This is a genomic window from Streptomyces echinoruber (genome assembly GCF_014651135.1).
Classification (GTDB): domain Bacteria; phylum Actinomycetota; class Actinomycetes; order Streptomycetales; family Streptomycetaceae; genus Streptomyces; species Streptomyces echinoruber.
This window is the reverse complement of record NZ_BMWH01000012.1, coordinates 135,758-181,340: the sequence shown is the minus strand read 5'-3', so window position 1 is coordinate 181,340 and position 45,583 is coordinate 135,758. Positions and strand designations below refer to the sequence as shown.

Annotated in this window: 30 protein-coding genes and 4 pseudogenes (1 of these 34 only partly in view); 18 read left to right on the top strand and 16 right to left on the bottom strand. The window is 70.3% G+C overall.

Going from position 1 to position 45,583, the window contains the following annotated elements; genetic code table 11:
- The first annotated feature begins 571 nt into the window (after window positions 1-571).
- From IE225_RS16410 to IE225_RS16400, 3 genes are all read left to right on the top strand, one after another.
- A complete protein-coding gene (locus tag IE225_RS16410; RefSeq protein ID WP_190058251.1) occupies window positions 572-2,965 on the top strand; it encodes a DEAD/DEAH box helicase in 2,394 nt (797 codons plus the stop codon).
- Window positions 2,965-3,489, top strand: a complete 525-nt coding sequence (locus IE225_RS16405; protein ID WP_190058250.1) for a hypothetical protein — start codon at window positions 2,965-2,967, stop codon at window positions 3,487-3,489. Before IE225_RS16410 ends, IE225_RS16405 begins: the two co-directional genes overlap by 1 nt.
- Window positions 3,490-4,541: 1,052 nt before the next feature.
- Window positions 4,542-6,440, top strand: a complete 1,899-nt coding sequence (locus IE225_RS16400; protein ID WP_190058249.1) for a pentapeptide repeat-containing protein — start codon at window positions 4,542-4,544, stop codon at window positions 6,438-6,440.
- 448 nt (window positions 6,441-6,888) lie between these two features.
- Here IE225_RS16400 and IE225_RS16395 read toward each other — a convergent pair whose 3' ends face one another.
- From IE225_RS16395 to IE225_RS16380, 4 genes and pseudogenes are all read right to left on the bottom strand, one after another.
- Window positions 6,889-7,164, bottom strand: a complete 276-nt coding sequence (locus IE225_RS16395) for a hypothetical protein (protein WP_190058248.1) — start codon at window positions 7,162-7,164, stop codon at window positions 6,889-6,891.
- Window positions 7,165-7,307: 143 nt separating this feature from the next.
- Window positions 7,308-8,105, bottom strand: coding sequence for an IS21-like element helper ATPase IstB (gene istB, locus IE225_RS16390; protein ID WP_190058247.1), 798 nt, complete (start codon window positions 8,103-8,105; stop codon window positions 7,308-7,310).
- Window positions 8,102-9,733 carry an IS21 family transposase gene (istA, locus tag IE225_RS16385; protein ID WP_190058265.1) on the bottom strand — a complete coding sequence of 544 codons (1,632 nt, stop codon included), beginning with the start codon at window positions 9,731-9,733 and terminating at the stop codon, window positions 8,102-8,104. The genes istB and istA overlap by 4 nt, the downstream gene beginning before the upstream one ends.
- Before the next feature lie 451 nt (window positions 9,734-10,184).
- Window positions 10,185-11,984: pseudogene (locus IE225_RS16380) on the bottom strand (helicase associated domain-containing protein); the annotation flags it as partial.
- A 354-nt stretch (window positions 11,985-12,338) separates the two neighbouring features.
- Between IE225_RS16380 and IE225_RS16375 the strand changes: the two are divergent.
- Entirely contained in the window at window positions 12,339-13,400 is a 1,062-nt protein-coding gene (locus IE225_RS16375) for a hypothetical protein (protein WP_190058245.1), read from the top strand.
- A 70-nt stretch (window positions 13,401-13,470) separates the two neighbouring features.
- On the opposite strand, the gene IE225_RS16370 is transcribed toward IE225_RS16375, so the two are convergent.
- Both IE225_RS16370 and IE225_RS16365 read right to left on the bottom strand, forming a co-directional pair.
- Window positions 13,471-14,844, bottom strand: a complete 1,374-nt coding sequence (locus tag IE225_RS16370; RefSeq protein ID WP_190058244.1) for an AlbA family DNA-binding domain-containing protein — start codon at window positions 14,842-14,844, stop codon at window positions 13,471-13,473.
- Between the two features lie 210 nt (window positions 14,845-15,054).
- A complete protein-coding gene (locus IE225_RS16365) occupies window positions 15,055-15,963 on the bottom strand; it encodes a putative endonuclease domain-containing protein (protein ID WP_190058243.1) in 909 nt (302 codons plus the stop codon).
- A gap of 808 nt (window positions 15,964-16,771) precedes the next feature.
- On the opposite strand from IE225_RS16365, the gene IE225_RS16360 reads away from it, so the two are divergent.
- From IE225_RS16360 to IE225_RS16345, 4 genes are all read left to right on the top strand, one after another.
- Window positions 16,772-17,305, top strand: a complete 534-nt coding sequence (locus tag IE225_RS16360; RefSeq protein WP_190058242.1) for a hypothetical protein — start codon at window positions 16,772-16,774, stop codon at window positions 17,303-17,305.
- 282 nt (window positions 17,306-17,587) lie between these two features.
- Complete coding sequence (locus IE225_RS16355; RefSeq protein WP_190058241.1) at window positions 17,588-18,733, top strand: hypothetical protein; 1,146 nt, start codon at window positions 17,588-17,590, stop codon at window positions 18,731-18,733.
- A 64-nt stretch (window positions 18,734-18,797) separates the two neighbouring features.
- Window positions 18,798-21,035 carry a hypothetical protein gene (locus IE225_RS16350; protein WP_229879616.1) on the top strand — a complete coding sequence of 746 codons (2,238 nt, stop codon included), beginning with the start codon at window positions 18,798-18,800 and terminating at the stop codon, window positions 21,033-21,035.
- A gap of 201 nt (window positions 21,036-21,236) precedes the next feature.
- A complete protein-coding gene (locus IE225_RS16345; RefSeq protein WP_190058240.1) occupies window positions 21,237-21,476 on the top strand; it encodes a hypothetical protein in 240 nt (79 codons plus the stop codon).
- Between the two features lie 259 nt (window positions 21,477-21,735).
- On the opposite strand, the gene IE225_RS16340 is transcribed toward IE225_RS16345, so the two are convergent.
- The gene (locus IE225_RS16340) at window positions 21,736-26,007 is read right to left on the bottom strand and encodes a hypothetical protein (protein ID WP_190058239.1); all 4,272 of its coding nucleotides are present in this window, start codon (window positions 26,005-26,007) and stop codon (window positions 21,736-21,738) included.
- A gap of 337 nt (window positions 26,008-26,344) precedes the next feature.
- Here IE225_RS16340 and IE225_RS16335 point away from each other — a divergent pair, with 337 nt between their 5' ends.
- On the top strand, window positions 26,345-26,761 hold the full coding sequence (locus IE225_RS16335) for a hypothetical protein (RefSeq protein ID WP_229879615.1): 417 nt from the start codon (window positions 26,345-26,347) through the stop codon (window positions 26,759-26,761).
- A gap of 365 nt (window positions 26,762-27,126) precedes the next feature.
- Window positions 27,127-29,178: a tetratricopeptide repeat protein gene (locus IE225_RS16330; RefSeq protein ID WP_190058238.1), complete on the top strand. Its 2,052-nt coding sequence runs from the start codon at window positions 27,127-27,129 to the stop codon at window positions 29,176-29,178.
- A 214-nt stretch (window positions 29,179-29,392) separates the two neighbouring features.
- On the opposite strand, the gene IE225_RS16325 is transcribed toward IE225_RS16330, so the two are convergent.
- Both IE225_RS16325 and IE225_RS16320 read right to left on the bottom strand, forming a co-directional pair.
- Window positions 29,393-30,436 (bottom strand): IS630 family transposase, encoded by a 1,044-nt coding sequence (locus tag IE225_RS16325; protein WP_190058237.1) that lies wholly within the window; start codon window positions 30,434-30,436, stop codon window positions 29,393-29,395.
- A 431-nt stretch (window positions 30,437-30,867) separates the two neighbouring features.
- Window positions 30,868-31,410, bottom strand: coding sequence for a GNAT family N-acetyltransferase (locus IE225_RS16320; protein WP_190058236.1), 543 nt, complete (start codon window positions 31,408-31,410; stop codon window positions 30,868-30,870).
- A gap of 504 nt (window positions 31,411-31,914) precedes the next feature.
- Between IE225_RS16320 and IE225_RS16315 the strand changes: the two genes are divergently transcribed.
- Window positions 31,915-32,178 (top strand): GyrI-like domain-containing protein, encoded by a 264-nt coding sequence (locus tag IE225_RS16315; RefSeq protein WP_229879613.1) that lies wholly within the window; start codon window positions 31,915-31,917, stop codon window positions 32,176-32,178.
- A gap of 19 nt (window positions 32,179-32,197) precedes the next feature.
- On the opposite strand, the gene IE225_RS16310 is transcribed toward IE225_RS16315, so the two are convergent.
- Both IE225_RS16310 and IE225_RS16305 read right to left on the bottom strand, forming a co-directional pair.
- The gene (locus IE225_RS16310; protein ID WP_229879612.1) at window positions 32,198-32,716 is read right to left on the bottom strand and encodes an NUDIX hydrolase; all 519 of its coding nucleotides are present in this window, start codon (window positions 32,714-32,716) and stop codon (window positions 32,198-32,200) included.
- Between the two features lie 326 nt (window positions 32,717-33,042).
- Window positions 33,043-35,073, bottom strand: coding sequence for a glycoside hydrolase (locus tag IE225_RS16305; RefSeq protein WP_190058235.1), 2,031 nt, complete (start codon window positions 35,071-35,073; stop codon window positions 33,043-33,045).
- A gap of 815 nt (window positions 35,074-35,888) precedes the next feature.
- Here IE225_RS16305 and IE225_RS16300 point away from each other — a divergent pair.
- Complete coding sequence (locus tag IE225_RS16300) at window positions 35,889-36,539, top strand: hypothetical protein (RefSeq protein WP_190058234.1); 651 nt, start codon at window positions 35,889-35,891, stop codon at window positions 36,537-36,539.
- Between the two features lie 145 nt (window positions 36,540-36,684).
- Here the strand turns inward: IE225_RS16300 and IE225_RS16295 are convergent, their stop codons facing one another.
- Window positions 36,685-37,113 carry a spore-associated protein A gene (locus tag IE225_RS16295; RefSeq protein ID WP_190058233.1) on the bottom strand — a complete coding sequence of 143 codons (429 nt, stop codon included), beginning with the start codon at window positions 37,111-37,113 and terminating at the stop codon, window positions 36,685-36,687.
- 326 nt (window positions 37,114-37,439) lie between these two features.
- Between IE225_RS16295 and IE225_RS33755 the strand changes: the two genes are divergently transcribed.
- Together IE225_RS33755 and IE225_RS16290 are read left to right on the top strand one after the other, a co-directional pair.
- Window positions 37,440-37,562 (top strand): hypothetical protein, encoded by a 123-nt coding sequence (locus IE225_RS33755; protein WP_268250000.1) that lies wholly within the window; start codon window positions 37,440-37,442, stop codon window positions 37,560-37,562.
- 28 nt (window positions 37,563-37,590) lie between these two features.
- Window positions 37,591-38,499, top strand: coding sequence for an NAD-dependent protein deacetylase (locus tag IE225_RS16290; RefSeq protein ID WP_190058232.1), 909 nt, complete (start codon window positions 37,591-37,593; stop codon window positions 38,497-38,499).
- Window positions 38,500-38,774: 275 nt separating this feature from the next.
- On the opposite strand, the gene IE225_RS16285 is transcribed toward IE225_RS16290, so the two are convergent.
- Both IE225_RS16285 and IE225_RS16280 read right to left on the bottom strand, forming a co-directional pair.
- The gene (locus IE225_RS16285; protein ID WP_190058231.1) at window positions 38,775-39,263 is read right to left on the bottom strand and encodes a nucleotidyltransferase family protein; all 489 of its coding nucleotides are present in this window, start codon (window positions 39,261-39,263) and stop codon (window positions 38,775-38,777) included.
- A gap of 198 nt (window positions 39,264-39,461) precedes the next feature.
- Complete coding sequence (locus tag IE225_RS16280) at window positions 39,462-40,718, bottom strand: MFS transporter (protein ID WP_190058230.1); 1,257 nt, start codon at window positions 40,716-40,718, stop codon at window positions 39,462-39,464.
- A gap of 908 nt (window positions 40,719-41,626) precedes the next feature.
- Between IE225_RS16280 and IE225_RS16275 the strand changes: the two genes are divergently transcribed.
- The 3 genes and pseudogenes from IE225_RS16275 to IE225_RS34050 all read left to right on the top strand — a co-directional run bounded on the left by IE225_RS16275 (window position 41,627) and on the right by IE225_RS34050 (window position 43,096).
- Window positions 41,627-42,286 (top strand): pyridoxine/pyridoxamine 5'-phosphate oxidase, encoded by a 660-nt coding sequence (locus tag IE225_RS16275; RefSeq protein ID WP_308432504.1) that lies wholly within the window; start codon window positions 41,627-41,629, stop codon window positions 42,284-42,286.
- A gap of 17 nt (window positions 42,287-42,303) precedes the next feature.
- Window positions 42,304-42,561: pseudogene (locus tag IE225_RS34055) on the top strand (sulfatase-like hydrolase/transferase); the annotation flags it as partial.
- Between the two features lie 169 nt (window positions 42,562-42,730).
- The gene (locus IE225_RS34050) at window positions 42,731-43,096 is read left to right on the top strand and encodes a sulfatase-like hydrolase/transferase (protein ID WP_373303202.1); all 366 of its coding nucleotides are present in this window, start codon (window positions 42,731-42,733) and stop codon (window positions 43,094-43,096) included.
- Here the strand turns inward: IE225_RS34050 and IE225_RS16260 are convergent.
- The gene (locus tag IE225_RS16260; protein WP_190058228.1) at window positions 43,002-43,781 is read right to left on the bottom strand and encodes an AraC family transcriptional regulator; all 780 of its coding nucleotides are present in this window, start codon (window positions 43,779-43,781) and stop codon (window positions 43,002-43,004) included. The genes IE225_RS34050 and IE225_RS16260 overlap by 95 nt on opposite strands.
- A 54-nt stretch (window positions 43,782-43,835) precedes the next feature.
- On the opposite strand from IE225_RS16260, the pseudogene IE225_RS16255 reads away from it, so the two are divergent.
- Window positions 43,836-45,049, top strand: a pseudogene (locus IE225_RS16255) (MFS transporter).
- 64 nt (window positions 45,050-45,113) lie between these two features.
- Here IE225_RS16255 and IE225_RS34045 read toward each other — a convergent pair.
- Window positions 45,114-45,583, bottom strand: a pseudogene (locus IE225_RS34045) (AMP-binding protein); its annotated part runs 58 nt beyond the window's last position; the annotation flags it as partial.

Genomic DNA, 45,583 nt, shown 5'->3' with positions numbered 1-45,583 from the left:
CGGTGGCCGCTGCGCGGCCACCGGAAAGCCGCTACGCGGCTTTCAATTCCCGCTCCGCGGGAATCAGGGATTTCCGCTGCGCGGAAATCCATAGAAGTGAATTGAATTCCCGCTGCGCGGGAATTGGGGGCGTCCGCTGCGCTCCCGCCCCACCGGCTTCGCCGGGCAGCAGCAGGAAGGGGGGTGCATCACGCGCACTGCTGTGTAGTCCCTGGGATTCCGGCCCACCAATCCTGCTGACGCCCCGTCACACTCCGGGCCCCGCAGGCGCCGGCCACCCCGCGCGGCTGATCCGGCATCAAACCGGAACACTCGCCGATTCCCCGGACCGCGGGCCCCCGGTGAGGGCACCATCGGAGATCGGTGCACACCATGCAGCATACACACCAACCCGCCATCAGGGAACGGGAATCGGCCAATCATCCCCTGCGGGCGCGAACCCTCCGGCAACCTAATGCATCGCAGTGATGCACTGTGTAGAGTCTGGAACCACACAGCACCACCCCCCGGGCCCGGCCCAGGACGCTCGCGCATTCTGACTCGGCATTCCTTTGGAAGGGGAACACGGGATATGGCCGTTAAGCTGCGCCCTCATCAGATCGAGGCCGTTGACGCCATTGTGCGGGGTTTTGATGTCCCGCCCGGCGGGATTCCCTGGAATGGGCTGCGCGGGCAGGTGCATTCCGCGTGCGGGACCGGGAAAACCACCATGGCCGCTGCTGCTGCGCTGCGGATCGCGCCGCATGGGCGTGTGCTGGTTTTGGTGCCGACGCTGGATTTGCTGGCCCAGACGGTGCGGGAGTGGCGGAAGGTCGGGCACACGGGGCCGGCGGTGGCGGTGTGTTCGCTGGAGGAGGACCCGGAGCTGTACGCGCTGGGGGTGCGGGCCACCACCAACCCGGTGCGGTTGGCCCTGTGGCACGGCACGGGCCCGGTGACGATCTATGCCACCTACGCCAGTCTCAAGGTGCTGGGGGAGGCCTTCGCGGGCGCCTACGGCCAGCAGCTGGCACCGGTGGACCTCGCGGTCGTGGACGAGGCGCACCGGACCAGTGGGTCGCTGGGGAAGGCGTGGGCGGCGATCCACGACCAGGAGGTGATTCCGGCGGCGCGGCGGCTGTACATGACGGCGACGCCGCGGATCTGGCAGGAGCGGCCTGCGCACTGGGAGGTGGCCGAGGGGAGGCGGGATCCGCTGCCGGAGGAGCTGGCGGCGTCGATGGACGATGAGGCGATTTTCGGGCCGGTGCTGTACAAGCTGACGCTGGCGTCGGCGGTCACCCGGGGGTTGCTGGCGCGGTATCAGATTATCGTGGTGGAGCTGACCGATCCGCAGGTCACCCCGGAGCGGTTGCGCGGGCCGCAGGCGCGCGAGGAGGAGGTGCGCGGGGAGCGCCTGGGGGCGTTGCAGGCGGCGCTGCTGCGCACGATGGCTGTGCACGGTCTGCAGACCTGTATCACCTTCCACCACCGGACGATCGAGGCGGCGGCGTTCGCGGAGGGTCTGGAGCGGGTGGCGGGCAAGCTGCATGCCGACCAGCCCGAGACGTACCCGCGGGCGATCTGGGCCGACTGGCTGTGCGGGGAGCACGCCCCGGAGCGGCGGCGCGAGGTGCTGGCGGGTTTTGGGAGCACGGCGCGGCGGGCGGTGCTGTCCAACTGCCGGGTGCTGGGCGAGGGGGTGGACATCCGGGCGGTGGACTCGGTGGCGCTGCTGGATCCGAAGGGGGCGCCGCACGACATCGTGCAGGCCATCGGGCGGGCATTGCGGCAAAAGCCGGGGCAGGGGAAATTGGCGTCGCTGATTGTGCCCGTATTCCTCCAGCCTGGTGAGGAGCCGGAGGACATGTTCACTTCTGGCTCGTATCGGCCGCTGGTGAAAGTTTTGCAAGGGCTGCGGGCTCACGATGAAGAGGCCGTGGAATTGCTCGCTATTCCGCAGGAGCCGCAGAAAAGGGTGGTCCAGCCGTCCGTTTATATCGGTGAGCCTCCGGCCGAGGGCGAGGAGGAATCCCGGATGCTGCTGCGGTTTGCGGCGCCGCGGGACCCGGTGATGATCGCGGACTGGGTGTCGTTCAACGTGATCGACACCGAGCGGCAGGACTGGGCGCGGGGATGGTCGGCGCTGCGCCGGTATGTGGAGCGCGAGGGGCACGCCCGGGTGCCCTACGACCATCGGGAGGGCGCGTATCCGCTGGGGCGGTGGGTGGCGGAGCAGCGCCGCGCCTATGGGGCCGGGCAGCTGTCGGGCCAGCGGGCCGGGCGGCTGGAGCAGCTGGGCATGGTCTGGGACGCCTCCGATGCGCAGTGGCAGGAGAACCTGGCGGCGGCGCGGGCCTACTACGCGCAGCACTGGACGCTGTGCGCGCCCCGCGGCGCGGTGGCGCTGGACAGGCCGGTCGGGCAGTGGCTGGCCAACCTGCGCCGGCCCGGGGCCCTGGCCGGGCATCCGGAACGGGAGGCCGATCTGGTGGCGATCGATCCGGACTGGAACCCGGCGTGGCCGGCGGTGTGGCAGCGGCACTACGCCGCCGTGCGCGAGCTGCTGCGCGAGGAAACCGTCCCCACGGTGATCACCCCGGGCGTGACCGTGCACGGCATGGACATCGGCGCATGGCTGCTTAGGCAGCGCCGGCACGATGTGTGGGCCGCCCTGACGGACGGGCAGCGCGAGCGCCTGGAGGCGATCGGCATCACGCCCCTGCCCGCGCCCACCGAGGCGCCCGCGAAGGCCTCCGGCGGCCGCTCAGGCGCCTTCGAGCGGGGGGTGGAGGCTCTGCGCCGCTACAAGGCCCGTACGGGCTCCGTGACCGTCTCCCGGGCCCACATCGAGGATGTGGACGGAACGCCCGTGCGACTGGGGGTATGGCTGTCCAACACCAAGAACCGCCGGGCGAAGCTCACCCCCGAACAGCGCGCCCAACTCGCCGCCCTCGGACTGGGCTGGGCGGCGGAACGGGGGTGATGGGGATGTGGAGCGCGCAGGACATCGCGCGGGAGTCCGTCCGCCGGCGGGCCCGGGGGCTGAGCGCCGACGAGGTGGCCGGGAAGGTCGCCGACGCTGCCCGGCGTGCGCAGCGGACCCGGCAGCAGCGTTCGTCGCCCGGCGGCCGCGGACCGTACGAGAGCGATCCTGAGCACCTGGCGCAGGTCTGGGCGGCCAAGCACACCGAATGGCGCCGCATCGCAGCGCTGCTTGCCGCCTCCGGGCAGCAGACATACGACCCCGAGCACGACGTCCAGGGCACCGCCTGGGCACGCGAGCGCTCGGCACGCAAGGAAGCGGCCCTGGCGCGGCGGACGGCGTGGGAGCGCGAGCGCCAGGACGCCAGGAACCAGATGCGTCTGCAGGTGTGGCTGTCTGAGGACGTCGGCCGGCGCCTGGCCGCCACCCGCCTCACTCCCGAGCAGGTCCTCGCCCACCTTGCCCGCCATGCCGAACTGCACACCGACGGCACCCTCACGGTCCCGCCCGTCCACCCGCGCTGACAGCAGCCAGTACGGCGGGGCGCCGGTGCGGGCTTGTCCCGCGCCGGGCGCGGGACAAGCCCGTTGGAGAATCACGGGCGGCGGCTGCGTACCGGCCGGGAAACCAAGCGACCTCCTCCCGCCACGGCCTGATGGGGCGTCGGTGCCGGCGACTCCGGGCGGAGCTGCCCGCAGCGCACAGCGGCGCCCCCGGACCGCTCGGGGCGTCAGTCCGGAGCACCGGCTGGGGACCGCCGGACCGCCGGGCGGCTCCTTGTTTCCGGTCTACGGACTGGCTACGCCCTGAGCGCGCTGTGGGGCGTAAAACAGCAGGTCGGAGTCTGCTGGTTGTGATGCGCGCCACTCTTTTCGGGAAGCACATCGCTGAGCCCCGCTCGATGAGCTCCTCGAGGTGGGACCACTGTCGCATGCCTGTTCATCCGGTCGTTTCGATTCCGGCCAGTGTGGTGGAGTGAGGGTGCGTGAGTCTGCCTGAGGGTGAGTGAGTCTGGCCGAGGTATACGGGGCTTGAGGAGGAACGGCCGGGATGCGCGGATGTGGCCGGGCGGCCGGTGGAGGAGGCCGACTGGATGTGCCGATGCGCGAAGTGGATCGGCCACCTGGAGCGGGGGAGGCACCCGACGGTGGTGAACCTGCGGCTGGAGGCGGGCCTTCCGGACCGGCACGCGGTGGTGGCCGGTCTGCCGCGCGTGGCGGCCGTGCTGCGGCGCATCGCCTACGGCGTCGACGAGCTCGCCCGCGCCCGCGGCATCGAAGACCTCGGCCAGGCGTGCACCCGCGGTGATCCGCGGGCGGAGCGGCACCGGCTGACCGGACAGGACCCGGCCTTTGCCGAGTTCCGCGCCCGTGCCGGAACGCTGTCCCGGTCCGTCCGCCAGAGCGCGGAGCCTGGACCGCCTGCCAGGCCGAACGCCGCCGCGGCGGGGAGACGGACGAGACCCCCTGCACGGTGTACAGCCGCGTCGGTGACGCCAGGTCCTGACCCGGAAGCGTTTCTGCACGTCTCCGTCCTTGTCCCTCTGGTACCAGACGCCTCACGGAGCCGCCACGTCATGAGCGCACCCCCGCTCCCCGCACCCGAGGCGCCGTCCTGGCCGCACTGCGCGTACGGCGCGGACCCTGCCACCGATCCCGTCGGCTGCCGCGGCGTCCGCGTCCCCGGCCACACCGCGTGCCTGGCCCACCTGGCCGACACTGACCGCGACGCCTACCTGGCCGGCCTGACCCCCGGCGCCGACGTCGACCACCGCGGCACCTTCTTCACCGAACCCCTTCTCGACGCTCTCCTCGACGCCCTCCGCGACCCCGCCACCCGACTCCCCCACCTCGGCACCGCCCGGTTCGATGCGGCAACCTTCGAGGGCGTCGCCGGGTTCGAGTCGGCGACCTTCCAGGGCGTCGCCTGGTTCGAATTGGCGACCTTCCAGGGCACCGCCTGGTTCGAGTCGGCGACTTTCCAGGGCGGCGCCGGGTTCGAGTCGGCGACCTTCCAGGGCACCGCCTGGTTCGGGTCGGCGACCTTCCAGGGCACCGCCTGGTTCGGGTCGGCGACCTTCCAGGGCGACGCCGGATTCGATGCGGCGACCTTCCAAGGCACCGCCGGGTTCAATGCGGCGACCTTCCAAGCCGCCGGGTTCGAGGCGGCGACCTTCCAGGACACCGCCTGGTTCGGGTCGGCAACTTTCCAAGGCGGCGCCGGGTTCGAGGCGGCCACCTTCCAGAGCACCGCCGGGTTCGAGGCGGCCACCTTCCAGAGCACCGCCGGGTTCGAGGCGGCCACCTTCCAGGACGACGCCCGGTTCGGGGCGACGGCCTTCCAGGGCGACGCCCGATTCGAGCGGGCGGTTTTCGAGCGGTGGGTCAGCCTCGGGCCGTTCGTGTGCGCCGGGCGGGTGAGGCTGTCGGGGGCGGTGTTCCACGGCCCGGCGACCCTCTCGTGCGCGGCGCGCCGCCTGGAGTGCCGGCGGACCCGCTGGTTGTCGACGGCCGAGGTGCGGCTGCGCTACGCCACGGTGGACTTCGCGCACGCGGTCTTCGAATACCCCCTCACCATCGCCGCGGAGGCCGGCCCCTTCGTGCTGCCCAACGGGCGGACGGTGGCGGAACAGGCTCTCGCCCATGCGCCCGACGCCGCGGTGCGGATAGCCACGCTGCGGGGGGTGGACGCGGCCCATCTGGTCCTGGCCGACGTCGACCTGTCGGCGTGTCTGTTCACCGGGGCCGTGCACCTGGACCAGCTGCGGCTGGAGGGCGCCTGCGCCTTCGCCAAGGTTCCGCCCGGCACGCACTGGCGGCGCCGGCGCCCGGTGCGGTTCACCGGGCGCCGCACCCTGGCCGAAGAGCACCACTGGCGCGCCGGGCAGCCGGATGCCGTCCGGGGCTGGAACGCGGCGGTGCTCGGCGCCGGACCCGTGGGGCCGGCGCAGCTGGCGCCGGTGTACCGGGCGCTGCGCAAGGCGTTCGAGGACGGCAAGAACGAGCCGGGGGCGGCCGACTTCTACTACGGCGAGATGGAGATGCGCCGCCACGACCGCACCGGCACCTCCCGCGCCGAACGCGGACTGCTGCACGCCTACTGGGCGCTCTCCGGCTACGGCCTGCGCGCCCTGGGCTGGCTCGCGATCGCCATGCTCGTCACCGTCGTGCTGCTGATGGCCTTCGGCCTGCCTGGGCACGACCCGAAGCAGCAGGCGACCGGCGTCGTGCCGCCCGGCGGTGGCAAGGTCACCTTCGAGATCGGAAAGGACGACCCGCAAAACCCCACCGGGGACAGGTGGACGGGAAAACGCTTCGAGAAGGCTTTGAACATCACGCTCAACTCCGTGGTGTTCCGCTCCAGCGGGCAGGACCTGACCACCGCCGGCACCTACATCGAGATGTCCTCCCGCCTCGCGGAGCCCGCCCTGCTCGCCCTCGCCGTCCTCGCCGTCCGCGGACGCATCAAACGCTGAGGCGGCCGGCACCGGTCCATGCCGGCATGCGCTCGGCGTCGGCACGGGCCAGAGGCAACCGCACCGCGTCCTCCACCGCGGCGCCGGCTCGGCGAGTGCTCAGGGCAGCGGGCTGGCCACGGGCACGGCGCGCCGCCACTCGGTCGTCGCGTCCAGGGCGACCCGCGGGGCGTCGTCCGGCCACGGTGTCAGCCGTCTGCCGGGGCGCCCCGGTGCGGCGGCGCGCGGCCGGGGTCGGACAGCACCGGACGGCGGCGTAGCGAACGGCCGGCGCGACGGTTGCGGCCGGGGCGGCGGGCAGGGAGCCGAGTCCAAGGGCCGAACGGCGGGACGCGGCTGCGGCCGCCGTAGGCCAGCGCCGAGGAAAGACGGCAGTCGGGCCACGCGGTGCGGTGGCGGCAGAGGCGCTGCGGATGGAGTCGCACGAGGCGGCCCGGCGCGGCCGGGTTCAGGGGCGTCCGCCCAGAGTGGGCAACCCGGCCGAGGCGGCCCGCACGCTCCGGCCGCGGCGTGTGGCCTGGATGGTGGTGAGTATCCGGCGGGCCCGCGCCCGCCACACCCGCGCCTCCTCCCCCCAGCCGGCCGCGCGGTGCACCGCGGCGACGCGCAGCGCGGCCGCCCGGGTCCGGGCGGCCAGTACCTCGGCGACCAGCGCCAGCGGGCCCTGCACCCGCACCGCGCCGTGCGCGCCCTCGCGGCGTACCCGCACGCTGGCTTCGTTCATTTCAAGCAACAGCGTTTGTCCATCGGTTTTGGCTGCGGGACGGGGTCTGCGGGGTCGTGGATGTGCATGAGAAATGACGTCACTTCGTGGGACGGCCCGCCGCCCGTGAGGGCGGCGGGCCGTCGAGTTCGGGCCTGTAGGTGTCAGCCGGCCTTGGCGGGTTCCTCGGCCCGGGCCCGGGTGGAAGCGAGCCGGTAGGAGTCGGTGCCGGTCTCGATGATCGTGCCGTTGAAGGTCAGGCGGTCGACGATGGCCGCGCAGAGCCGCGGGTCGGTGAAGGTCTTCGTCCAGCCGCCGAAGGACTCGTTGGAGGCGATGGCGACGCTGTTCTTCTCCTCGCGCTCGGTCAAGACCTGGAAGAGGAGTTCGGCGCCGTGCCGGTCGAGTTCCATGTAGCCGAGTTCATCGATGCAGAGCAGGTCGACGCGGCCGTAGCGGGCGATGGTCTTGTTCAGCTGCTTGTCGTCGGCGGCCTCGACCAGCTCGTTGACCAGCTTCGTCGCCAGCGTGTAGCGGACCCGGTAGCCCTTCATCGCCGCCTCCGTCCCGAGGGCGATGAGCATGTGGGACTTGCCGGTGCCGGAGTCGCCGATCAGGCAGAGCGGCTGCCCCTTCTTGATCCACTCGCAGGAGGCGAGGGTATGGATGGTGGCCGGGTCGATGTTGGGGTTGGCGTCGAAGTCGAAGGTCCGCAGCGACTTCTCCCTGGGGAAGCCGGTCGCCTTGATCCTGCGTTCCGAGCGGCGGCGGGACCGGTCGTCGCACTCGGCCATCAGCAGCTCGGCGAGGAAGCCGCGGTAGGTCATCTGGTCCTTCACCGCCCGGTCGGCGATGTCGGCGAACTCGTTGCGGATCGACGGAAGCCGCAGCATGCGGCAGGCGGTGTCGATGGCGGCGTCGGCGGCCTGCTCGGTCAAGCCTCGCTGGCGGGGCAGGGTCACTGGGCTTCTTCCTCTCGGTGGGCGCCGCCGCTGGCGCGACGGCGTCGGAGCAACTGGTCATAGGGGGTCACCGAGGGCAGCGGCCTGGTGTCCGGCGGAAGGTGGGCAAGACGCCACTCGTGCAGAAACGTCACGGTCGCCGACCCCGAGGTGCCGGCCGACAGGGCGGTGAGGGGCGGTTCGTCTTCGGCCTGGGCGGCCTTGCGGGCCTCCAGCGCGACCGCGTCCGCGGTCAGGGCCCCCGCCCGCAGCGCGGTGGCCAGCCCGGCGACCAGGTGCTCGTGCGGGATGTGCCGGGCCAGCAGCAGCACCTCGATCAGGGCCCGGGTGCCGTCCCGCTCGCCGTGGACCTTGCGGGCCTGGGCCCACCAGACGTCATGGACGGGGGTGAACTTGCCCGCAGAGCGGGCCTGTTCGAGGGCGGTGGCGCCGGGGAAGGCGCCCGGCTTGCGGATCAGGGCCTCGAGGTAGTGGTCCAGCTCCAGGCGGCAGCCGGCCTTGGCGATCAGCCGCTCGTGCCGGGCGACTTCCACGTTCTGGTCGTAAACCACCAGGTGAGAGGCGTGCAGCACGACGCGGACGCGTTTGCCGATCAAGCGGACGGGCACCGAGTAGCGGTTGGTGCGGACGGTGAACTGGCTGTAGCGGTCGACCCTGGGGGTGAACACCCGCCCGGTCTCGAACGGCTCACCCGGCAGCGGCAGCAGCAGCGGCCGTTCGATCTCGAAGTACTCGTCGATGGTCCGCGGCCGCGAGCCGATCCGCCGCCGGCCGTCGTGCAGGTCCCACTGCTCGACCATCTCGTTCAGCTCAGCCAGCGAGGAAACCTCCGGCACCGGGGTGAAGTGGTTGCGGCGGAAGTAGCCGATCCGCCCCTCGACCCCGCCCTTCTCGTGGGCGCCGTCAACACCGGGGCGGCAGTAGAAGCTCTCGATGCCGAAGTGCGACCGGAACGCGATCCACCGGTCGGTTTCCACCCTCGCCCGGCTCAGCCCCAGCACCTGGGCGACGGCGGCCTTGAGATTGTCATAGCGGGCCCGGCCCCGCGGGACCCCGCCCAGCACCCGCAGCGCGTGCACATGCCCCTCGAAGAAGGCTTCCTGCCCGGCGGAGGCGAACACCCAGTGGACGGCCTTGCCCGAATACGACAGGCGGAAGGAGAACAGGTAGCAGGTCACCAGCTCCCCGGCCAGCCGCACGGCCACGTCGCCGAAGTCGACCTCCGCCTCCATCCCCGGCGGGTGGGTCTGCGGGACGAACGCCTCGATGGGTGCCTTGCCCGCCTCCACCGCGATCTGCGGCTTCCGGTCGGCGACATAGCGCCTGACCATCGGATACGACACGTCGGCGCCGTGTTCCTCGATCAGCCGGTGGAAGATCCGCGTCACCGTGTGCCGCTGCTTGCGCGGCGCGTCCAGGTCCGCCCTGAGGATTCCGTCGATCACCGCCTTGTACGGATCGAGCGCCGACGGCCGCGGCGGCAGCGGCTTGCGCGGCTCCGGCCAGGCCGAGTCCAGGGCTTTGCGCACCGTCCGCCAGCCGACGTTGTACTTGCGCTCCAGCTCCCGCATCGCCACGCCGGCCCGGTGGTCCCGACGGATCGCCGCGTACAGCTCGACCTTCGACATCTGCGGCATGACCAGGACCTTTCACCGGGAACACCCCGATGCTGTCCTGGCAAGCCCCCACCGCCGTCAAAACTCGTGAACATCACCCGACCGTGGATCCGGGCGCCTCCCAAACCCGTGTACAACCGCCGTCACGACTCATGAATAAAGCCACGGCGGCATGCCCCAGTCCCCCGTAGAAGGCATGGCGTTCAGGGTCGTAGGAGCTGTCGTAGTACACGCCGTCGGGCAGGGGCGGAATCCCCAGCTGCAGCAGCAGGTCCTGCTGCCCTTCCTCCAGGCCGAAGAACTTCAGCCGCTGCTTGCTGATCCAATCCATGATCGCGCGGTCCTCGCGGCTTGCATGGTTGTAGGAGTGTGAGCTGAACCGCCAGCCAGTGGCGTGGACGAGGGCCTTGGCGCGGAGGTATTTGCGTTGCCAGTCCTGGGGCCAGGACGTGTTCCAGTGCGGGTCGATGGCCTCCAGCTGCCGCTGGTGGGAGTCGGGCAGCCGGCCGGTGTTGGCCTTGCGGCGTTGAGTGGCCAGCCATCTGCCGAGCCGGTGGCCGCCGATGTCTTCCTTGACGGGGACAAGGAGATGACCGTGCACGGCCGCCCAGGCACGGGCGTGTTCGAGCATGGACTCGAACGTTGGCGCGGGAGCGGTCCACAGCATGCCGAGCTGGTCCAGGACCTGTTTCTGTTCGGCCGGCAGCCGGTCCAGCAAGAGGCGCAGACGGAAGTTGGCCAGGCACTCGCCCAGGGCGAAGCCGTCGGGGTCGGTGTAGTCGGTGGGGACGTCGAGGTGTCCGGAGATGGTGCGGTAGGCCGCGGCTGCGGCGTGGGCCTGCTCCCAGGTGCCGATGGCCGGCACGGTGAGCTCCAGGCCCAGGGCGCGGGCCAGTTGGGCGGCACGTTCCGGCCGGGCATAGTGGATGGCCCGTCGGCCAGCAGCAGTGGCGGAGCGTGAGCGGGCGGGCAGGGCGATGCGGTCCATGAACGACTCGTCGTGGGAGCGCAGCGCCTGTAGGAGGGTGACCAGGTTCGCGAACGCGGAGTCCTCCAGCAGGTCGGCGACATCGGCCCCGCGGCGGAGATAGACGGGGATGACCAGCGTGGTCTTCTTCCTGGCACCGGGCGGCTGGCGCAGGCCGCGGCCGATGGCCTGCACGGCATCGATGACGCTGTAGCGGGGAGCGCCGAAGACCACCGCGTCGACATCGGGCATGTCGACGCCCTCGTTGAGCACGCGCACATTGGACAGCACCGCGCACGCCCGGCCGGGGTCGGCGAAGTCGTCCAGCAGGTCGCGGCGCCAGTCTGCGGACTGCTGGGAGTGGATCGCCTGCGACCACAGGTTCTCGATCCGCAGCTCCCCGCCGACCTCGAGCGCGGTGGTGGGCAGGGAGGCGGCGAAGGCCTCCGCCAGGGCGACCCGGTTGTGGAAGACCAGGACGCGGCGCAGCCCGTTCTCGGCGATCGCCCGCAGGACGGCGATCTGCAGGGCTGCGTTGCGCAGCCTGTCGTGGTGGGCACTGGTGCCGGGGCGGCGCTCGGCGAGGATGGAGTGCAGGTCTTCGTCGTCGACGATCGGCATGACGACCTGGTAGTCGGCCAGGATGCCCCGCTCGATGGCCTCGGCCATGCCCAGTTCGAACACGGTCGGGCCGAAGATCTCCCGGTGGTCCATGGTGGCCAGCGGGATGCGCTCCATGAACGGCACCAGTTCATCGGGGGCGGTAGTGTCCCAGACGCGGGGCGTGGCGGTCATATAGAGGCGGATCTTGGCGGGGACCGCGGCGTCGTCGTGGATGGTGCCCCAGCCATCACCGAAGGCGGAGCAGGTGCGGTGGGCCTCGTCGGCAATCACCAGGTCCCACGGCGCGAGACCGTGAAAGTCGTGGGCGTCCTGGATGTGGTGCAGCGAGTCGTAGGTGGCGAACACGGTGACCGGGCCGCCCACCCGCATCGCACGGGCGATCGCCCGCGGGTAGCGGGTCATCACCCCTTCGCTCGGCGACAGTCCGCTCTCGGTCTGGCTCAGGGAGCACACTCCAAGGGCCAGCCCGCGGTGGCCGGTCTGCGTCACCAGGGCCTTCGTCGGCATCAACACCAGCGCCGCGCCGTGAGGGGCCACACGCTGCGCGGCCTGCTGCGCGATCAGAGTCTTCCCGGTGCCGCACGCCGACACGACCGTCATGCGCTGCTCCCCCGCGGCCGCAGCGGCCTCGATCGCAGCGAGCGCCTCGATCTGGTGGTCGCGTAACCTCACACCGCCCCCAAAATCCCGCCTACGGGCCTCTTGAGATCGCGGGAATGTACCGGCTCGGGGCGCCCTCCGGGGCGCACAGCGAACACTTTCGGCCAATGTCCGGGCCGGGCGGGACGCGATGGACCGAATGGGACCCGTGCGACGGCACGAAGCCGTAGAGAAATAGGGTACGCACCTGCGGGAAGGACCTCGCCTGCCCGGCGGGCCGATCGGACCAGGGCCGGCCCGCTGAGGGCGACGGCGGGAAAGGGAGGCGTAGAGAGCATGACGGCGGCCCGGACTTCCCGCGGCGGTACGGGCAGGCCGCGCCACACGAAAACGTGGAAGCCGGCGCGGCGGCTCGGGCGGTCGGTGATGCCGTTCATCGGCGGGGAATCCACCGGCTCCTACACGCGGCGCCTGGCGCACCTCAACGGCGGCATCCCGTACGAAGAATTCTGGCTCATGTTCGGCACGCCACTGCGTCAAGGCGGTGTGGTGGGTGATCCGCTGTGCGGCGGCGGCTATCTGAACCGGTCTGCGCTGGAGCGGCTGGCCGTCATGTCCGACCGCCCGGTGCCGCAGCTGCAGTTCGCGCTGCCGAACCTGCGTGAGCACCGGCTGCTGAAAGCCGACGGCCCACCGGTGTGGGACTGGCCCTGGGATACGGCCGGCTGCTTCCTGGTGCGGGTGTGTGAGCTGTGCGCCCAGACCAAGGGCACCAGCCTGGAGGCGTATCTGGCCAGCGATGCGACCTGGCAGGTGTGCGCCCGGCACGGCCGCTGGCTGGACAACCGCCGTGAACCGGGAGCCACAGCCATCCCGCTGACCGCGCTGCCCGAAGTCGTGACCGCCCACCAGCTGCGGCTGCAGCTGGAGCGGCGGCTGGGCGCGGGCGGCCGCGCCATATTCGCGGACGCCTACGCCATCACCTCGTGCTGGTGGAACATCCCCACCCTCAATGCCCCGGTGTGGCAGGCGCGCCGGCGTGCACTGGGACGCGCCGGGCGCGACGAACTGCGCGTCGCGCCGCTGGTGTTCTACCCCGAGGCGGTCCGCCTGGCCCAGGCGCTGGCGGCACGGGAGCGCCGGCGCCTGCGGCACACCCTCACCCCGAAGGAGGACGACGGATGGCTGGAGCGGGTCGCGCTGCTTTTGGAGGAGTGGGGCATGCCGGTGGCCGAGGCACTGGACCTCGTCGAAGTCTGGGCGTTGCGCCACCCCCTCCTGCCCCGACCACGCCGCGCGCACTGCGCCGCGGCGCAGAGGCCGGCTCACGGCCGCTGGCGGCGCCTGCCGCTGGCCGCCCCGCACACCGACCAGACGGTGGAGGCGACGCTCGGCGAACGGTCCTGCCTGCCGTGGAAACTCGGCGAACTGATCAGCACCGAGCTGACCCCCGCCCCCGGAGGCTGGCGCCTGAGCGGCCGCGCCTGACACCCCACTGGCCGACCGGGCCTGTATGTCTGGCGTTGAGCCGTCTCCGGGCCGGGCTGCAGTATGGGCGTCAGACGGTGAGCAGGCCAACTCCGCGCGACTGGGCCCACTGCGTCACGCCTGATCGAAGCGGTGATGACCATGCAGCGGGGCGTAGTTGACCGTCACGGGTGACTGGATCTGCTTCGGCGAGGCCGAAGGCCTGGACGAGTTCGTCGGCGAGCAGAGAGGCCGTCTGGACGAGCCCCGGCCCCTCGTCGGTCAAGTCGTCCAGGAGAGTGACCGCCTCGCTGTCGGCGTAATCGCAGCTTTGCGTGCTCAAGGGCCTGCGTCGGCCTGTCGGGTCCATCATGTCGAGCCGAAATGGCAGCAGGGGGTGCAGGTTGGGCCGGGCCGGTCCCTGGGGAAAGTGGTGCGGGGCTGCGACGAGGGTGGCCCGCACCACCGCCGTGCCGGTGGCTCCGGCGCGTTCTCGGGCATGGGTCCCCAGCACGTGCAGAGCCGACAGCAGCAGCCACACCACCGTGTCCGGTTCGGCCCAGAAGAACTCTTGGAGGTCGACGGTGCTCGTGTTGGTCGCGATCCTCAGTGCCCAGCAGCCGGAGCCGTCGCGGTGGAGGTCGGCCTGGTGGTAGAAGAGTCCGCGCGGATCGCCGCCGTATGCGGTATAGCGGCGGGAGCCGATCCGGACTCCTTCCAACACATACTGATCGTCTCCGATCAGGCTGGTGTTGAGCAGTTCTGCCTGTGCGGTCCGGTACGCCTCCCGGTTGATGATCATGTCTCCGGGGATTTCCGGGACCAGGGAGACGATGAGGTGGGGGACGTTGCTTTCGGGAAGTGCCACCAGCAGTTCGCGCTCCACGTTCGCCATACGGCGGGAGCGGTCGGCTGCGGCGCTGAATCGACGCTGGTAGGCGGTCGCGACCTCGGTCTCGGTGAGCCAGTCGGTCTTGGTCGCACCGCGGCGGGGGTACACCAGCGCTTCGCGGGCCGTCTGCGCGACAGCGGTGACGGCATGCGGGGCCTGCGGGCTGGGCGGCACAGCGATCAGCAGCAGGCCTTTGCCGTGTGCGGCCGGGTCCGGGTTGGGCACCGGGCGCATCTCGACGCGCACGGTTGGAGTGGTGTGCCGGGCGATGACCTGATGAAGATGGCGCAGGTGAGCATCGGATATGTCCGTGTCCATCACCCGGGACGGCAGGCCGTCGGCCTCGGCCATGCCGATAACGAGGACGCCGCCCACATGGTTGGCGAATGCGGCGACGTCTTTGGCGAGTTCGGCCTTCTGCGCGTCGCTGGACGCAGCAAGCTCACGCTTGTAGTCCAGGTCCTCGCTCTCCCCGGCCTCCGGATTGCCCACCAGCGCGGCAAGATCGGAGTAGGTGACCGCTTCCAGCGGGCCGCCCAGCAGTGTCTCCACCCGGCGTGATCTGTAGAGCATGCGCGAGACGTTAACGCCCCGACCGTCACCGCGGCGACGTGTCCGGCGAAAGCGCAGGCGTGTGCAGGCTGCGGCAACAGCCTCCGGGCATCGACACGGCGAGGCGCCAGTTACCGGTCGGCCCTGGCCCACCCACCATTTTACGTCAGGAAGACGAGAAGCGGGGGCGGCGCCGCTCCCCCTGACCGCACCGTCGGGTTGATTGCCCCGTCAGCGGTACTCACGCAGCCGTGTGAGGAACTGGCGGACGAGCGCGTCAAGGTCGGTGTCGGCGCTGGTCTCCTCGACCAGGATGCGTTCGATGTGGACGATGCCGCTGTTGCGCCAGTGCCGGTCGCGCGTGGCGTCCACGCCGAAGCGCTTCTGGTGATGAGGGCCGTCGACCTCAATGATCCCCACCCTGCCGGCAACGGTGACGAGGAAGTCCGGCGTCCAGGCGTTGCCGACGCCGACACGCCCCATCGGCAGCGGGAAGATGGAGATGGTGGAATCCTCAGGCAGCGCCGCCTGCGCCCTCTTCAACGCCTCGTAGACGAGGACTTCCTCGCGGGAGTCGAAGACAAAGCCTTCCCTGCTGAGCCCGGGGGTAACTCCTTTGGCGCGGCTCCTGGACGCCTGGTTGGATGCTGCTCCTTTGGCCAGCTTCTCCTGCAGTATCTGCCGCCAGTCGTCACCGATGTCGGGAAGCGCAGGTGCGGCGGTGACCCCGCCGATCTCCAGGCCGTGCCGCCCGGCCACATGCTCGAACACCGGCTGGATGGCGGCGGTGACGTCTTCGGTGAAACGAGGAACGAGATAGGGCGGCACGATGAGGACGGCGTCTTGCCAGTCCCCGAACCGGTTGCCGGGGACCAGTTCCACGTCTTCGACGTCCGCCAGCAGTGCGGCTGCCTGGTTGTGGCCTTGCTCGTGCATGAAGAACGCGGTCTGGGCCAGGACGAGATGCAGCGTGGGCGTCGATGCTTTGGTTGCCTCGCTGGAGGATTCGGAGGTGGTGACGGCGACGGACACACGCACCTCTGCCGCGGGACTTTCCGGTGTGGCGCTGGGCAGGGCGAACGGCGCTTTTCCCTCCACGACCAGTTCGACGGCGGGTTGGGGGTTGAGGGACTTCGGCAAGGGCTTCGTCGAGTATGGCTGAAGAGCCCGAGGCAACGAGGTTGTCGCATACGCCCTGGCTCATTGCGCTCAGCGTCAAAGTCGTGCCGTCGTAGAAGAGGACGTCCGTGTTCTGCTGCAGCAGGATCCACGTGAACCGTCGCCGGTTCTTGACCGCTTCCAGAACCTGCGGCCAGAACTTGTTCATCCCCGCCGTCATGTCCGCCATACCGCCTCCTGTGTGCTGCCCGACCAGCAGCGCAGGGCCATGCGCTGACATCCGGCGGCGGCTTCACCGTGAGCAGGTAACGTCGCGGGGATTCCGGCTGGGCCACAGGCGCCGTGCGATGCCGGCACCATCCGTGCGGCCAGCCAGTGCGTTGAGCAGGCTGGCGATGCGAACGGGCTGAACCCGGGGTCGAGGGCACGCACAGCAAACCGGTACACCAACGCAAGGCGACATATGTCGATTCCAGCAATCCGGCGATGCCTGCGATGTAGACCCACACCGGCAGCCCTGCGCACAGGACTGCCGGCAACGCGGTGGCGCCCGGCACGCCGGCGAAACTCATTCGTCGGGATCCTCCCTGTAAACCCACGCGCCGCTGAGCCGCCCGGCGTTCGCGGATGCGGGCCCCGCTCCTGCCGGGACGGGCAGGGGGCAGATCTTCGGATGCCTGGGCCAACGGCGCTGTCTGAGGGCGATGAGCTGCGCGGCCGCAGCTCCAGACCTTGCATGCGCACACCGAAATCAAGGCAGCACGAGTGCAGTTGACATGCGAGAGAAACTCCCTGGCTCCTCCCACCGGGAAGCACCGATACTCATCGAATGACGACCAGGTCACCCCACTACGGAATACGTGCCGTCTCGTGGAGCGCCGTCCAGGCCGACCGTTACCCTCACCATCCGGACATCGCGTACTGGGACGGAACCGAGGCGGCGGAACTGAACCGGCTCCGGGGCCTGGTGGTGGTCCAGGCAGCGGAGACCGAAGCCGTGCTCGGCATGATCCTCTCCCGCCTGGACCCTGCTGCCCGGATCGACCAGCCTGCGGGACGACTGCTGCAGAACATACGGCAGAAGATCGACGGCTTCTGCGATACCGAGTGGCCGCCAGCGCTTGACCTCATCGAAGCCGCCGTCAAGCGGCGTAACCGAGTGGTCCACGACAGTCCGACGATCGGCAGAGTGTGGCGCGGGTACGCGACCGGCGGTGGCGAGTGGGTCCATGTCCTGACGACGCTGGGTGACGACGAGTGCGACGCCGGCACTCTCGTGGGTGACCTGACGCTCCAGCAGGACGCGACCGCTGCCGCTGTGGAACTTCTCAACTGCCTGACCGTCCCCACGCAGTCTCCCTGACGCCGCGGAACGAGAGTGGTTCTCGCCGCGGCCAGCTTGCGCCCGCTCCTTGGGCTGCCCCCGTCCAGTGCTATGCGGCTCCTAGAGGCGTCCGCCGCTTCGGCATGAGCGTCCAAGCGCTGGACCCCGGCGGTTGTCGGAGCCGGTGCGTACAGTCACGGCAGCGTTGCAGCATCGGGTCGGCAAGTGCGCTTGGAGTTGGTCACATTGGTGTCGGGAAGACCGGTAGACCCGGAAGAGGCACGGCAGTTGATGCTGCGGAACGGGTGCAGACCGAAGACCGTGTTCACCAAGGCCAAGGATCCCTGGCCGAGCACGTGCGAGCGATGCGGCGCGGACATCGGTCCGACCTACGACAGCATCGCCTCCGCGGCCAGAAGGTCCGGTGACGCCCCGCGCGGCTGCAGAGACTGTGCAGACCGTGCGCGGGCCGAGAAGTTCCGGCTGGACGAGGCAGACCTGGCCCAGACGATCGCCGCGGCCAACATCAAGCCGCTGGAGCCGTACACGAACAACAGCACCCGGATGGAAAGCATCTGCCTCAATGAGGCCTGCCCGCGTGAGGGCAAACCGATCAAGGTGCTGATCAAGGCGGTCCGGCGGGGTGCTGTGGCCTGCAAGTACTGCGCGCGCCGGGCAATCGACCCCGCTGCCGCCGTCGCCATCATGCGGGAGAAGGGCCTCGTGGAGCCCAGCACCTCCTACGTCAGGGTGGATGATCCGTGGCCAGGCACATGTCTGCGCTGCCATCGCATGGTGCAGCCACGCCTGCACGACGTGATGCAGGGCCAGGGGGCATGCCGTCACTGCGCGCCGAACACGCCGCTGAGCAAGCAGCAGGCGTGGGACCGCGCGGTCGCCTACCGGTTCCGTCCCAGTGATCCGGAAGCATTTAGGAGCACCAACACTCCGTGGGCAGGTACCTGTCTGAACTGCCATGGTCCGGTGAACCCATGTCTGGGCAATCTCTATCGTGGTCAGGGAGCGTGCAACTCGCGTACGTGCAAGATCACCGGTTTCAAGGACAGTGAGCCGGGACTGGTCTATCTGCTGCAACGGGCATCCCGCCCCGCCATGGCGAAGGTCGGCATCTGCGGGGACTCCGCGCGCAACACGCGGTTGCAGGTCCACACACACAACGGCTGGGAGGTTCTCTACACCCGGTCGTTCCGGGTGGGGCTGCATGCACGGCTGGTGGAGGGCGCCGTCAAATGGCTGTGGTTCACCGAACGCGGCTGGCAGAACGGGGCAGCCCGCGGGGAACAGTGGAGCGACGGCTACACGGAGACGGTACTTCTGGACGAGGCCGGGCGCGGCGAACCGTGGTCGCTTCTCACGCCCCTGGCGCTGTGGACGGACGTCCTGGCCGAGACCGTGCGGCTGGGCTTCGACCTTGACGAGGAGCGTCTGGAGGCGATGGCGGGCTGACACCTCCCGCCATGGACGGGGCATGTGGGCCGCGATGTCAGTGCCCGCCGTTAGGGTCGACGCTGTGATCAGGGAGCACTACCCGCAGGCGTGGCAGCATCTGCGCAACGCGCAGCAGGCCAAGACGGCGATGGCCACGTTGTGGAGCACGCTTGTCGAGGGCGGGCTTGTCGAGGAAAGCGTGGTCACGCATGCGGACGGGCCGGGGGTCATCAGTGCGTGGCTGGCCTGGCCACCCGGGGCGCAGTCGGAGCTGACCGAGCTGTTCCGCGGGTGTGTGCGTGAGCTGTGGGCGTGTCTGGATGCGCTGGTGACGGAGTCGGTTGAGGCGTTCAGTGTGCAGCACCGCACGCGCAGGCCCGAGCGTCCCCGGTTCTTCCCGGTCGCCGATGGTCTGGACGGGTTCCGGTCGTTGCTGGCCGAGTCGTGCATGGACGGCACCCTGCGCTCGCACGTGGCGATGGTGGAGGACTGCCAGCCCTTCCAGGACAGCGACGGCAACGAGGTCATCGACCGGATACGCCGAGGGTTGGGTTACCTGCTGGAGTGGGACAGGGCTCTGGATGCGGAGGCGGTGATGGGGGCGTGGGCGACCCCCGTCAGTCCGCAGGTGCGCGCTGCCGCGCCTGCGGTGGTCGAGAGCCTTCAGGCGGCCGCGCCTGGTGCGCTCGGCGAACAGGGGCGTGTGCTGGCCCGCTATCAGCTGGGCTCCTACCAGAGCGGGTGTGCCGTTCAGGCGCAGGCGGGCACCTATGTCGACCTGTGTTTCACCGAAGGGTTCATCCCGGACGACGGCGAGGACACCTTCGACGGGCGGCTCACGCTGGTGATCGAGGCGGTCACCCGGTTCGCCGTCTCGTTCGCCTGGCTCTCCAGCCAGGTGCCCGGCAGCAGGCGCATCCTGTCGGCCGTACGCGCCGGCGCGGCGGACACCTGGATTGAGGCCACGCGCTCGTCGAGGCACTGGTCTGCTGAGGAACTGGCCGCACTGGCCTCCTCGGACATCGGCCTGGGACGGGTCCAGGACACCGACATGCTCACCCTGCTGGTGAACACTCCAAGCGGCGCGTACGAGCGAGTCATCCCGCACGCAACGCCCCTGCGCCATCACGACCGGCGGGGCACTGCCGCGGAGACAGCGGTCAAGGATGCGGCCGCCACCTGGGGACTGCCCGATTTCGTGATGGCTCCTATCGTGGAACGCAAAGGGCGCGGTGTGCGGGAGATCAGCGACGGGCTGCTGGTGGTGGGCAATCGCGGTGTCGTCGTGCAGATCAAGGCCCGCGAGGTCGAGCCCGGTGCACCCGAGCGGGAGACGTCCTGGGTCCTCAAGCAACTGACTGCGGCGGGCAAACAGGTCCAGGGCACCGTGCGCCGGCTGAAGGCGCAGGGCGTGCGGATGGTCAACGGACGGGGTCTCAGCCTCAGTATCGACAGCCCGGCCATCGACTGGGTCGGCGTCACCATCATCGAGCACCCCGGCCCTCCACAGGGGTTGGCTGTTCCCGCGCACCACGACAGCACGCCGGTGATCGCGCTGCTGCGGCGGGACTGGGAGTTCTTGTTCAACCAGCTGCGCTCCACCCATGCCGTGGTCGGCTACCTGCACCGTGTCGGTTCCTCGGCGCCCGTGCTGGGCGGCGAGCCTGAGCGCTACTACGAGCTGGCCGCCGCGGATGCCGAGGCAGTGCCGGGTGCCGTCGACCCGTCCTGGACACGACGCGGCGGGCAGCCGCACAGTGTGCCGCTGCTGCCCGCAGCCCCGGCCGGCAGCGACGATGACGAGGCCCACATCATGGTCCGCATCATGCTCGAGGATGTGGCCACCAGCCCGATCGGGCCCGACGAACGGGAGGCCTGGCAACGGGTGCTGGCCTCCCTCGACAGTCTGCCGGTGGGGTACCGCACGGATCTGGGCCGTTTCCTCCTCGACGCGCTGGCCACGGTCACCGAGGCCGAAGAGGGCACGACGGTGTGGCGGATGCGTACATTCATCGCCGGGCCCGGCCAGGACCAGCTCGGCTTCGCCGTCTGCTCCGCCCTGACCGCCCACACCCGTGCCGCGTTCTCCGCCTGGCTCCAGCTGCGCCATCACGAACGCGGCGAGCACGCGGACCTCACGTCGGTCGGTGTGCTGCTCACACCCCGCACCGACGGCTACCGGGACTGGGACACCACCGTGCACGCGATCAGCGGCGCCCCGGAACTGACGGACGACGAACTCCGCACGTACCAGAATCTGTTCAACGCTCCCAACGCCCCTCAGGAGCAGGCGCGAGACCGCCGCCCTGAAAACCCGTGATCCAGCGGCTGGCTGCGTGCCTAACGGTCGGTGAAGTCTGCCCAGGAGCTGGTGTGTCCGCCTGGACGGCTGCGGCGCAGGCGGACACCGGCGATGCACAGGACGCGTGGGTGCTATTTCCGGCGCCGTACGCGCCAGGATCCCGCCCTGCGGCAACACCGTCCTGTCAATCTGTACCTCCGCGGCCAATAGGCTCTCTGGGTGGCCGACGACCTTCGCCAGCAACTTGCTGCATATGACCGCGCCGTGTCCCTGGCTCGCGAGACGTATTGGGGCATGTCCTCCGACGAGCGAACAGTCAGGGCTATCGCCGGGAAACAGCTTGCCGAGCACGCCCCCAGCAACCGCGCTGAGCCGTTCTGCGACGGATGCGACGGAGCCCCCTGGCCGTGCAGCATCGCCCTGGGCGCCATCAAGTATGCCGATCCGCACTACAACTGAGCCGTCACATTGGCCGGTTGTTGCTCGTACGTGCCCTTCGCCAGGTCTGCATTCCCGCCGGTCACGAGCGTCACTCGGGGGTATCGCGAGGGAGACCTGGCCACCCCATGTCACCGCTCTGCCGGCCGGGATCAGCCCTGGCTTCGGTTCAACTAGTGGCTCTCGCTGAGGGGTGGGCGCCTGTCCGCGACGGCTGGCGGCATGCCTCGCCCTGTCGTGGTGCTGTGCAGCCAGTGGCAGGTTTTCCTCTCAGGTCGGCTCAGGGTGATGAGGACGGCAGTGTGGGTGTCTTGCGGCGCGACCATGAACTGGGGGTGGGCAGGTTGCCGTTGACGACGATGGCTGCGACGAGGGAAGGCGCCTCGGGGTTGGTCAGTCCGTGGAGCGCCGGCTGAAGGGTGAAGAGGTAGTTCTCCGGAACGCCGACGGGTGAGGCCTTACGGCTCATGTCCAGGATGCAGAGGATCGACAGGCGTGCGCCGTCGGCGGCTGCGTACTGCGTGGGCTGACCCATGTACTTGGGGGCTCTCTCTCGGGTGACCGGGGTGTTTCGCTCGACCTTGAGTTCGGCGGTGATGCCGTCGTGCCGGACGTCGAGGTAGCCCAGAGCAAGGGGGCTGCCCCGCTCCAGGCGCCCGCCGAGTTCCGGCTCTGCCTGCAGTTCCTTGTACAGGTCGTCATGGAACTTGCGTTCGGTCACGTGGCTGCCGCGCTTGTACTGCTTGTTCCACGTCATGGTGAGCCCGGTACGGCAGATGGCGGTGAACAGGCGGCAGAAGGCCTGGAGCTGGTCTTCGTCGTAGCCGGCCCGGTGCAGATTTTCGTAGAGGGCGAGCAGCCGTTCGTCGAAGACGGGGAAGCTGGTCAGGAAGTCGCGTGAGGCGTCGAAGGGCCGGAAGCGGATTTCGCGGTGTCCGGCGGCGTCGAGGCTCTGGGTGACCGGCTTGCCGTCCCGGGTGCCGCGCCAGCGCAGCTGGACCGAGAACGGCGGAGCAGGGCTGCCGGCGGGCAGAGCAAAGCGGAGGATGAGGGTGCCGGTGGCGCTCAGTGTCACCGGGCCGTCCCCGCTCGGCAGGCGCGGCCAGAGGTAGGTGGGCGTTTCCGCCTCGTTGGGGGTGAAGTGGCTGAGGAGTTCGGCTTCGAGGGTCTCGGCCCAGTCGGGCCAGGGGCCGGTGCGTACGTCAAGGCGGAGTTCGTAGACCGTCGAGGGGCGCAGGACCTGCGGGCCGGTGATGAGGCGTCCGTCGACGCTGGCCAGTACGACGGCAGCGGCTGGCTGGTCCTCGGCGGGCCGGGCGTCCGGCAGCTCGTGATCCGCGGCCGCCGTAGCGGAGGGGAACGGTGTGCGGCGTGGGCCATGCGCGATCACCAGGGGCAGGGGCAGGGCGGCCCAGTCGGTGAGGAGGTCTGCCACACCGCTGGCGTCGGTGAGGGCCTGCGCCCGCTTGAGGGCGGCCAGCAGTGGTCCGGCCAGCGGGTCAGCGTCCGTGAATCGCTTCTCCAGCTCGGTGGTGGCGGCGGCTGCGCGTCGGCGGGCCGCAATGGTCAGCGCGGTCATCTGGGTGGTGTCGGCGTCGAGTTCGGCCGCATCGAGCGTGAGCAAGAAGGCGGCCACCTCGCACAGCCTGGCGAAGCACCGAACGTAGGCGGCGGTCGCCGTCGCTTCCTGGGACTGGCCCCTGAGGGTGTCTGCGGTGGCGCGTAGTCGGGCTGCGCGGGCACGAAGTGCGGCGGCTGGGTCGCTGCCGCCATGTGTGCGGCGCTGATCTGCGTCGTGCTCGTCTGTGCCGGTGGCCGGTACCAGTGCGTGGCCTGTGAGAAGGCTGCGGACCATCACCCGGGTGCGGGCTTGGTCCGCCAGGGCGCGGGCATCGCTGTCTGTGCCAAGAGCATGGGCGGCTTGCGTCAGCGCGCGGGCGGCCGCATCCGTGTCATCGACGTCCGCTGCGGCTGCGTCGAACGCGGCTGCAGCGGCGATCAGCGAGGTCAGGGCACGGTGAACGGTGAAGGCGGGCTCGTCCGGGGTCGCCTCGAGGACGGCGTTCATGATGGTGGCGGCGTCTCCCGGGCGGGCTGCCCGCCAGGCGACTTCGGCGTATTCGGCCGCACCGAGCACCTGGTGCGGCCCGAGTTCGAGAGCAGCCGCCTGCAGGTCCTCCACGGACAGGCCGGCCAGGCCCGGGCCGCAGTCCAGCAGTGCGCCTAGTTCCAGGTTGTCGTGCGTGTTGAGCCGATCGTTGATGCGCGGGTCGCGCACTTGGCGCAGACGCAGCTGGGCCATGGCCGGGGTGGTGGCGGTTTGCGGCAGCCAGTCACGGCTCAAGGCATCGCGCAGGTCGTAGCCGTCGAGGTCGGCGGCGCGCCGGAGGATCTCCTGTTCCGTGTGGATCCTGAGGGCTTCGTTGCCCCGGGAGAGTCTGGAGGCCGCCGCCATGGCCTTCTTGACGATGTCCGGAAACCGGGCGACGTCGACGTGCTCGCAGACCGACAGCGCATAGGCCAGCAGAGAGGCTGTGTCCTCGGTGCTCCAGTCCAGACGCAGGGCGGTGTCGAGGACACCGTCGATGACACCTAGGTAGGGGTCAGTGAGCAAGGCCGGCAGGAGGTCGGAGATGCTGGAGGGCAGTTGGTGGGCGCGGCCGATGTCCGCCCAGGCGGTCAGCGCTGCCGACCGTGAGGCTACGTCGGAGTCGACGACGTAGGTGTGCAGCAGCGGGAGGATCATCCGCAACAGGCCGGGGTGGTCGCCGTGGCGTCGTCCGAGCGCCCCTAGGAGCGGCAGCAGGCGCGGCACGATGATCTGTCCGCGCTGGCTGTCGCGTTCGTCGGTGATGGTGTCGATGACTGCGCTGCACACTGCCGTCGCGTCGATGGTGGCGATGTGTTCCAAAGCGCGCAGGAGCCTGCCGATGCTGGATGCCAGAGACTGCCGGTAGGACATTCGTTCAAGGAAGCGCAGCTCCGGCAAAGCTGGTTCGGGGGTGGCCAGGAGCGGGGCGGGGGTGGTGTTCGCCGCTTCCAAGGTGTCGATGGCTGTCAGGGCCGCGCCCAGGAGGGCAGCAAGCTGTGGGTGGGCCCAGGCCGGGTGGGTCTGGGTCAGCTGCTCGATCAGAGTCGCGGCCGGGACGCGTACGTCGTCGCCCCAGTCACCCCCGACGCGGGTCAGACACGTGGAGAGCAGATACTCAAAGACTGTCCGCTGCTGGCTCTCATCGAGCTGAGGATCACTCGCGGTGCGGAACCTGTACTCAGGGTCAATGAGGCGGCTGGCCTTTTCCAGCACGCCGAACAGGCGCTGGCGCACGGTGTCTCCGGCTGTGCTGCCGGTGCGCTCGAGCTGGGCGGGCACGTCACCCACCTCTAGGACGAGCAAGGTGGCGAGAGACCTTTGGACCGTGCCTATCGGTGCGGGATCGTTGTGGTGGTCGCCGTCAACGCCCAGATTCAGCAGCATCGACGGCGCGAGCGCGCCTGCCACGTCCGGGTGGGTGAACGCCAAGGCCTGCACGGCGGCCGCGGCAGCACGCCGATCAGTCTCCAGCTCTCGTCGTACCTGAGGGGTGGACCGCACTCCGGGCGGAACCACCAGTGACTCGGACGGTCGTGGGGCCGGCAGCATGCCGGTGAGCACAGTGGCCACGGCGTGAGGGGCGGCTCCAGCTGCCACACGAAGAGCACTGGCGTCCCCGGTGCCGCCTTCATGGAACCCGAAGCGCCGACTTTGCGGCTCCGCGAGGTACACCAGGGACCGGATCACTGGCCCGTCGCACTGGTCTGCATCGCAGGGAGTCAGCAGGTCGGTCAGGCAGCGGCCGGCCTCCTCAACAGGGCCGCGCCGCAAGGTGTCCAGGGCCGCTCGCAGGACATTCGCTGCGTACTCGCTGCGGCTGCGGGCCACGTGCCGCAGCGGCGTCAGCAGCTCCGAGACGTGGACGTCAGCCACCAGGTCCAAGGCCAACGCCACCACCTCGGCGGTGAAGGTCTCCGGCGCCCGCTCCGCCAACGCAGTCAACCGCCGCAGCGCACCGTCACAGGCCTCTCGATCCCGTTGCGCACCAGGCTCCTGGTCGAGGACACCGATATCGTCCAGAGCACTGGCCATCGCTGGATCCGATGACGCCTGCACACCCCGACGGTGCTCGGCACGCTGTTGCCACGCACGGTGCCGCCTTGCCGTTTCCGCTCGTTCGGCCTCCTCTGCTCTGGCCGCGGCCTCTTTGCGTTCATCCATGACCGTGGCGAGGTTAGGCACGTCGCCCGTCGGACGGCGGTAGGAGCAGCCCACGCAGTGCTGTTCGTAGAACTCCCCAGCAATCCAGTCCAGGTTCGCGCTGGCACCGCCATGCGCCACCAGGCAGCCCACCTGCCGCGTGTTGATCGGCAGGCCGGTGGCCGCCTCGGCCATCCCCTGGCCGCCGAACTCGGTGAACGTCATGTTCAGACAGTGACGGCGGGCCATCTCCATGGTCACGGCGTTCTTACGGCCGGTCCGCACCGCATCATCGAAAAAATGCTCTGCCTGGCTGTGCACCCCACCACTGTCTCAGGCGCCACTGACAACGCCGTCCGTCGCCCATTGCGGCCTTTACGCTTCACGCTGTCTGCCCGCGCCGCCTTCCTCCCCGGGTCGTCCGGCGGCCCCGCGCCACAGCGTCCGTGCCCCTGCACGTGGATGAAGGAAGCGGAAGCACCAGCAGAGTTCCACCGGTACTCGGCGACACCATTGTGCCCGGTCGCTGGCCGTATCAGGGAGCCGGTAACCGACTGCACGGTGGAGCGTTGCCCAGGCGGGGGGCAGCGCGCCACCGGCGCGACGATCCGGTCGATTCACGCACGCTGTTGTCAGTCCCCAATGCAATGATGCCTGCGTGACGGGACAGGCGAGGATTGTGGTGTGGTTGCTGGCGGTGCTGTGCGGCCTGGCGGCGGTGGGGCTGGGTGTCATCGCGGCCGTGGCCGATCTCGACACGGCAGGTCAGGTGGCGAGCGTGGCTGGTTCGGTCGCAGGCCTGGTCGGGGTTGCGCTGAGTTGCTACACGCTTCTGCGGCCGTCTGCAGCCGGCAGCCATGGGACGGCTGCGACAGCGGCGGGAGCGCGATCCGTCGCGGCTGGCGGCAGCATCGGCCGAGCGGTTACCGGCGATCGCGTCACTCTCACCACACCCCCTGCGGCACCACCGGCAACAGCAGGGACTTCCGGTTCGGCACAGGCGACGGGTGAGCGAGGCATCGCGGCAACCGGCGGGATCGGCGAGGCCATCACCGGAGACGAAGCGCGCGCATGAATCCGTGGCGGAGGAAACCCGCAGCAGCTCCCGGACCGCAGAGCTCGCCTGCTGACCGGCATTCCCTGGTGCCTAATGCTGGCGTGGCGGCGTCTGGACTGCGCTCTATTGCGGCCTCCGGGAGCATCGGCGCAGTCACCACGGGCGACTACAGCCCCCTGACGGTCAGTGTGTACCCGCCCGCTCCGGCGCCGACCGCGCTTGCATCCCTGCCTGCTGCGCCCTCAAAGCTCAGCGGCCGGGACACAGAGGTCGAGCAGGTTCTGTCGGCCCTGCGGCCGCCCGCCATGTCGCCGCATCGGGACGCGTACTACTCAGGGGCCGGGCCGATCGCGGCCCCGGCTGCGGATGATGTCGTAGCGCCCGTGCTGGTGACCTCGGTCGCCGGGCTTGCCGGTGTGGGCAAGACGGCACTTGCCCTGGCCTGCGGGCATGCCGCCACTGAGGCCGGCTGGTTCAGCGGCAGCCTCTTCATCGACCTGCGTGGATACGACGAGAGCCCGGTTCAGCCCGGACAGGCTCTGGAGGCACTCCTGCGGGCCCTCGGCGTCGACCCGGCCGGTGTTCCTGCACCGGCTGAGGAACGGGCGGCGTTGTACCGGTCCGCACTGGAAGACCGGGCCGACCAGGGACAACGTCTGCTCATCGTGGCCGACAATGCCGCCAGCGCCGACCAGGTCCGTCTCCTGCTCCCCGGCAGCCACCGGCACCAAGTCCTGATCACTTCCCGGCACACCCTGCCGACACTCAACGCGCGGCTCGTGGATCTTGCCGTGCTCAGCCCCAAGGCGGCGGTGGCACTCCTGCGGCATGCCCTGCAGCAAGCCAACCCCACCGACCAGCGCGTCCTCGAGGCCGGAGACGGCGTCGAGGAACTGGCCGGCCTGTGCGGGTACCTGCCGCTGGCTCTGCACATCAGCGCCGCCCTGCTGATCCTGGAACCCGACCAGACCGTCGCCGAGCTCGCGGCCGAGCTGGCCACGGCCCGGTCACGACTGAGCCTCCTGGACGACGGAGAGCGGGCTGTCCGTGCCTCCTTCGATCTCTCCTACCGTCGGCTTCCCCTGGATCACGCCGAACTCTTTCGCCTCCTGGCACTCAACCCCGGTCCCGACATCGGCCTTGAAGCAGTGGCAGTCCTGGCGGCCCGCCCGCTGCCGGCCATCCGCACCATGCTCCGCGCTCTCGTCCAAGCGCACCTGCTCGATTGCGTGAACAGACGCTGGTCAATGCACGACCTCGTCCGCGACTACGCCACCGAACTCGTCCATGACACCCAGCAGGCCGCAGGAAACGGTGCTCGAGGAGAAGACGCGCCGGGTGTGGCAGGAACCCACGCTCAGGCACGCAACCGGCTGCTCGAGCACTACACCACAACCGCCCTCGCGGCGAGCGCACACCTCACCACGAGGGCGCACTCGTCCGCGCCAGGCAAATTCGCCGATCAAGATGAGGCACTGGCCTGGCTGGACAGCGAGCGTGTCAATCTCACCGCGTCCGTGGCCGCCGCAGCCACCATCAGGCAGCAGAACGTCGCTCTCCAACTTCCGGTGATCCTCTACGACTACCTCATCTGGCACGGGTACTTCGATGACTTGATCGCCGTGACCACGATCGCGTGCGGCATTGCCCACCAGGCGGGAGCGCTCGCCGCCGAGGCAGGAGCATGGAACAACCTCGGCATCGCCCTGACCGAGGCCTCACGCTATGAGGAGGCTGTCCTCGCTCATAGACGAGCCGCCGACCTCTTCGCCTCCATAGACAACCACAACGAACGCGGCAAGACACTCAACGGGCTCGGCTCGGCCCTACGCGGTTCAGGGAAACCCGCCGACGCACTACAGATCCACCAGGAAGCCCTGGCAGTCCAAAGGGCCTCCGGAGACCTGCAGGAACAGGCAGCGGTACTGAACAACCTGTCCCTGGACCACCAGGAACTGGGAAACGTCGCAGAGGCGTGCACCGCAGCAGAAGAGGCCGCCTCGCTGTTCCAGCAACTCGGCGACACCACCAACGAAGCGAAAGCGCTGTGCACAGCAGCATTCGCCCTCCAGGCATCGGGACACTCCAAGGAAGCACAGGCGGTCTGCGAGCGGGCCATCGAAGCCGCCAGCCGCACCCTGGGCAATCCCCGCGACGAAGCGGCGATCTTGATGACCTGCACCGAACTCCTGACCGACTTCACGCCACAGCAGCAGATCACCTACCTACTGCAAGCCCAAGCAGCGTGCGAACGCGCTAACGCCCACGACCTTTACGCGCACGCGCTGTGCGCTATCGGCCGGGCATGGATCACCGCGGGCGACAGGAGCCAGGCCGCCACTCATCTCACACGAGCAGCAAGCATGTTTGAAGACCTCGGCCTCATCAGCGAAGCGACCGATGTCCGGGATCTGCTCGCGTTGCTCCAGTCCTGACCCAGCCTCGCATCACGGCGCCGAGGCCCTCAGCGCCGCCTCAAAGGCAGGGCCGATCAAACGGTCAGCACCTCTCAAAGACGCTCAGACCCACCTGGCACCCGCCAGCCACGCGACAGACCCCTGCCGCACTAACCACCTAAAGATCAAGTACAGCACGAAGACGCCTTGGCCTCCAAGCCAAAAAATTATTGAGTCGGAACTATTGAGTTGCCTATTCGAGGGTGTAGCGGACGTGGCGGGCGTGGAAGTAGCCGCGGACGATGCGGGGTTGGTTCTGGCGGCGGTGGAGGAACCGGCGGGTCTCGTGGGCGAGGTCGTCGGCTGAGCGGGCGCGTGCGGCGTGCACGTGGCGCTTGACGTCGGCGTTCAGCAGCTCGTCGGGGTTGAGTTCGGGGCTGTATCCGGGCATCAGGTGCAGTTCGACGCGTTCACGGTTGGCCGCCAGCCAGGTGGTCACGCTCTTGCCGCGGTGGACGGGGTGCCGGTCGGCGATCACGTGGACCTTGCGGCCGGCCTGGCGGGCGAGCCGGTCCAGGAACGTGGTGAAGGTCTTCGCGGTGAACTTCCCGGTGAACACGGTGAAGTACAGGGCGCCGCGCGCGGCGATCGCGGACATGATGTTCACCTTGAAGCGGCGGCCCGAGACCCGCACGACCGGAGTCTGGCCCTTCGGGGCCCACGAGGTGCCGGGCGGAGCGGTGTCCGACCGCAGCCCGCACTGGTCCGCCCAGGCCACTGCCGCGTTCTCCGCCTTCGCCCGGGCGGCGATCGCCGGGTACTCCTCCTTCAGCCAGGCATCCACCTTCGCCTGGTCCTGGCGGTAGGAGCGGCGGTCGGGCCGTTGCGGGGAGAAGCCGTGCCGGCGCAGCCACGTGCCCACCCCGCGCTCGGCCATCACCACCCCGGTGACCATCCGGATCAGCTCGGCCACCAGGGCCCGGGTCCACAACGGCCCGCCGATCAGCAGCTCCTCGGGCGTGTAGTCCGCCATGGCCTGGAACAGCGTGCCCCGTTCCTCATCGCTGATCAGCTCCTGCGGTCCGGGGCGCCGCCTGCGCCGCACCGCCAAAGCCTCCCGGCCGCCGCCGCGGCAGGCCCGCCACCAACTGCCCACCGACCGCTCGCTGACTCCGAACAGCTCGGCCGCCTGCCGGTACGTGCGCACCGCGCCCGATTCCAGCGCGGCCACCACCCGCAGCCGCACCACTTCCCGCCCCGCCGGCGCCACCCGCCGCAGATCCCCAGCCCCAGTCACACCCCATCAACGAGACAGGCAACTCAAAAATTCCGCATCAATATCTCTCTAATTACGACATCCTCTGTCTATTCACAGCACCACAGGTGAGAGGCTCGGCCAACCTGCAAGCCTGCAACGCTCTAGACAAACCACAGCAGTTCAGACGCCATACCAGTCATGATCACAATGTCATCTTCGAACTCTAAGCACAGCAGGCCACCAGCACTCTCATGTCGTAACTACGCCGCAGACCGACACCCAGGCCCCGGGCCTGTCCTCCAACGAGGTCCCAAGGCCGTTCCGTTGGCGGCCTGGACTCTCGTGCGAGGTTCTCTCGGGGGTCCTCGGCACGAAGCCGGCCCGTCGCGGCCGCGGTATCGCAGGAGCGAGCGCCTCCCCCTCGTGACCGGCGAGTCCACGGCGGCGGTGTATCACCCCGCCGTGATCCGTCACCCGGTGCTCTTCGAGGAGGGGCCCTGGAGCGGGATGCGGAGGTCGAGCACGGCCCCGGTGGCGGCGACCGGTGTCGCGTCCAGTTTCTCCAGGACATGGAGCATCGGCTTGTTGCTCGCCACCACCGCGGCGGCCAGCGTGTGGTGTCCCTCGCGGCGGGCAACGGTCGCCGCGTGTTCGGCCAGCGCGGTGCCGAGCCCCTTGGCCTGCCATGCGTCCTCGATCAGGATCGCGAGTTCCCCCACCCCTTGCCGATCGGTGCGCATGACGTTGGTCATGGCGATGATGTGGTCCGTGCGTTCGGCCGGAGTGGTCACCAGTGTGGTGCCGCGCTCCGGGCTGGACAACTGACGCCATTCGGCAGGTGAGAGCCCGGACTTGCCCGCGTGGTACCGCAGGGCTCGGCTGCCCGGTGAGCAACGACGGTGCAGGTCCTGGATCGGCGCCAGGTCGGCGGGGGCCGCCTTCCGGGTCCGGGTGGCGGTGCCGTCGGTCAGCGTGATCGAGTGCGCGGCGTCTCGACGGCCGGCGTCGGGCATCGACGTTCTCCTCACATTGCGATCGTGACTACTGTGCGCAGGCCCCTGGAGGCAGCTGCGGCCTTGTTTCCGCAGTAGTCTTTTGCCGCCTTCAGGCCGGCTCAAGAGGACTTCGCGCCATGTTGATTGCGCTCCGCTCATGCCACACCACGGAGCGGAGCGAAAATACGAAGGAGTCGTGACCATCGTCGACGCCAATGCTGAGCTTTGCTCGCGCCATCGCTCAAGGATTTGCACGGGGAACCGCCCGGGCCTGGCTGACCGGACAGGCCGATGAGTGTCCGCGCCCCGCGTGAGTGATCCGCTTCCGAGTGGGTGGGCACACCCCGCTCAATCCGCTGGTGCATCGACAGGGCAGGCAGCACCTGGTCCGCCACCGGGTGGACGCGCCCTTGGGCCACGAGCGTGTGACTCGACGCGGTCGTCCGCGAGCCGGCGGGGGCCGCGGGCGGGCTCCACGACAACGCACTGTTCATTGAGGGGTGGGGGCATGTCCTGGTGCACGTGCCCGTCGCCGCGCCCGTCCCGGCCGCGGGCCGGGTCCGCAGCATCGAGCTGCCGGAGGCGGAGCCGGCGGTCGCCGTGCATGCGGGCGCCCACGACGCGATCGACGTGACCTACGGCGAGCTCGGCAGGTGGGCGGCGGACCACGTCCTCGCCGTGGCCGGGCCGGTGCGCGGAACCTACCTCGTCGGCCCGCGCGACACCCCGGCTGCGGCCGCGTGGCGGACGGAGATCGGCCGGCCGGTGGTCCGCGTCACCGGCTGACTCGGCCCGAGCTTGTCCCTCAGCTTCCGGCTGTGCCGTGGCGGGTGGTCGACGGCGCGTTGCGGCTGAGCTCCGCGAGGTGGGCGTCCAGCGGCTGGAGTCGCCCTGGCAGGGGTTCCCGAAGCTTCCACCACCGGATGGCCGCGATCTCGTCGCCGGGGTGGAACGACCGTGAAGCGTCAGTGCCGTGGCCGGTGAACAGGGCGCCGTATTCGGCGCGTCGGCCGGGTGCCAGAGCGAAGCGCGCGAAGCCGACGAAGCGGAGCTGCCCCTGGGGTGCGTGGCGGGTCTCCTCCAGCAACTCGCGCGCGGCCGCCTGGCGGGGAGTCTCACCGGGGTCGATCCGCCCGCCCGGCAGTTCCCAGTTCCGCCGGAACCGGTTGAAGGCCATCAGGACGCGATCGCCGTGCCACAGGGCCACCAGCGCAAGGGGCAGGGGCGCGTCACGAGGCGGCTGGTCTTCCGCTCCCGGGATGAAGGAGACCAGGGCGTTGCCGCGCTCGTCGACGGCAAGCGGCGGAGAGGGGAAAGCGTCCACCTCGACATGGTGCCCGTCCCGCTCCGGAAACAGCCCGGCTCGTGCGTTTTCACACCCACGCGGTGTCTCGAACCGGTTCGCTCGGGTGGGTGTCCGCCGGACGTCGAGGCGGCCTTCGTCGTGGTCGTGTGCTCCGGCCGAGGTGCGCGTGACCACGACGAGGGCCGTGGGGGCGGGGCTGCCGTCCGAAGCCGCCGCAGGGGAGCCGTTCGTGGCAGCCTCGGCTTTTCAAAGCGAGCCGTATGCGTGTCCGACCGTGCAAGGCGATGAGCTGTTCGCGCGAGGGGCGGGCCCCCGGGGTGAGCCGGGGGCCCGCGATCGGCCGGTCAGCAGGTCGAGTTGGTCTGGGTGAGGAGGCCGAGCCGCCACGGGAGGCTGTTGTAGTCGCCGCCCGCGTTGGGGTTCATGCCCTGGTAGAGGTACTGGAGCCGGCAGGCGGGGATGGTCAGTGTCTGGTCGTAGCCCGCGCGGATCATCTCGCCGTGGCTGATGTCCTTGGTCCAGGCGCCCGCGGGGAAGGTGACGTTGCTCGCCCGTGCGAACGGGTTGCTCTCGGAGGCGGCCAGGGGCGTCCAGGAGCCGGCGAGGCTGCCCGAGGTCCAGGAGCGGAAGTAGCGCCGGCCGTCCGATCCGATGGCCTCGACGAGCAGCAGGTACTGGTTGGTGCCCTGCACCTTGTAGACGTTGCTCGCTTCGAACAGGGCGTACTTGTTGGAGTCCTGGGCCGCGATGACGGTGTTGGTGAAGCCGTTGGGGAACTGGCCGACGGTCGTCTGGGAGCGGTACAGGTGCCCGTTGTCGTCGGAGGAGAACAGGTAGCAGTTGGCGCTGTCGCAGATCACCCACATGTCGACCCAGTAGCCGTTGCCGATGTTCTGCCTGATGATGTCCGGCATCGACGAGTAGAAGTTGCGCGGTGCGCTCCACCCGTTCGGGTTGCTGATGTCGGGGTTGGTCGAGTACGAGGCGTTGCCGGTCTGGTACACGAGGTACCACAGCTTCTGCGGCGCGTAGTAGAAGACCTGCGGCGCGGCCCGGTATCCGGCGCCGATGGGCGTGCGGTCCAGGTAGTGGTGCGTGGCCGAGCCGGCCTGGGACCAGTCGCTGAAGCTCAGGTACACCAGGTTGTATCCGGAGGAGTTGGCGACGCTGGCGAACACGTGGTACTTGCCGTTGTAGTAGACGACCGACGGGTCCTTGATCCCGGCGATGTTGTGGGTGGAGTCGGGTTTCGGGGAGATCAGCGCGCCGCTGGAGCTCCAGGAGAAGCGGGAGGGAAGGGCGGCGGCGGACCGGGCCGAGCGGGCGTCGGTCCTCTGCGCCGCGGCCGTGCCGCCCAGCGCCGACAGCACCGCTTGGTAGGCGGGCTTCTTGTTGCCGGCGGCGTCGAAGAGCAGCGGGTTCTCACCGCTGCGCCAGGAGTCGCTGTCGCGGATGCCCCAGACGGTGATGCCGGTGCAGCGCGCCACGTTCATGCAGGCCCTCACCGTGTTCGCGTAGGCGGTCGACGGTGCCTGTGCGATGTCCAGTTCGGTGATCTGGATGTCCACGCCGAGGGCGGCGAAGTTCGACAGCGTGGTCTGGAAACTGGCGGGTGGGCCGCCGGTGCCGAAGTGGGACTGGAAACCGACGCAGTCGATGGGCACGCCGCGCGCCTTGAAGTCGCGCACCATGCGGTAGACGCCCTGGGTCTTGGCGTCCGACCAGTTCTCGATGCTGTAGTCGTTGTAGCAGAGCTTGGCCGACGGATCGGCCGAGCGGGCGGTGCGGAAGGCGTCCTCGATGAAGCCGTCGCCCAGCAGGTTCTGGAACACCGAGGAACGGTGCTGACCGCTGCCGCCGTCGGCGAACGCCTCGTTGACCACGTCCCAGGCGTAGATCCTGCCCTTGAAGTGGGTCATTTCGGTGGTGATGTGATGGCGCATCACGCTGCGCAGCGTGTTCGCGTCCGTGAGGGAGCCGACCCAGCCGGGCAGTTGGGAGTGCCAGACCAGGGTGTGGCCGCGCACCCGCTGGCCGTGGGCCGTCGCGTGGCTGACGATCCGGTCGGCGGGGCCGAAGTTGAACGAGCCGCGGGACGGCTCGGTCGTGTCCCACTTCATCTCGTTCTCGGGTGTGACCGCGTTGAACTCGCGGTCCAGGATCGCGGTGTACGTGTCGTCGCCGAGCCTTCCGGAGGCCACGGCGGTTCCGAAGTACCGTCCGGACTGGGCCGCTTGGGCGCCTAACGTGCCGGCCTGGACCGTGCCGGGCGCGCCGGTCGCGCCGGTCGCGGTGCCGGGCGTCAGCAGGGCGGCCGCGGCCAGCAGGGACAGCACCGAGGCCCGGCGACGGCCGAGCCGTTTCAGTGGGTTCATCGTTCTCCTCGTGCGGTGGGGGTGGGTGGTGCGATCGCTCGGATCGGTTCGGGGTGCGGACGGCTCGAACCGCGTGGCGCGGACCGTGCCGTGGAGTGCCGGCGCGGTGTGGTGGAAGAGGACGCATCGGTATCCGCGAAGTCCCGCCGGATCACCGGGGTCGTGTACTGCGCGACGGCCGGGCGGGCCGCCCACGGGACGGGAGCGGAGGCGGCCCGGAAGGCTCCGGCCGCGAGAAGGAAGGCACCGGTGACCGGGTCGGCGGCGGATGTCCGCGCCCGGCGACGCCGTACGCATTGACGAGAGCATGACATGCCTATGTGTGCCGCCCTCCCTGTGCAGCCCGGCCGTTGCGGTCGGTCCATGTCGCCACCACGACCCTCACGACCGTGAGGGTTGTGCGATACCGGCGCCCACCGCGCGGGTGACACTCCGCTCAGGGCGTACGGCGTGAAGCCATCCGGTCAACCCCTTGATGTTCGCCATTTCGAACATGGGTCGACTTACCGGCCATCCTGGATGATAGGAGGCCGACAGGCGCCGTCAATACCTCTCGCATGATTCGATACGCAAGTCGAAATGTTTCGCATAGTCGTCCCCTCTCGGGCCCTTGCAGGCATCAGGGGCGTAGAGCGGCCGACCCTCCCTGGTTCCCCGGCTGCTTCGCGCGTGGTGACCCGAGTCGGTGCTCCGGGCTCCTTGGAGGCCGTACCCGACGGCCCGAGGCGGTGGAGAGCCGGACGCCGACCGGTGAAAGCCTCAACGACCAAGGGGTGACTGCTTGCGCGCGGAACGTGACACATAGGGTGAGGATCATGAAACAGATACGGGGAATGCGCGCCGGCGCGGCTGTGGTGATCGCCTGCGGTCTGGCAGCGGGATGCAGCGGCAAAGAATCGTCGGTCAGCAGCGAGCCGTCCGTGATCGGCTCCCCCGTCGGCCGTCCCATCTCCTCACCGGCGCCCTCGACGACGGCCTCTCCGACCATCACCCCCTCACCGTCGGACGACGCCCCTTTGATCGAGCAGCTGAAGTACGAACTGCGCCGACGGACCGTCGAGATGGCGGGGACGCCCGGCCGGACCACCGCCACCTGCGACAAGGACTCGGTGGCGGCGGCCAAGGGCGCGAAGGTCACCTGCACCGTCACCTACGAGGGGATCAAGGTGACGTGGCCCGTGACGATCCAGGACCCGTCGTTCGGCGGGCTGATGCTCAGCTACAAGGCCGAACCCAGCACCGGAATCCTGACGGAGAAGGGAGCGATCGCCGATTTCTGGGCCAACCAGCACGACTCCGGAACGGATCTGCGGTGCGACGACATGCCGGAGGTCAAGACGGTGCCGCTGGGGAAGAAGACCGGCTACCGCTGCACGTACCTGGCCAAGGACGACATCGACGACAAGCCCATCTGGGTGACGCAGAACCTGATCGTGCGTGACAACGGACCGCACTTCGTCGTCTGACACCGGCGGCGCACGGGCCACGGCCACGGGCTCACCGGCGTCCGCCGCCCGCCGGCGGACGCCGGCTGCCCGGCCCCTGCCGACGGTCCGTGAAACCGTGTCCCCGGCATGCCGGTGGCGGACCACCCGCGTGCGGGGACAGGTGTCAGCCGCAGAAGCCCGAGAAGCTCACGTACTCGTCGGCGATCTGCCCCCGCACGGTGACACACTCGCCGCGAGCCGGGATGTAGACAGGTCCCGCGTACGTCGTGTAGGCGCCGGAGTCCGAGGCGCTGACCAGAGTGTGGTCGGTCTGGAACACCTTCGCCTGCATGTACACGGGCGCGCCCTTCCGGGCCCGCACGGTCACGGCGCAGTTCTCGCCGGTCCGCTCGTTCCAGGTGAGGTAGACGGTGCCGAGCTCGCCGATGTCGTAGCCGTAGAGGACGCTGTAGCCGGAGCCGCAGGCCCCGTTGTACTCGGCCTCGTACGCTCCCTGGACAGCCGCGGAGGCGGGTGCCGCGAAGGCGGCGGCCGCGGCCGCCGTGGCGGCGGCGATGGCGGTGACGGCGGCGACTCGGTGCATGCGCTTCATGATGTTCCCCCTCGGGAAGAGCCCTTCGGCCCTTCGGTCGTGTCGATCGCGTCGGTCGCGTCGGTCGGGTGGGCTGCAGGTTCTTCCCGCACCCGACGAGTAAGACCGACGACCCCACGGAAGGGTTGGTGACCAAACCGTCACCGCTGTGTCATCGCCGCGTCCGGGCAGGGCGGTTGAGCGCCGGCTACTCCGTGCGGCCGGATGGGAGCACGAGTGCGCGGAACGACGCGGCCACGGGCCGCAGATCGACTCGGTGCCATGTCGCCCACAGCTGAACGGACCTGTGGTGTCAGGGAAGTTCGCGCACCGCGACGGTTTCCGGCATGCCGCGGACCATGCTCTTCTGCACGAGCGCGAGTCCGAGCCCGGGGGCGATGAGCGAGCTGGGGGTACCGGCCGGGGAGCTCGACGCGTCCGGCGCCCACGTCGTCGGCGGGAACGGCTGAAGGCGGCCTGTTCCGTACCCTGGGCGGCATGCGCATGCGCCCCACTCTGAGCTGGACCCCCGCCGAGGACCTGCCACCGGGCACCACGGACCTGAAGCCGGTCGCCGACGCGCTGAGCGCCGGCGGTGTGCTGGTGCTCAGCGGGGCGGGCATCTCCACGGAGTCGGGCATCCCCGACTACCGGGGCGAGGGCGGGAGCCTGAGCCGGCACACCCCGATGACCTACCAGGACTTCATCGCCGACGCCCGGGCCCGGCGCCGGTACTGGGCACGCAGCCACCTCGGCCGGCGCGTCTTCGGCCGCGCCCGCCCCAACGCCGGGCACCGGGCCGTGGCCGCGTTCGGGCGGCACGGCCTGCTCTCGGGTGTGATCACCCAGAACGTCGACGGCCTGCACCAGGCCGCCGGCAGCGAGGGCGTCGTGGAACTCCACGGAAGCCTGGACCGGGTCGTCTGCCTTTCCTGCGGCGCCCTCAGCCCGCGCCGCGAACTCGCCCGGCGGCTGCAGGAGGCCAACCCGGGCTTCGATCCGGTGGCCGCGGGAATCAACCCGGACGGTGACGCCGACCTCACCGACGAACAGGTCGGGGACTTTCGCGTGGTGCCCTGCACGGTCTGCGGCGGCGTCCTCAAGCCGGATGTGGTGTTCTTCGGCGAAGCCGTTCCGCCGCAGCGGGTCGAGCACTGCCGCAGGCTGGTCCGCGAGGCGACCTCGCTGCTGGTGCTGGGCTCCTCGCTGACGGTGATGTCCGGGCTCCGGTTCGTCCGCCAGGCGGCCCAGGACGGGAAGCCGGTGCTGATCGTCAACCGGGACCCGACCCGGGGCGACCGGCACGCCCTCACCCGGGTCGCGCTCCCCCTGGGAGCGGCCCTCACCACCGTGGCCGGCCGGCTGGGCATCCCCGTCGACGCCGAGGCGGCCCGGGCGAAGCCGTGACCTCGGCGAAGGTCCTGACGTGCGGGGAGGGGGTTTCCCGGCGGCCGTTCGCGAAGCGGAAGCACACGACCGTGCAACCGGCCGGCGCCCCTCCTGCTCCGGCCGGAACACGCCGGGAAGGGGTCCGGGGACCCGGATCACCGGCAAACGCCGCTGTCCGGACGCGGCGCTGCGGCGGCCGAACACCCGGGCGCCGACTCCCACGCCTCCCGGGCCCGGGCCGTGCAGCAGCCGTGCATCGCCCCGCACACCGACCGCCCCCGCCGCAGCGGCGGTCAGTCGCCGGGGTGCAGCCGGGGGTCGCAGTCGGACGGGTGGACGCCGTCGGGCAGCCGGGGCACCCGCACGTGGGAGTGCACCTCGACCTGGTGGCCGTCGGGGCTGCGTAGCCGGCAGTACTCGTCCAGGGTGTCGAGTTCGCCCTCCGGGACGAATCCCTCGCGGGTCAGGGTGTCCGCCCATTGCTGCGGTTCGTCGGACACGACGTCCAGGTCGCCGCTGCGCCGCAGGTGGGCCGGGTCACCGGTCCGGCCGTACAGGGTGAAGTCCTTGAGCAGCACGAGGGGTTGGCCGGCTCCGTCGCGCCGTAACCAGTCGGCCGCCTGCCGGGCCAGGGTGATGCGCCGGGTGACGCCCGCCGCGGTGCGTTCCTGCCGCTGCCGCGCCCTGCGGACCAGGTCGTCCCCGAACGTCTGCGGGCCCTGCGCGGCGACGCGGCGCAGGAACCTCGCGTCCAGCCGATGGGCGTCCAAAAGCTCCAGCACCCGAGGGAGTTGTTTGGGGGTGAGGGCGGGAGGGGCTCCAGGAGCGCCCGCCGCTCAGGGCATCGCGGCGCGCAGGGCCCGCGCCGAGCTGTCCCGGTCGGTGTCGTGGTCAAGCGGCGTCATCTGCAGGCGTGCCCGTTTCTTTCGGAGGGGTGGCCCGGGCCGGACGGCACCGGGCCGTGAGGAGGCCGGGTCCGGTCACCGTGACGGGGTCGCGGCGCCGGCGGCGCTCCGGTCGCGCCACCGGCCGGTACGGCCGCCGGCGCGGCGGCCGGTGGGTGCGAGCACCAGCAGCAGGCAGGAGACGGCGCAGAAGCCCGCCGCGATGGTGAAGATCGCCGGCGAGTAGCCGCTGACGGCCAGGGGCGCCAGCACGCCGGCCGCCGAACCGACTTGTACCGCCGCGGTGTAGAGGCTGGCGCCGCCGGCGGCGCCGGTCTTCAGAAGCCGGCCCAGCAGGGTCATGCCGACGGCCTGGAAGCCCGCTGTGAACACCGCGTACACGATCTGGGAGATCAGCAGCACGGGCCGGCCGCCGCCGACGACGACCAGGAGGAAGGAGACACCGCCGACCACCGCGACCAGGGTCAGCACCGTACTGTCGCGGTGGCGGCCGCCGATGCGGCCCAGCGGGCGCAGCACGGCGATCTCGACGACCACGGTCACGGCGAACAGAGCCGAGACCCATTGGTCGGGCCAGCCTCTGTGCAGCACGTACAGCGGGAGGTAGACGCCGCGCAGACTGTCGGCGGCGCGCAGCAGCACGATCGCGGCGACGGTGCAGCCGAGCACCCACCGGCCGGTGCGGGCCGGGCCGGGCCGCTGCTCTCCGGCCGGCTCCGGCTCGCCGGGCCGCTGCGCGGACTCGTCGTCCGCCCCAGCGGGGGACGACGATGCGGTCGGCCTGAGCAACAGGGCGATGACGGCACCGATCAGCAACGCCCAGTTGATCGGTCGCAGCACATCCGCGTACCCGTCGAGCGCGCTGACCGCGCTGAACAGGCCCAGGCCGGCGACGTAGCCGACCACGTAGCGGGTGCGCAGGTGCGCCACCATGCGCAGTTCCGAGGCCGGGCCGGCCCACTGCTGTGCCGCCGCCATGTACTGGGGGTAGACGAGGCTCATCGCCATCGTGGCGGCACCGGCCGGGAAGACCGTCCAGGCCCAGGGGAGGTAGGACAGGGCCGCCAGGCCGGCCACGGAGACGACGGCGGCGGTCCGCACCACGCGGGCCCAGTTCCGCGGACGCCGTCCGGCGAGCAGGTTGAGTGTCGCCGCGGTGGCCGCCGTGAGCAGGAAGAAGGCGGCGATGCCGCCCTTGCCGTGGCCGCGGTCGGCCAGCCAGAGCGGCAGCGTCACGCTCATCAGGCCGGCGAAGGCGGCGTTCAGCAGCAGCCCGGTGCTCAGGGCAGCCGGGACACGCACCCGGTCGCGCCGGAGGTCCCCTGGCGTCACGTTGGCCCACCTCTCGTGATCGGACGGGCCGGTGCCCGGTCGAGTGGAGCGCGGCAGCGAGGGTCGTACGCCACCGGTGAAGTGAGCGTCCCGACGGGATGCGAAAGGCAGCTCAGCCGCTGCTACCGGCACTTCGGCACGTACCCGGACGTAGAAAAGCGGCGCACCTCAAGGCGGCAGCGCATTGTACGCAGACCGCCACCGGCGGACGCAAGGCGGTATCAAGAAGGAATGAGGACTTCCAGGGCCCGTTCCTTGCCGTCCTTGATCATCTCGTGCACCCTCGGAGAGAGTTGAAAACGCTCTCCGCCCGGGCCGCCGGACCAGGCATCCGCCTTTCCTCGGTAAAAATTGCTTCATTGTTCAGGGCGCCGCTGTGGTGCGGAGTGTTCGGCTGTTCCGATGAGAACCTGGGTACCCTGCGGGCGCGCACCGCGTTCCATCGGCACCGGTTCCGCGTCGGAATTCACCGTCCCCCCGTCCCGCCCGGCCGTGCCCGCCCGGCGGCAGAACCGGTGTGCCGGCGCCGCGGACCGACTTCCTCCACTCCGCGTTCGAGGTGATCGACGAGCACGACAAGCCGGTGCCGCGGGAGGAGGTCACACCGACGGTGAGGGAGATCCTGGACCGGTTCCCTCTGCGCCAGGCCGGCACCTTGGCCGCGGAGGGGCGGGCCGCGGCCGCCGAGATCTGCCGGGCCCTGGCCGCCGTCCAGAGGCCCCGACCGCGGCACGTGAGGGCGGGCACGCGCCACCGGGCGGCGTTCCGTTGCGCCGGATTCCCCGGACCATCGCCCGAAACATTTCGGGCGGAGCGGCACGCCCGGGAACCAGTTATTCTCACGAAAAAGCAACCACCGTCCGGAGCGCCTCCGAGGCGATCCGCACCAAGGGCAGGAACCGGAAAACATGACCGAAACAATGCGGGACAGGCTCAGAAGGATTTCCGTCTTCGCACACGTGGGGCCGATTGACTTCAAGGAATCCGAGCTTCCCGGGAATCCCGTGCCGATGGTGGCCGAGTGGATCCTCGCGGCGCACGCGGCCGGCCAACCGGAACCCCACGCGATGAGCCTGTGCACGGTCAATGCCGAGGGAATTCCGTCGAGCCGGGTCCTGCTGGTGAAGGACATCGACACCGACCGGCTGTTTTTCGCCACCCCTGCCGACAGCCGCAAGGGAATCGACATAGCGTCGAACCCGCACGTCGCCGCCCATTTCTACTGGCCCGTCACCGGCCGGCAGGTGCGGATCGCGGGGACGGCTTTCGGACTGGACCGGGACGCCTCCGAGCGTGACTTCGCCGAGCGCGGCCGCGGTTCCCGGCTCTCCGCCCACCTGCACCGGCCCGGCCCGCTGCCGGACCGTCGCACCGCGTTGGACGAGTTCCAGCGCCTCGACGCGCTGTACCCGGGCCAGGTGCCGTGCCCGCCGAGCTGGACGCTCTACGCGATCACCCCCACCGAGGTGGAGTTCTGGGAGGCGAGCACGGACCGCGTCCACCATCGCGTGCGGTACCACAGGGACACGGCCGGCGACGCCTGGCGGCAGGAACTGCTGTGGCCCTGAGAGCGCAGGGGTCCCCCATGCCCCTCTTACCGCAGACCGGCGCACCGCCGGCGCGCGGCCGCCCCGGCCCCGGCGCCGGCCGCAAGATCCTCCTGATCGTCGCGGACCACCTGCGCGCCGACGCCCTCGGCGCGTACGGGAACCCGGCGGCGCCCACCCCGCACCTCGACGAACTGGCCGCACGCGGGACGCTGTTCGAACAGCACTACTCCTCCTCCGCGCCCTGCGGTCCCGCCCGGGCCTGTCCGCTCACCGGCCTCCACCAGAGCGCGCACGGGGTCGTCTCCACCACCTCGCCGCTGGATCCCGCACTGCCCGCGCTCGCCACCGCCCTGGGTTGGCACCGCCCCCGTACGACACGCTGTACGAGCCGGCCGCGATGGCGGCACCGCGGCGGCTGCCCACGCGGGAGGCGCAGAGCGCCGTCCACCCCTTCCGGCGGCGGTGGATCGGCCGGCCGGGCCCCGACACCGCCCCGGACCGGCTCACCCGGACCGGCTCACCGATGCCGCCGTGGCGCGCAGCCGTGCCGTGTACCTGGGGTTGCTCACCGAGGTGGAGCACCACGTCGGGCGCATCCTCGCGGCGCTGCGCCGAACCGGCCAGGCCGAGGAGACCCTGGTCGTCTTCACCGCCGACCACGGCGACACCCTGGGCGGCCAATGGACCCTGGGCACCGGCGGGTTCGCCGCCGGCGCCTACCGGGTGCCGCTGATCACCGCCGCCCCGGACGGCCCCGGCACGCCGGCCGGGCCGCGGACGCGGCGCGGCCCGGCGTGTGGCCGAAGGCGCGGCGGAAGACGTCGATGAACGCGCTCGCCGAGGACCAGCCGCACCGGTGCGCCACCACCGTCACCGGCGTGTCCTCGGCGAGCAGCACCAGGGCGTGGGAGAGGCGCAGTTGGGTGCGCCACTGCGGGAACGTCATGCCGAGGTCGGCCCGGAACAGCCGGGACAGCGTGCGGTCGCTGGCGCCGACCTGTCTGCCCAGGGCCGCCAGGGTGCGGTTGTCGGCCGGGTCGGCGTGCAGGATCTCGCACAGCGCCTTGAGCTGCGGTGCGGTCGGCGTCGGCACGTGCAGCGGCTGCTGGGGGGAGACGCGCAGCTGGTCGCACAGGACGGCGCGCAGGCGCCGGTGTTCCGGGCTGTCGTCCGCCGGGTCGCGGGTGCAGGCGAGGATCAGTTCCCTCAGCAGCGGGCTGACGGTCAGCACGGTGGGCTCGTCCAGGCTGAGCGGGTTGGTGTCCGCGGGGATGCCGATCAGGTGCAGTTCGAGCTCGCCGTGCGCCTGGTGGGAGTGCACGGTGCCGGCCGGCACCCAGATCGCCCGGGTGGCCGGGGCCGTCCACGAGCCGGCGCCGGTGGTGGCGGCGAGCACGCCCCGGCCCGCGTAGACGAGCTGGTGGTCGTCGTGCCGGTGGGCGTCGATGGCCGCGCCCGGGACCAGCCGGCGGGCGCTGGTGGGCGCCACCGACTCGTGGCGGATGCCCTTCATTGATTGGCAGATTATCGGAAGTGCGACAGGGCGGCCACGGATGACCATGGCGCCATGCGAAGGAACAAGTCGATCGTCCTGCTGTCGGCCGGACATGCCTGTGTGGACGTCTACCAGGGCGCCGTGGCGGCCCTGGTGCCGTTCTTCGTCGCCGAGCGTGCCTACACCTACGCCGCGGCCTCGGGCATCGTGCTCGCCGCCGGCCTGCTGTCCTCGGTGGCGCAGCCCTTCTTCGGCGCGCTCACCGACCGGCACCCCGTCCCCTGGCTGCTGCCGGCGAGTACCATCCTCGGCGGGCTCGGCGTGGCCCTGAGCGGGATCGGCGGCTCGTACCCGCTCACGCTGCTGTTCATGGCGCTGTCCGGCATCGGGGTCGCCGCGTACCACCCGGAGTCCGCGCGGGTCGCACGAGTCGCCAGCAAGGGCAGCCACAGCTCCATAAGGTGGTTCTCCCTGGGCGGCAACGTCGGTTTCTCGGCGGCTCCGCTCCTGGTCACCGCCGTGATCGCCACGGGCGGACTGCGGTTGTCCCCGCTGCTGATCCTGCCCGCGCTGGCCGGCAGCGTGCTGACGCTGCCGGTGCTGCGGGCGCTGGACAGGACGCCGTCCGCCGACGGCGGCAAGGAGGCCGCGCAGGGGCGGGACGACTGGGCGTCGTTCGTGCGGCTGTCGCCGGCGGTGGTGTGCCGGTCGATCGTCTTCGTCGGGATGAGCACGTTCGTCGCCTTCCACGCCCGGGAGCAGACGGACGGCGGTACGGCGGCGGGGACGGCCGCGCTGTTCGTGCTCTACCTGGGCGGTGCCGTCGGCACGGCGTCGGCAGCAACCTGGCCCACCGCTGGGACCGGGTCACGGTGGTGAGCACGTCGTACCTGATCACGGTCGCGGCCGTGGCCGGCGTGGTGTTCGTGCCCGGCCCGGCGATCTACCTCTTCGTGGCGCTGACCTCGATCGGCCTGTACGTCCCCTTCTCGCTGCAGGTCACGCTCGCCCAGGACTACCTGCCCACGCGCGTCGGAACGGCCGGCGGGATCACCCTCGGCCTCATGGCCGGCGTCGGCGGCCTGACCAGCCCCGTCATCGGCAGCATCGCCGACGCCACCTCGCTGCGCACGGCCCTGACGCCCCTGATCGCGATGCCCGCCCTGAGCTGGCTGCTGTTCCGTACCCTGCCCGAACCGGCCGTGCCGAAGCCGCTGCTGGAAGACCGCGGCGAGGAGACCGCGCAGAAGACCGGGAGCCGCTCCACCGAGCGCAGCAGCCGCTGACCGGCCGCCGGTGGACAGCACCCACCGCAGCTTCGGCAGGACCGCCCCCCTCCTGGCGCCGCGTCTCGTCCACGAGCCGGCCGACGGCCGTGGGCACCGGCTCCACGACGGTCACGCCCGCGGTGTCGAGGGCATCGATCCACCAGCGCGGCATGCGCATGACGGCATCGTCGGTCACGACGGCCCTGCCGCCGGCCAGGAACGGGCAGAGCATCTGCCGGATGGAGATGTCGAACACCAGCGGAGCCGAGAAGGCCACCGCGTCCTCGGGCCCCAGTGACAGGCCGGCCGTCTTGGACCACAGATGGTCGAGCAGGCCCTGGTGCTCGACGGTGGCGCCCTTCGGGCGGCCGGTCGTGCCCGGGGAGAAGATCGTGTACCGGGCTTCGCCGGTGCGGTCGCCGTACGTGTCCTCGTCCACGGGACCGGGCTCGCCTTCGGCCGGCAGGCTCAGGGTGCCGAGCGCCTCGGCCCCGGCGGCCGAGCGCGCGGCCGAGGCGATGCGGCCGGAGTGGTCGAGCAGCAGGGCCGGCC

Coding starts and splice junctions, on each gene's coding strand:
- IE225_RS16410 (WP_190058251.1), top strand. CDS start 572: ATGGCCGTTAAGCTGCGCCCTCATCAGATCGAGGCCGTTGACGCCATT.
- IE225_RS16405 (WP_190058250.1), top strand. CDS start 2,965: ATGGGGATGTGGAGCGCGCAGGACATCGCGCGGGAGTCCGTCCGCCGG.
- IE225_RS16400 (WP_190058249.1), top strand. CDS start 4,542: ATGAGCGCACCCCCGCTCCCCGCACCCGAGGCGCCGTCCTGGCCGCAC.
- IE225_RS16395 (WP_190058248.1), bottom strand. CDS start 7,164: ATGAACGAAGCCAGCGTGCGGGTACGCCGCGAGGGCGCGCACGGCGCG.
- istA (WP_190058265.1), bottom strand. CDS start 9,733: ATGTCGAAGGTCGAGCTGTACGCGGCGATCCGTCGGGACCACCGGGCC.
- IE225_RS16375 (WP_190058245.1), top strand. CDS start 12,339: ATGCCGTTCATCGGCGGGGAATCCACCGGCTCCTACACGCGGCGCCTG.
- IE225_RS16370 (WP_190058244.1), bottom strand. CDS start 14,844: ATGCTCTACAGATCACGCCGGGTGGAGACACTGCTGGGCGGCCCGCTG.
- IE225_RS16360 (WP_190058242.1), top strand. CDS start 16,772: ATGACGACCAGGTCACCCCACTACGGAATACGTGCCGTCTCGTGGAGC.
- IE225_RS16320 (WP_190058236.1), bottom strand. CDS start 31,410: ATGCCCGACGCCGGCCGTCGAGACGCCGCGCACTCGATCACGCTGACC.
- IE225_RS16305 (WP_190058235.1), bottom strand. CDS start 35,073: ATGAACCCACTGAAACGGCTCGGCCGTCGCCGGGCCTCGGTGCTGTCC.
- IE225_RS16300 (WP_190058234.1), top strand. CDS start 35,889: ATGAAACAGATACGGGGAATGCGCGCCGGCGCGGCTGTGGTGATCGCC.
- IE225_RS16295 (WP_190058233.1), bottom strand. CDS start 37,113: ATGAAGCGCATGCACCGAGTCGCCGCCGTCACCGCCATCGCCGCCGCC.
- IE225_RS33755 (WP_268250000.1), top strand. CDS start 37,440: ATGCCGCGGACCATGCTCTTCTGCACGAGCGCGAGTCCGAGCCCGGGG.
- IE225_RS16290 (WP_190058232.1), top strand. CDS start 37,591: ATGCGCATGCGCCCCACTCTGAGCTGGACCCCCGCCGAGGACCTGCCA.
- IE225_RS16275 (WP_308432504.1), top strand. CDS start 41,627: ATGACCGAAACAATGCGGGACAGGCTCAGAAGGATTTCCGTCTTCGCA.
- IE225_RS16260 (WP_190058228.1), bottom strand. CDS start 43,781: ATGAAGGGCATCCGCCACGAGTCGGTGGCGCCCACCAGCGCCCGCCGG.